This is a genomic window from Flavonifractor sp. An112 (assembly GCF_904377885.1).
In the GTDB taxonomy this organism is placed as follows: domain Bacteria; phylum Bacillota; class Clostridia; order Oscillospirales; family Oscillospiraceae; genus Flavonifractor; species Flavonifractor avicola.
In genome coordinates this window covers 1-56,636 of sequence record NZ_CAJFGT010000007.1, presented here as the reverse complement: position 1 = coordinate 56,636, position 56,636 = coordinate 1, and the positions used below count along the sequence as shown (strand labels likewise).

The 56,636-nt window shown below is 59.7% G+C and carries 46 protein-coding genes and 1 pseudogene; 13 read left to right on the top strand and 34 right to left on the bottom strand.

The features are described 5' to 3' along the window. From purN to purE, 6 genes are all read right to left on the bottom strand, one after another. On the bottom strand, positions 1-572 hold a 572-nt coding region (purN, locus tag IHN22_RS02105; protein WP_191433245.1), incomplete at its 3' end, for a phosphoribosylglycinamide formyltransferase. Further along, on the bottom strand, positions 569-1,612 hold the full coding sequence (gene purM, locus IHN22_RS02100) for a phosphoribosylformylglycinamidine cyclo-ligase (RefSeq protein ID WP_087189083.1): 1,044 nt from the start codon (positions 1,610-1,612) through the stop codon (positions 569-571). The genes purN and purM, both read right to left, overlap by 4 nt. An 18-nt stretch (positions 1,613-1,630) precedes the next feature. Next, positions 1,631-3,055, bottom strand: coding sequence for an amidophosphoribosyltransferase (purF, locus tag IHN22_RS02095; RefSeq protein WP_191433244.1), 1,425 nt, complete (start codon positions 3,053-3,055; stop codon positions 1,631-1,633). 52 nt (positions 3,056-3,107) lie between these two features. After that, on the bottom strand, positions 3,108-4,529 hold the full coding sequence (locus IHN22_RS02090; RefSeq protein ID WP_087189081.1) for an amidophosphoribosyltransferase: 1,422 nt from the start codon (positions 4,527-4,529) through the stop codon (positions 3,108-3,110). 3 nt (positions 4,530-4,532) lie between these two features. Next, positions 4,533-5,252, bottom strand: a complete 720-nt coding sequence (gene purC / locus IHN22_RS02085; protein WP_087189080.1) for a phosphoribosylaminoimidazolesuccinocarboxamide synthase — start codon at positions 5,250-5,252, stop codon at positions 4,533-4,535. Between the two features lie 37 nt (positions 5,253-5,289). Continuing rightward, a complete protein-coding gene (gene purE / locus IHN22_RS02080; protein ID WP_087189079.1) occupies positions 5,290-5,781 on the bottom strand; it encodes a 5-(carboxyamino)imidazole ribonucleotide mutase in 492 nt (163 codons plus the stop codon). Positions 5,782-6,153: 372 nt separating this feature from the next. Here purE and cls (IHN22_RS02075) point away from each other — a divergent pair. Beyond that, positions 6,154-7,629, top strand: a pseudogene (gene cls, locus IHN22_RS02075) (cardiolipin synthase); the annotation flags it as partial. Between the two features lie 108 nt (positions 7,630-7,737). On the opposite strand, the gene IHN22_RS02070 reads toward cls (IHN22_RS02075), so the two are convergent. After that, positions 7,738-9,837 (bottom strand): glycogen debranching protein, encoded by a 2,100-nt coding sequence (locus tag IHN22_RS02070; protein ID WP_191433243.1) that lies wholly within the window; start codon positions 9,835-9,837, stop codon positions 7,738-7,740. A gap of 56 nt (positions 9,838-9,893) precedes the next feature. After that, positions 9,894-12,140, bottom strand: a complete 2,247-nt coding sequence (locus tag IHN22_RS02065) for a hydratase (RefSeq protein ID WP_191433242.1) — start codon at positions 12,138-12,140, stop codon at positions 9,894-9,896. Positions 12,141-12,331: 191 nt separating this feature from the next. On the opposite strand from IHN22_RS02065, the gene IHN22_RS02060 reads away from it, so the two are divergent. Then, positions 12,332-13,837 carry an N-acetylmuramoyl-L-alanine amidase family protein gene (locus tag IHN22_RS02060; protein ID WP_087399362.1) on the top strand — a complete coding sequence of 502 codons (1,506 nt, stop codon included), beginning with the start codon at positions 12,332-12,334 and terminating at the stop codon, positions 13,835-13,837. Positions 13,838-13,896: 59 nt separating this feature from the next. On the opposite strand, the gene IHN22_RS02055 is transcribed toward IHN22_RS02060, so the two are convergent. From IHN22_RS02055 to larA, 6 genes are all read right to left on the bottom strand, one after another. Further along, entirely contained in the window at positions 13,897-14,610 is a 714-nt protein-coding gene (locus tag IHN22_RS02055) for a FadR/GntR family transcriptional regulator (protein WP_191433241.1), read from the bottom strand. A gap of 221 nt (positions 14,611-14,831) precedes the next feature. Further along, complete coding sequence (locus IHN22_RS02050; protein WP_191433240.1) at positions 14,832-15,974, bottom strand: acyl-CoA dehydrogenase; 1,143 nt, start codon at positions 15,972-15,974, stop codon at positions 14,832-14,834. A gap of 107 nt (positions 15,975-16,081) precedes the next feature. Then, positions 16,082-17,086, bottom strand: coding sequence for an electron transfer flavoprotein subunit alpha/FixB family protein (locus IHN22_RS02045; RefSeq protein ID WP_191433239.1), 1,005 nt, complete (start codon positions 17,084-17,086; stop codon positions 16,082-16,084). Between the two features lie 15 nt (positions 17,087-17,101). Then, on the bottom strand, positions 17,102-17,908 hold the full coding sequence (locus IHN22_RS02040; protein WP_191433238.1) for an electron transfer flavoprotein subunit beta/FixA family protein: 807 nt from the start codon (positions 17,906-17,908) through the stop codon (positions 17,102-17,104). A gap of 22 nt (positions 17,909-17,930) precedes the next feature. Continuing rightward, positions 17,931-19,352 carry an FAD-binding oxidoreductase gene (locus IHN22_RS02035; protein WP_191433237.1) on the bottom strand — a complete coding sequence of 474 codons (1,422 nt, stop codon included), beginning with the start codon at positions 19,350-19,352 and terminating at the stop codon, positions 17,931-17,933. A 60-nt stretch (positions 19,353-19,412) separates the two neighbouring features. After that, positions 19,413-20,687 carry a nickel-dependent lactate racemase gene (gene larA, locus IHN22_RS02030; protein WP_191433236.1) on the bottom strand — a complete coding sequence of 425 codons (1,275 nt, stop codon included), beginning with the start codon at positions 20,685-20,687 and terminating at the stop codon, positions 19,413-19,415. Positions 20,688-21,068: 381 nt separating this feature from the next. Between larA and IHN22_RS02025 the strand changes: the two genes are divergently transcribed. Next, the gene (locus tag IHN22_RS02025; RefSeq protein ID WP_087189241.1) at positions 21,069-22,628 is read left to right on the top strand and encodes an L-lactate permease; all 1,560 of its coding nucleotides are present in this window, start codon (positions 21,069-21,071) and stop codon (positions 22,626-22,628) included. Between the two features lie 52 nt (positions 22,629-22,680). Here the strand turns inward: IHN22_RS02025 and IHN22_RS02020 are convergent, their stop codons facing one another. Then, positions 22,681-23,382 (bottom strand): ATP-binding protein, encoded by a 702-nt coding sequence (locus IHN22_RS02020; protein WP_191433235.1) that lies wholly within the window; start codon positions 23,380-23,382, stop codon positions 22,681-22,683. Between the two features lie 132 nt (positions 23,383-23,514). Then, positions 23,515-23,763, bottom strand: coding sequence for an IreB family regulatory phosphoprotein (locus tag IHN22_RS02015; RefSeq protein ID WP_087189243.1), 249 nt, complete (start codon positions 23,761-23,763; stop codon positions 23,515-23,517). Between the two features lie 243 nt (positions 23,764-24,006). Here IHN22_RS02015 and IHN22_RS02010 point away from each other — a divergent pair, with 243 nt between their 5' ends. Both IHN22_RS02010 and IHN22_RS02005 read left to right on the top strand, forming a co-directional pair. Next, positions 24,007-24,474 carry an RNA polymerase sigma factor gene (locus IHN22_RS02010; protein ID WP_087189244.1) on the top strand — a complete coding sequence of 156 codons (468 nt, stop codon included), beginning with the start codon at positions 24,007-24,009 and terminating at the stop codon, positions 24,472-24,474. 2 nt (positions 24,475-24,476) lie between these two features. Continuing rightward, positions 24,477-25,952 (top strand): serpin family protein, encoded by a 1,476-nt coding sequence (locus tag IHN22_RS02005; RefSeq protein WP_191433234.1) that lies wholly within the window; start codon positions 24,477-24,479, stop codon positions 25,950-25,952. Between the two features lie 41 nt (positions 25,953-25,993). On the opposite strand, the gene cls (IHN22_RS02000) is transcribed toward IHN22_RS02005, so the two are convergent. The 10 genes from cls (IHN22_RS02000) to IHN22_RS01955 all read right to left on the bottom strand — a co-directional run bounded on the left by cls (IHN22_RS02000) (position 25,994) and on the right by IHN22_RS01955 (position 37,864). Next, the gene (gene cls / locus IHN22_RS02000; RefSeq protein ID WP_300985297.1) at positions 25,994-27,538 is read right to left on the bottom strand and encodes a cardiolipin synthase; all 1,545 of its coding nucleotides are present in this window, start codon (positions 27,536-27,538) and stop codon (positions 25,994-25,996) included. A 25-nt stretch (positions 27,539-27,563) separates the two neighbouring features. After that, positions 27,564-31,040 carry a DNA polymerase III subunit alpha gene (locus IHN22_RS01995; protein WP_191433233.1) on the bottom strand — a complete coding sequence of 1,159 codons (3,477 nt, stop codon included), beginning with the start codon at positions 31,038-31,040 and terminating at the stop codon, positions 27,564-27,566. 30 nt (positions 31,041-31,070) lie between these two features. Further along, positions 31,071-31,601 (bottom strand): hypothetical protein, encoded by a 531-nt coding sequence (locus IHN22_RS01990; RefSeq protein WP_191433232.1) that lies wholly within the window; start codon positions 31,599-31,601, stop codon positions 31,071-31,073. 35 nt (positions 31,602-31,636) lie between these two features. Continuing rightward, positions 31,637-32,530, bottom strand: a complete 894-nt coding sequence (whiA, locus tag IHN22_RS01985; RefSeq protein ID WP_087265557.1) for a DNA-binding protein WhiA — start codon at positions 32,528-32,530, stop codon at positions 31,637-31,639. Between the two features lie 12 nt (positions 32,531-32,542). Then, on the bottom strand, positions 32,543-33,559 hold the full coding sequence (locus IHN22_RS01980; RefSeq protein WP_087189249.1) for a gluconeogenesis factor YvcK family protein: 1,017 nt from the start codon (positions 33,557-33,559) through the stop codon (positions 32,543-32,545). Between the two features lie 13 nt (positions 33,560-33,572). Then, on the bottom strand, positions 33,573-34,433 hold the full coding sequence (gene rapZ, locus IHN22_RS01975) for an RNase adapter RapZ (RefSeq protein ID WP_191433231.1): 861 nt from the start codon (positions 34,431-34,433) through the stop codon (positions 33,573-33,575). An 11-nt stretch (positions 34,434-34,444) separates the two neighbouring features. Beyond that, positions 34,445-35,359: a UDP-N-acetylmuramate dehydrogenase gene (murB, locus tag IHN22_RS01970; RefSeq protein ID WP_191433230.1), complete on the bottom strand. Its 915-nt coding sequence runs from the start codon at positions 35,357-35,359 to the stop codon at positions 34,445-34,447. Between the two features lie 63 nt (positions 35,360-35,422). Then, positions 35,423-36,172 carry a glycoside hydrolase family 25 protein gene (locus IHN22_RS01965; protein ID WP_191433229.1) on the bottom strand — a complete coding sequence of 250 codons (750 nt, stop codon included), beginning with the start codon at positions 36,170-36,172 and terminating at the stop codon, positions 35,423-35,425. A 116-nt stretch (positions 36,173-36,288) separates the two neighbouring features. Beyond that, complete coding sequence (gene brnQ, locus IHN22_RS01960) at positions 36,289-37,578, bottom strand: branched-chain amino acid transport system II carrier protein (RefSeq protein WP_191433228.1); 1,290 nt, start codon at positions 37,576-37,578, stop codon at positions 36,289-36,291. Between the two features lie 115 nt (positions 37,579-37,693). Continuing rightward, the gene (locus tag IHN22_RS01955; RefSeq protein WP_087189254.1) at positions 37,694-37,864 is read right to left on the bottom strand and encodes a DUF362 domain-containing protein; all 171 of its coding nucleotides are present in this window, start codon (positions 37,862-37,864) and stop codon (positions 37,694-37,696) included. 328 nt (positions 37,865-38,192) lie between these two features. Between IHN22_RS01955 and IHN22_RS01950 the strand changes: the two genes are divergently transcribed. The 3 genes from IHN22_RS01950 (at position 38,193) to malQ (ending at position 42,766) form a co-directional block, all read left to right on the top strand. Then, entirely contained in the window at positions 38,193-40,685 is a 2,493-nt protein-coding gene (locus IHN22_RS01950) for an ATP-dependent Clp protease ATP-binding subunit (protein ID WP_191433246.1), read from the top strand. Beyond that, entirely contained in the window at positions 40,670-41,185 is a 516-nt protein-coding gene (locus tag IHN22_RS01945; RefSeq protein WP_191433227.1) for a DUF4358 domain-containing protein, read from the top strand. The genes IHN22_RS01950 and IHN22_RS01945 overlap by 16 nt, the downstream gene beginning before the upstream one ends. Positions 41,186-41,287: 102 nt before the next feature. Then, the gene (malQ, locus tag IHN22_RS01940) at positions 41,288-42,766 is read left to right on the top strand and encodes a 4-alpha-glucanotransferase (RefSeq protein ID WP_191433226.1); all 1,479 of its coding nucleotides are present in this window, start codon (positions 41,288-41,290) and stop codon (positions 42,764-42,766) included. Positions 42,767-42,853: 87 nt separating this feature from the next. Here the strand turns inward: malQ and IHN22_RS01935 are convergent, their stop codons facing one another. From IHN22_RS01935 to IHN22_RS01925, 3 genes are all read right to left on the bottom strand, one after another. After that, positions 42,854-43,336: a GNAT family N-acetyltransferase gene (locus IHN22_RS01935; protein ID WP_087266053.1), complete on the bottom strand. Its 483-nt coding sequence runs from the start codon at positions 43,334-43,336 to the stop codon at positions 42,854-42,856. A 65-nt stretch (positions 43,337-43,401) separates the two neighbouring features. After that, positions 43,402-44,376 (bottom strand): HAAS signaling domain-containing protein, encoded by a 975-nt coding sequence (locus IHN22_RS01930; protein ID WP_191433225.1) that lies wholly within the window; start codon positions 44,374-44,376, stop codon positions 43,402-43,404. Continuing rightward, positions 44,369-44,695 carry a PadR family transcriptional regulator gene (locus IHN22_RS01925; RefSeq protein WP_191433224.1) on the bottom strand — a complete coding sequence of 109 codons (327 nt, stop codon included), beginning with the start codon at positions 44,693-44,695 and terminating at the stop codon, positions 44,369-44,371. Before IHN22_RS01925 ends, IHN22_RS01930 begins: the two co-directional genes overlap by 8 nt. 248 nt (positions 44,696-44,943) lie before the next feature. Here IHN22_RS01925 and IHN22_RS01920 point away from each other — a divergent pair, with 248 nt between their 5' ends. From IHN22_RS01920 to IHN22_RS01905, 4 genes are all read left to right on the top strand, one after another. Further along, positions 44,944-47,880 (top strand): acyl-CoA dehydratase activase, encoded by a 2,937-nt coding sequence (locus IHN22_RS01920; protein WP_191433223.1) that lies wholly within the window; start codon positions 44,944-44,946, stop codon positions 47,878-47,880. A 19-nt stretch (positions 47,881-47,899) separates the two neighbouring features. Beyond that, positions 47,900-49,213 (top strand): 2-hydroxyacyl-CoA dehydratase, encoded by a 1,314-nt coding sequence (locus IHN22_RS01915; protein ID WP_191433222.1) that lies wholly within the window; start codon positions 47,900-47,902, stop codon positions 49,211-49,213. Continuing rightward, complete coding sequence (locus IHN22_RS01910) at positions 49,206-49,769, top strand: GNAT family N-acetyltransferase (protein WP_191433221.1); 564 nt, start codon at positions 49,206-49,208, stop codon at positions 49,767-49,769. Before IHN22_RS01915 ends, IHN22_RS01910 begins: the two co-directional genes overlap by 8 nt. A gap of 98 nt (positions 49,770-49,867) precedes the next feature. Beyond that, a complete protein-coding gene (locus IHN22_RS01905; protein WP_087265530.1) occupies positions 49,868-51,208 on the top strand; it encodes an MATE family efflux transporter in 1,341 nt (446 codons plus the stop codon). Positions 51,209-51,262: 54 nt separating this feature from the next. On the opposite strand, the gene IHN22_RS01900 is transcribed toward IHN22_RS01905, so the two are convergent. From IHN22_RS01900 to IHN22_RS01890, 3 genes are read right to left on the bottom strand one after another with little or no spacing between them, the layout of a single operon-like run. Then, positions 51,263-52,486 carry an aspartate kinase gene (locus tag IHN22_RS01900; RefSeq protein ID WP_087189413.1) on the bottom strand — a complete coding sequence of 408 codons (1,224 nt, stop codon included), beginning with the start codon at positions 52,484-52,486 and terminating at the stop codon, positions 51,263-51,265. 52 nt (positions 52,487-52,538) lie between these two features. Then, positions 52,539-53,750: a homoserine dehydrogenase gene (locus IHN22_RS01895; protein WP_087389282.1), complete on the bottom strand. Its 1,212-nt coding sequence runs from the start codon at positions 53,748-53,750 to the stop codon at positions 52,539-52,541. Positions 53,751-53,777: 27 nt separating this feature from the next. Beyond that, a complete protein-coding gene (locus IHN22_RS01890; protein WP_087189411.1) occupies positions 53,778-54,218 on the bottom strand; it encodes an ACT domain-containing protein in 441 nt (146 codons plus the stop codon). Between the two features lie 174 nt (positions 54,219-54,392). On the opposite strand from IHN22_RS01890, the gene ytvI reads away from it, so the two are divergent. Further along, on the top strand, positions 54,393-55,475 hold the full coding sequence (ytvI, locus tag IHN22_RS01885; RefSeq protein WP_191433220.1) for a sporulation integral membrane protein YtvI: 1,083 nt from the start codon (positions 54,393-54,395) through the stop codon (positions 55,473-55,475). Positions 55,476-55,507: 32 nt separating this feature from the next. Here the strand turns inward: ytvI and IHN22_RS01880 are convergent, their stop codons facing one another. Both IHN22_RS01880 and IHN22_RS01875 read right to left on the bottom strand, forming a co-directional pair. After that, positions 55,508-55,897, bottom strand: a complete 390-nt coding sequence (locus IHN22_RS01880; RefSeq protein WP_087189409.1) for a PaaI family thioesterase — start codon at positions 55,895-55,897, stop codon at positions 55,508-55,510. A gap of 10 nt (positions 55,898-55,907) precedes the next feature. Next, positions 55,908-56,477: a xanthine phosphoribosyltransferase gene (locus IHN22_RS01875; RefSeq protein ID WP_087189408.1), complete on the bottom strand. Its 570-nt coding sequence runs from the start codon at positions 56,475-56,477 to the stop codon at positions 55,908-55,910. Positions 56,478-56,636: the final 159 nt, after the last annotated feature.

Sequence of the window (56,636 nt, the reverse complement as noted above, 5' to 3'; positions counted from 1 at the left end):
AGAGCGACGGCCTGGGGCAGAATATGCCACTCAGCCTGCTCCATGACCCGGCGCTGGAGTACCTCGGGGGTGTCGCCGGGCAGAATGTCCACCGCTTTCTGGAGGACGATGGGGCCGCCGTCGGGCTCCTCATTCACAAAGTGAACGGTGGCGCCAGTGACCTTCACACCGTAGGCCAGGGCCTTTTCGTGGACGTGAAGGCCATAATAGCCCGCCCCGCAGAAGGACGGGATGAGAGCGGGATGGACGTTGAGGATGGCGTTGGGATAGGCTTGCACCATTTCCTCGGTCAGAATGTGCATGAAACCGGCCAGCACCACCAGATCGATGCCCAGCTCCTTCAGCTTGGCCACCAGGGCCTGGGTCATGGCACGGTTGGAGTCGTAGTCCTTCCGGGCTATCACATAGCCGGGGATACCGGCGTTTTTGGCTCGCTCCAGGGCATAGGCGTCGGCTTTGGAGGAGATGACGGCGGCCAGTTCTCCGCCGCCCAGCTCGCCCCGGTCCCGGGCGCCGATGAGGGCCTGGAGATTGGTCCCGCCGCCGGAGACCAGTACAGCGATTCGGGTCATACCAGTTCCACCCCGGCGTCGCCGTCAACCACAGAGCCGATGACGTAGGCCTGCTCGCCGGCCTGGGCCAGCAGTTCCATGGCCTGCTCCGCCTGAGCGGCGGGAAGGGCCAGGATCATGCCGATGCCCATGTTGAAGGTGTTGTACATATCCCGGGTGGGAATGCCGCCCTTCTTTTCGATGAGGTCGAAGATGGGCAGGCGGGGGAAGGAGTCCAGCTTAATCTGAGCGGTGAGGCCCTCGGTCATCATGCGGGGTACGTTCTCGTAGAAGCCGCCGCCGGTGATATGGCTGATGGCATGAACGTCGATGCCGCCCTTCAGCAGGGCCAGGATCGCTTTGACATAGATGCGGGTGGGAGTGAGCAGGGTCTCACCCAGGCTCTTGCCGCCCAACTCCTCCATGGGGGAGGTCAGGTCGGCGTGCTCCACGTCCAGCACCTTACGGACCAGGGAGAAGCCGTTGGAGTGGACGCCGGTGGAGGCCAGACCGATGAGGGTATCGCCTGCGGCCAGGGCCTTGCCGTCGATGATCTTCTCCTCGTCTACAATGCCAACAGAGAAACCGGCCACATCGTAGTCATCCTCCGCCATCAGGCCGGGGTGCTCGGCGGTCTCGCCGCCCACCAGGGCGCAGCCAGCCTGGCGGCAGCCCTCGGTGATACCGGCCACGATGTCGGCGATGCGGGCGGGATCGTTCTTGCCGCAGGCGATGTAGTCCAGGAAGAAGAGGGGAGAAGCGCCGCCGCAGATGATGTCGTTGACGCACATGGCCACGCAGTCGATGCCGATGGTGTCGTGCTTGTTCATCAGCTGGGCCAGGCGCAGCTTGGTGCCCACGCCGTCGGTGCCGGACACCAGCACGGGCTTCTTCATGCCCGCCATATCGGGGGCAAACAGACCGCCAAAGCCGCCCAGGGTGCCCATGACGCCGGGGATATAAGTGGATTCCACCATGGGCTTGATGCGCTCTACCGACTCATAGCCGGCGGTCACGTCCACGCCGGCGGCGGCGTAGGATTCAGAGTGGGAATTTTTCATACGGAGAAACCTCCTCGATTATTGGGTTTGACCGATTTTCTGTTCAAAGCGGAATTTTTCCCGGGCTTCCGGCACGGGCACCGGATAGCTGCCGGTGAAGCAGCCGTCGCAGAAGGTACAGCCGCAGCCGTTGGCCAATTTATGGACGCTGTCCACGCTGAGGTAGCCCAGGGAGTCGGCGCCGATAATCTTGGCAATCTCCTCCACCGTGTGATTGCAGGCGATGAGATGATCCCGGGAGTCGATATCGGTACCGAAGTAGCAGGGATGGAGGAAAGGGGGCGCGGAGACCCGCATATGGACCTCTGTGGCCCCGGCCTCCCGCAGCAGCCCCACGATGCGGGCGGAAGTAGTACCCCGGACGATGGAGTCGTCGATGATGACTACCCGCTTGCCCCGCACTACGGAGGAAATGGGGTTGAGCTTGATACGCACCTTGTCCTCCCGGTTTTTCTGGCCGGGGGCGATGAAGGTGCGGGCGATATACTTGTTCTTGATGAAGCCGGTGCCGTAGGGGATGCCGGACTGCCGGGCATAGCCGATGGCGGCATCGATGCCGGAGTCGGGCACGCCGATCACGATGTCGGCCTGGACCGGATGCTCTAGGGCCAGGAAGGCTCCTGCACGGAGCCGAGCCTCGTGGACGCCGGCACCGTCGATCACCGAGTCAGGCCGGGCAAAGTAGATAAACTCAAACACACACAGGCTGCTCTTGGCCTTGCCGCAGTGGGTCCGTATGCTCCGCAGGCCGGACTGGTCGGCGATGACGATTTCGCCGGGTTCCACATCCCGGAGGAAGTGGGCGCCGATGGCGTCCAGAGCGCAGCTCTCCGAGGCGAACACATAGCCGCCGTCCAGAGTACCGATGCACAGAGGCCGGAAGCCGTTGGGGTCCCGGGCAGCGATCAGCTTGCGGGGGGAGAGGAGCACCAGGGAATAGGCCCCCTGGATCACATCCATGGCGACGGACACGGCCTCCTCGATGGAGGGGGCTTTCAGCCGGGCGCCGGTGATGGTGTAGGCGATGACCTCGGTGTCGCTGGTGGTGTGGAAGATGGCGCCGGACAGCTCCAGCTTCTCCCGCAGCTCGGCGGCGTTGGTCAGGTTGCCGTTGTGGGCCAGAGCCATGGAACCCTTCACATGGTTGATGACCATGGGCTGGGCATTGGTACGGCTCTTGCGGCCGGTGGTGGCGTAGCGCACATGACCCACGGCCATACTGCCGGGACCCAGGTGCTCCAGAACTTCAGGGGTAAATACTTCGCTGACCAGTCCCACGTCCTTGTGGCTGGTGATGACGCCATCGTCATTGATGGCCATACCGGCGCTCTCCTGGCCCCGGTGTTGGAGGGCATAGAGCGCGTTGTAAGTAACAGAGGCGGCGTGGGTCATACCGGCCACACATACGCCGAAAACACCACATTCTTCATGAATTGTTGCCATGGTTTTTCTTCCTTTGCGTCAGGGGCTTGGACGTGGAAACCGGACGGACCGGTTATTCCTTGCCGGTCCAGCAGTAGGTACAGATTTTGTCGCGGTCAATGCCGATGGCCTCCAGCAGGCCATCCAGAGACTGATAGCCCAGGGAATCAAAGCCCATTTCCTTACAGATGGCCTTGAGCATACACTGGCCTCGCTCTGTGGAGGAGTCGGCATATTCCTCCAGGTGCTGCTGCCCCTCGTCACCCTCCAGGTTCTGGATGGTGCGCCGGGCCAGCAGCTCCATGTCGGAGTTGCTGCGGGAGAAGTTCAGATATTTGCAGCCGTACATGATGGGGGGGCAGGCCGAGCGCATATGAACTTCTTCAGCACCAGACTCGTAGAGAAATTCTACCGTTTCTCTCAGCTGGGTGCCGCGGACGATGGAGTCGTCCACAAAGAGCAGCTTCTTGCCCTCGATGAGCTCGGGCACGGGAATCTGTTTCATTTTGGCCACCTGGTTGCGGGCCGCCTGATTGGCGGGCATGAAGGAACGGGGCCAGGTGGGGGTGTATTTGACGAAGGGGCGGGCAAAGGGCTTACCGCTGCGGTTGGCAAAGCCGATGGCGTGGGGCACGCCGGAGTCAGGCACACCGGCCACGTAGTCCACCTTGGGCAGCTGGCCCTTCTGGACCTCGTCCCGGGCCATGATCTCGCCGTTGCGGTAGCGCATAACCTCCACGTTGACTCCCTCGTAGTTGGAGTTGGGGTAGCCGTAGTAGGTCCACAGGAAGGCGCAGATCTTCATTTTGTCTCCGGCAGGGGCCAGGGTCTCCCAGCCTCTGGCGGTTACCTTGACCACCTCGCCGGGGCCAAGCTCGTAGGCGTCGATGTAGCCCAGCTTGTGGTAGGCGAAGGATTCAAAGGAGACGCAGCAGCCCTCGTCGTTCTGGCCGATGAGTACCGGCAGACGGCCCAGCTTGTCCCGGGCGGCGATGATGCCGTCGGGGGTGAGGATGAGCATGGTGCAGGAGCCATCGATCTCCTCCTGGGCGTGGCGGATGCCGGACACCAGGTCGTCCTTCTGGTTGATGAGGGCGGCGGCCAGCTCGGTAGCGTTCACCTTACCCGAACTCATGGCCATAAACTGGTGACCATGGTCGGAGAAGTACCGCTCAATCAGCGCCTCGGAGTTGTTGATGATGCCCACCGTAATGATGGCGTACAGACCCAGATGGGAGCGTACCAGGAGGGGCTGAGGGTCGGTGTCGCTGATGCAGCCGATGGCGGAACAGCCCTTGAACTCGGCCAGGTCTTTGTCGAACTTGGTACGGAAGGGGGTGTTCTCGATATTGTGGATCTGGCGCTGAAAGCCGATCTTGGGATCATAGACCGCCATGCCGCCCCGCTTGGTACCCAGGTGGGAATGGTAGTCGGTGCCGAAGAACACGTCCATGACGCAGTCGCGCTTAGAGATAGTGCCAAAGAAACCGCCCATGCCTTACTTGTCCCCCATCAGACGGCGCATGACCTCTTCATAGGCCTCTTCGGCGCCGCCCAGATCCCGGCGGAAGCGGTCCTTGTCCAGCTTCTCGTGGGTCTTCTCATCCCACAGGCGGCAGGTGTCGGGGGAGATCTCGTCGGCCAGCACGATGGTGCCGTCGGCGGTCTTGCCGAACTCCAGCTTGAAGTCCACCAGATCGATGCCGATCTCCTTCATGAAGCCCTTCAGCAGGTCGTTGACAGCAAAGGCGTACTTCTTGATGAGCTCGATCTCTTCCTTGGTGGCCAGCTTCAGGGCCAGAGCGTGATAGTCGTTGATGAGGGGATCGCCCAGGTCGTCGTTCTTATAGGAGAACTCGATGGTGGGCTCGTCAAACACGATGCCCTCCTCCACGCCATAGCGCTTGGCGAAGGAACCGGCGGAAATGTTGCGGATAATGACCTCCAGGGGGACGATGGATACCTTCTTCACGGCGGTCTCGCGGTCGCTGAGCTCCTCCACATAGTGGGTAGGCACGCCCTTCTCCTCCAGGCGGCGCATCAGGTTGTTGGTCATGCGGTTGTTGATGGCGCCCTTACCGGTGATGGTGCCCTTCTTCAGGCCGTTGAAAGCGGTAGCGTCGTCCTTGTAGGACACAATGACCACCTGGGGATCGTTGCTGGCGAAAACCTTCTTAGCCTTGCCTTCGTAGAGCTGCTCTTTCTTCTCGTAAGCCATGACGTGATGCTCCTTTTTCTATTCTAAATTGATTTGATTACAGTTTTTCTACAATATGGCGGTCTTTTTCCATCACTTCTTCCGCCATGCGGGCCTTGAACTGGACCAGCTTGTCGGTCAGTTCGGGATCGGACAGGGCCAGCATCTGAGCGGCCAGGATAGCGGCGTTGTCAGCGCCATCCACCGCCACGCAGGCCACGGGGATGCCCTTGGGCATCTGGACCATGGACAGCAGAGAGTCCAGGCCGCCCATCATGGATGTCTTGATGGGAACGCCGATGACGGGCAGGGTGGTGTAGGCGGCCAGCACACCGGCCAGATGGGCGGCCTTGCCGGCAGCGGCAATGATAACACCGAAACCGTTTTCCATGGCGTGGGAGGCCAGTTCCTCAGCGGCGGCAGGGGTGCGGTGGGCGGAAATAATGCGGACCTCAGCGGGAATGCCGAAGGACTGCAGACGCTGGATGCAGGGGCGCATGGTGTCCAGATCGGAGTCGGAACCCATGACAACAGCAACTTTTTTGCTCATAAGACCCTCCTGTATACCTAAAAATTTTTCAGGGCTGGAAAAAATAAATCAGGGCATCCGGTATACGGATGCCCTGACGGTTTCAGACCCTGAGGTTGGACAGGTTGGTGCCGTGGATGGATCGCCAGTTTGCGTAAAACCAGTGCAGTGATGACATCCCCGTACCTCCCCATTTGTTTGATTCATGTAAAATAATATCGGATTTTTTTGTGCTTGGCAAGGGCACTGGTGGATTTTTGTCTTGTTATACAACTTTGACGAAAAAAGGAAGGGGTACGTTGTGGAAGAAGAGAGGAACCGCTCCGAAAGAGGTTGCGTTCCGGAGCGGCAGAGGCTATACTTGCCATAGAAAGAATCCGTCGAAAAGGGGAGGTGGCCCGAGTGAAATCCAGCCGGAACGAGACGGTAAAAAACAGTGTGGGACGAGCGCTGTTCGTGGCTCTCAGCGTACTGCTCCAGGTGGCCTGGATCGTAGGGCTGGTACTGCTGCTCAACGATTATTATTATGCTGTCTCTCTTATTACCAGCGTGCTGGCCTTCCTGGTGGTGCTCAATCTCTATGGCAAGCAGATGACTGGCCCTATGAAGGCATCCTGGATCATTTTGATCCTCTTTTTCCCTGTGATGGGCCTGTGCATCTATCTGATGTTTGGACGTCCCAACTGTACCCGTGTCATGCGCCGGCGGTTTGAGCGCCTCCAGCAGCGGACCCAGGACCTCCTGCCCGACAGTGAGACGGTGCTGGCCCGGATGGAGGAGCAGGACAAGGGGATCGCCAATCAGCTGCGCTATCTCTCACGACGGGCCGGGTTTCCGGCCTATGAGAATACCGATGTAGAGTATTATGCCACGGCGGAAGAGGGGCTGGAAGCCCAGAAGCAGGCCCTGCGGCAGGCGGAACACTTTATCTTTATGGAGTACCACGCCATTGAGGACTCCCAATCCTTCCACGGCCTGGAGGAGATTCTGGTGGAGAAGGTCCGGCAGGGTGTGGAAGTGCGGCTGCTGTACGACGACATGGGCAGCATGGGCTTTATCAGCCCGGCTTTCATCAAGCGGATGGAAAAGCTGGGCATCCAGTGCCGGGTATTCAATCCCCTGATGCCGGTACTCAATATTTTTATGAACAACCGGGATCACCGGAAGATTACCGTCATTGACGGCAAGGTGGGCTTTACGGGCGGTTACAATCTGGCGGACGAGTACTTTAACCTGACGCATCCCTTTGGTTGGTGGAAAGACACAGGGGTCAAGCTGACGGGGGATGCAGTGCCCAGCCTGACGGTGATGTTTCTGACCATGTGGAACGGAATCAAGGAGACCGACAAGGACTTTACCTCCTACCTGCCCAAAGTGGACTATCAGGCCAGAGAGCGGTGTGTGGTGGTCCCCTATGGGGACAGCCCTCTGGACAATGAACGGGTGGGGGAGACGGTCTACCTGAATATGGTCAAAAACGCCAAGGACTATGTATATGCCATTACGCCCTACCTGATTTTGGACGACGAGCTCATCTCGGAGTTGACTCTGGCGGCTATGCGGGGGGTGGAGGTGCGGATCATCACTCCCGGTATCCCGGATAAAACGCTAGTCTACAAGGTGACCCGCTCCTATTATGGATGCCTGGCGGACCGTGGCGTGCGGATTTTTGAGTATACCCCCGGCTTCTGCCACGCCAAGATGATGCTGTGCGACGGGGAGACGGCGGCAGTGGGTACCATCAATCTGGATTATCGCAGCCTGTATCTCCACTTTGAAAACGGTGTGTTCCTCTATGACTGCAAGGCGGTGGAAGATGTGGGGAAGGATTTTGTGGAGACCTTTGCCCAGTGCCGGGAGGTCACAAAGGATTACCGGGGCAGGAAGCTGGGCCTGGGCCGGACGCTGCTGAGGCTCTTTGCCCCCTTGATGCAACAGAAAAAGCCTGCCGGAAATTTTCCGGCAGGCTTTTTTGAATCAACTGCGTCCGCTGACCGCATGAAAGACGGCCACCGAGCGGGGGCCCATCTGCAGTCCATTGCCGCTGAACAGGGGGCCGGCGCCAAAGGGATCAGGGCAGGCGGTGTGGAGCACCAGACTCCACCGCAGGCCGGAGGGCAGCTCAGGCAGGCCCTGCCAATGTGCCTCCCAGTGGGAATTGACCGCCAGCAGAATCAGGTCGTCGGCGGTGTCGTCCTGGTTCCGGCCGGTGAAGAGCACGCCGATCTGCCGGGTCTGCTCATCCATCTTGGCGTTCCAGGCTGCCCCGTTGTGAAGGGACACCGAGGGCCAGCCGCACCGGGCAGGGGCAGTCTCTCCGCGGATAATGGGGTGTGCTTTGCGGAAGGCGATCATTTGCGAGACAAAGTGGAACAGATCCTGGTGGTTTTCCAGCCGGGACCAGTCCAGCCAGGAAATCTCGTTGTCCTGACAGTAGGCGTTGTTGTTGCCAAACTGGGTGTTGGCAAACTCGTCACCCGCCAGGAACATGGGGGTACCCCGGCTGCACAGCAGCACGGCAAAGGCGTTTTTCATCAGCCGGTCACGGAGGGACAGCACCGCCGGGTCCTCGGTGTCCCCCTCCACGCCGCAGTTCCAGCTGTTGTTGTCGTTGGCCCCGTCGGTGTTGCCCCAGCCGTTGGCCTCGTTGTGCTTGACGTCGTAAGAGTACAGGTCGTACAGGGTAAAGCCGTCGTGGCAGGTGAGGAAGTTCACCGAGGCGTTCTGCCGCTGGGAGGGGGGATACAGGTCGGCGGAACCGGTGATACGCTGGACTGCCGCCCAGGCCAGACCTCCGTCTCCCTTCAGGAAGCAGCGCAGGTCGTCCCGGTACTTGCCGTTCCATTCTGCCCACCGGTTCCAGGAGGGAAAGGACCCCACCTGGTACAGTCCGCCGGCGTCCCAGGCCTCGGCAATGAGCTTCACCCGGCCCAGAATGGGGTCGAAGGCCAGGCTCTCCAGCAGGGGCGGCTCAGACAGGGGAGCGCCGTCGGTGTCCCGGCCCAGAATGGAGGCAAGGTCAAACCGGAATCCGTCCACCCGGTACTCCACCACCCAATACCGCAGGCAGTCCAGAATGAACTGACGCACCACCGGATGGTTGCAGTTGAGGGTGTTGCCCACGCCGGAGAAGTTATAATACTTGCCGTCGGGGGTGAGCATATAGTAGATGTTGTTGTCCAGACCCTTGAAGGAGAAGAAGGGGCCCTGCTCGTTGCCTTCGGCGGTGTGGTTGACCACCACGTCCAGAATAACCTCAATGCCGTGCTCGTTGAGGGTGCGGATCAGATGCTTGAGCTGGGTGCCCTCGTGGTTGAACTCCGGAGTGGCGGTGTAGCTGGTGTTGGGGGCGAAGAAGCAGACGGTGTTGTAGCCCCAGTAGTTGAGCAGCTGGCGGCCGTCCACGATGCGCTCGTCGGCCATCTCGTCAAACTCAAAGATGGGCATCAGCTCCACTGTGTTGACCCCCAGCTCCAGCAGATAGGGCAGCTTCTCCAGCAGGCCCTCAAAGGTGCCGGGGTGCTTGACACCGGAGGAGGGATGCTGGGTAAAGCCCCGGACGTGGGTCTCATAGATGATCATATCCCGGAAGGGGAGATGGGGGTCGTGGAAGTCCCCCCAGTCAAAGATATCCTCCACCACCCGGGCGTGGTAGGAGCAGCCGGGGGTCTGGTTCACGCCCCAGATACTCTGGCCGGTGACCGCCCGTGCATAGGGGTCCAGCAGGTATTTGGTTTTGTCAAAGAGCAGGCCCCGGTCCGGGTCATTGGGACCGTCCATCCGATAGGCATATTCGATCTCGTAGATGTCCAGGTCAAAGACGATCATAGAGAAGGTGTTGCCGATACGAAAGTTCTCCGGGAAGGGCAGGATGGCAAAGGGTTCCTGCTGGGTGCGGCGGAAGAGGCACAGCTCGCAGTAGGTGGCGTTGATGGAGTGGATGGTGAAGCTGACTCCGCCGGGCACCACGTTGGCGCCATTCAGCAGAAACAGGCCGGGCCGCACCCGGAAGCCGGAGATGTTGTTGGTGGCGGCCAGGGGTTTGGCGGGCAGAAGGGGGGTGGGCTTTGGGACCATGGGAAAGTCTCCTTTAAAAAAGAGGGGCGCTGCATCGGTGTGCAGCGCCCCGGCTTTTATTTGGCGTAGTAGTTGATGAGGCAGCCCGCCAAAACAATATCACGTTCTTCGCGGGTCATGCCGGGCAGCTTCAGGGTGACGGTGTGCTCCGTACCGTTCTGGATAAGGACGGCGGGGATGACATCGGCGCCGCTGTCCAGGGCGGTGCGGACGCCGGGGATGTACAGCTTGTCGCCGGGCTGGATGTTCCAGTCCTTTACGTCCTCGTTGATGAAGGGCAGCATACCCCAGTTCACCACGTTGGAGCGGTAACGCTTGGTGGCGTACTCAGCGGCCAGGTTGGCCACGCCGCCCAGCACACGCTGGCAGGAGGCAGCCTGCTCACGGGCGGAGCCGTCGCCGGGCTTGAGGGCCATCACCAGGGAGCCCAGGCCGGTGTTGGCGGGATTGTGGCCCATCAGGGCCTCCTTCACCTCGGGGGCCTCGGGGTTGGTACGGCGCAGCTTCTCCACCGCCAGAATCTCCTTGGCCCGGGGCACATACTGGGGATCCTTCCGGCTCAGAGCGAACTCAGACAGCTTGATGGGGTTGGAGCGGTAGGAGGAGGTCTCGCCGGAGGGGATTAGCTCGTCGGTGGTGGTGACGGGATCATAGATGGCGGAGCAAACGGTGAGCAGCAGGTTGTCGGGCAGAGCAACCTGCTCCGGCCAGTCGGCGATGTTGGGACCAAAGACCAGCTCCTGGCTGGGATCAGCCTTGCCCACGCCGAAGTACACCCGGGCCTTGTAGGGAGTGTCGTCATAGGCGAAGGGCTCAACCGCGGGATCAACGGGGGCATTGGGCAGCTCGTCGGCTCCGGTGAGGGCGCCGCCGTTGAGGGCGGTAGCGGCGATGGAACGGGCGTCCATCAGGGCCACATAGGACACCTGGCCATCGGAAGGCTTGGAGCCCTCCCGGTTGGGGAAGTTGCGGGTGGAGTGGCGGATGGAGAAGGCACCGTTGGCGGGCACGTCGCCGGCGCCGAAGCAGGGACCGCAGAAGCAGGAGCGGATGGAGGCGCCAGCCGCCATCAGGGAGGCGATGTAGCCACGCTTTGTCAGCTCCAGGTTGACGGGCTGGCTGGTGGGGTAGACGGACAGCCAGAAGGCGTCGGAGCCGATGGCGTGGCCGTCCAGCACCTGGGCTGCCCGGACAATGTTTTGATAGGTGCCGCCGGAGCAGCCGGCGATGACACCCTGATCCACCATGAACTTGCCGTCCACGATCTTGTCCAGCAGGGAGGCAGGCTTGCTCTTCAGCTTCAGCTGGTGCATGGTATCCTCGTCCACCTGATGGAGCAGGTCGGCCATGTTCTCCTTAAACTCCTGGATGGTGTAGGCATTAGAGGGATGGAAGGGCAGGGCGATCATGGGCCGGATCTTGTCCAGCTCCACATGGATGACGCCGTCATAGTAGGCGCCGTCAGCGGGGGCCTGGGGCTTGAACTCGCCGCCGCGGCCCAGCACCGCCAGGTGGTCCTTCAGGGTGTCGTCGGCCACCCACACGGAGGACAGGCAGGTGGTCTCAGTGGTCATGACGTCAATGCCGGAGCGGTAGTCCATGGACAGGTTGGCCACGCCGGGACCGAAGAACTCCATGACGGCATTCTTGACGGTGCCGTCCTTGAAGGTGGAGCGGATCAGCTCCAGAGCCACGTCCTGGGGACCCACGCCGGGGATGGGGGCGCCGGTGAGATAGATGGCGATGACCTTGGGATAGCTGATGTTGTAGGTCTTTTCCAGCAGCTGCCGGGCCAGCTCGGGACCGCCCTCGCCGATGGCCATGGTGCCGTAGGCACCGTAGCGGGTGTGGGAGTCGGAGCCCAGGATCATCTTGCCGGGGGCGGCGTACCGCTCTCTCATATAGGAGTGGATCACGCTCTGGTGGGCGGGGACGAACTCGCCGCCGTACTTCTTGGCAGCGGACAGACCGAACACATGGTCGTCCTCATTGATGGTGCCGCCCACGGCGCACAGGGAGTTGTGGCAGTTGGTGAGCACATAGGGGAGCGGGAACTCCTTCATGCCGGAAGCCCGGGCGGTCTGGATGATGCCGACGTAGGTGATGTCATGGGAGGCCATGGCGTCGAACTTGATGGCCAGACTGTCCATAGAATCGCTGGTGTTATGGGCCTTCAGAATGGAATAGGCCATGGTGCCTTTCTTTGCCTCCTCGGGAGCGGGCAGGCCGGCGGCGGGGCCGTCCTGGACAGGCACAAAGGCGTTGTTTTTATAGTAGACGCCCTGACGGGTGATGTTCAGCATATGATTCCCTCCGATGCTCTTGAATTATCTTTCATCATACCAACTTTTTCTTGCAAGTGCAAGAGCTTTGTCCGTCATTTTCTGGATGATGAAATTTATGTCAACTTTTTCTGCCGGTGTTTTCTTGACGGCTCTATGGGAAATAGGATAAAATATGTCGAAGATATCCCAGTTCTGGCAAGGAGCATACCATGAAGAAACGCATATTTACGCTGTTTTTGCTGCTGGCGGTGGTAGTTGGACTATTTCCGGCCGCTATGGCGGCGGGGACGGAGCAAATCACCGTCCGGTTTTACGATGAGGTGAGCCAGCGTTACAGTGAACCTACAGTGACCGATCGTGCCAATTTGACTCTGGACGGGGAGGCGTTGATACCGGAGGACGTGCCGGCGCTGGCCTACTATCCGGAGGGAAGCACCAACGGCCGTACCCTGGTGCCTGTCCGGCTCATCTCCGAGGCACTGGACGCTACAGTGACCTGGGTGCCTGAGACCCGGCAGATCATCATCCTGCGGGAGGAGAGCACCATTGTACTGACGGCAGGCAGCGCCACGGCCCTGGTGGACGGCCAAGCGGTGGAGCTGCCCGACGGAGTGCCCGCCGGCGGCGTCATGTGGGATGGCAAGGAGAGCACCATGGTACCCCTCCGCTTTGTGTCCGAGCAGTTGGGGGCCGGTGTGGAATGGGTGGGGGAGACGGCCACAGTGGCCATTACCTCCCCGGAGGAGCCTCAGCAGCCCGATCCCACCCAGCCCCAGGAGGGAGATCTGGGGTGGATTACCGAATTGTCTTTTGATGAGGAGGAGCAGACCTTTACCATCACCGCCGACCATACGCCCAAGTACCGCATTGTGGACCTGGGGGACCGGCTGGCCATAGACTTGCTGGGGGCAGTGTACGCCCCGGCGGTAGGGAAAGATCTGACGCTTCAGGTGGAGAGCGACTCCATTGAGAAGATCCGCTGTTCCCAGCATGGGGATGATCTGGGCTACGGGTATCCCCACACCTTGCGGGTGGTGCTGGACCTGGCCTCCGGTGTCAGCTATGCACAGAATCTGTCCGTATCTTCCGGTGGGAATCAGGTGCGAGTCAGCGTCACCGATGTGCCGGAAGAGCCGGAGGTGCCCCCTCTGGATCCGAGCAAGATTACCATTGCCATTGATCCCGGCCACGGCGGCAATCAGCCGGGTGCGGTCTATCCCGATGAAAATGGAAATGATGTAAAGGAAAAAGATCTGACCCTGCCCATGTCCCTGATGCTGGCAGATATCCTGGAGGAGCGGGGGTACAACGTGGTACTTACCCGGACGGGGGACGACTCGGTGAGCCTGGCCGACCGGGCCAAGATGGCCAACGCCGCTCAGGCGGAGGTCTTTGTCAGCATCCACTGCAATGCCCTGGACCGGACAGATTATGAGGGGATCTTTACCTATTATTATCCCAACAGCACCCGGGGTGAGGCCTTGGCCAAGCAGGTGCAGGCCGGGGTAGTAGCCGCCACCGGCGGCATCGGGCGTGGTACCCCCTCCGCCAATTTCCAGGTGCTGCGGGAGACCACCATGCCCGCCGTGCTGGTGGAAACCGGATTCATGACCCATCCGGGAGAGCTGGCCCGGTTGTGCGACCCTGATTACCAGCAAAAGATCGCCCAGGGCATCGCCGACGGTGTGGAGGCCTATCTGAAAGCGGAGACATAAAGAAAAAACAGCGCTTCATCTGCATCATCAGATGAAGCGCTGTTTTTTTGAAAAAAGGATTAAAAAATCTTGCGTCCGGCCAGTTCATCCTTCTGGATGGAGGTGTTGACTATCTCGAAGTGGGTGAAGGTGGCTCGGATGGCGGCCAGCTCATCATGGTCGGCCAGGGCTTGGGCCAGTTGGATATGGGCGTTGTGCAGGAGGGAGGCCTGTTCCTTTTCCTCCATGATGCGGACGTAGACGGTGCCGATAAAATCATTTACGGTGGCCCGGATAGCGCCGAACAGGGAGCGGATCAACTTGTTGCCCGAGGCGTCGCACAGCAGGTTGTGAAATTCCTGGTCATAGTGGGAGGCCTTTTCTGCATCCGTTTCATCCCGCATTTTTACAGCCAGTTCCATCAGGCGGGCGGCCTGGCCGGGCAGAATACGGTTGGCGGCCAGACGTGCGGTCTCACTTTCCAGACCGCGGCGCAGCTGGCTGACCTGCAGGTAGTTGGTTTCACCCAGCAGCAGCATCATGCGGAAACTGGCGCTCAGGTTTTGTTCCAGGTCGCAGGTGAGGAAGTTGCCAGCACCGTGGACGCTGGAGATAAAGCCCATCAGACTCATGGTGCGCAGGGCTTCCCGGACGGAATTGCGGCTGACGCCCAGCAGTTCGGCCAGATCCCGTTCAGGGGGCAGGCACTCACCCCGTTTCAGATTGCCTTTCCAGATTTCACTCTGGATATAATTGACTACCTTTTCATAGGTGCGTTCCGATCGTTCGTTCATGGAGCCTCCAAATTCGAGCATTTTCTATAACCTAACTATTATATCATAAAAAATATCACGACACAACTGCAACCCGCAGGACCAGATTTGGAGAGAAGACAGAAACACCGGCAAGGATGGATCGGCCTTGTCGGTGTCTCTGCGTTCATATGGAGGAAGACGATACGCGGAGCAGGTCCGCGAGAATAAACCGGGCAAGCGGTTTATTCACAAAAGGGAAATTATTTGACGCCCATCCAACCGGAGATGACCATACGCTGGACCTCAGAGGTGCCCTCGTAGATCTCGGTGATCTTGGCGTCGCGCATCATGCGCTCAAAGGGATACTCACGGGTGTAGCCGTAGCCGCCCACCAGCTGGAGGCAGCGGCGGGTCACGTCGCTGGCGGCCTCGGAGGCGTACAGCTTGCCCATAGCGGCCAGATGGCTGTAGGGCTCGCCATCCTGCTTGGCCTGAGCGGCGCGATAGATGAGCAGACGGGCGGCGTCCACCTTGGCCTGCATATCGGCCAGCTGGAACTGGGTGTTCTGGAACTGGCTGATGCGCTTACCGAACTGGATGCGCTCCTTGGTGTACTTTACGGTCTGGTCGATGCAGCCCTGAGCGATACCCAGAGCCTGGGCGCCGATGCCGATACGGCCGCCGTCCAGAGTCATCATAGCGATCTTGAAGCCCTTGCCGATCTCGCCCAGCAGGTTCTCCTTGGGAATCTTGCAGTTGTCAAAGATCAGCTCGCAGGTGGAAGAACCGCGGATGCCCATCTTCTTCTCGTGAGCGCCCACGCTGAAGCCAGGAGCATCACGGTCCACGATGAAGGCGGAGATGCCCTTGGTGCCCAGAGACTTGTCGGTCATGGCGAAGACCACGAACACAGAGGCAAAACCGGCGTTGGTGATGAAGATCTTGGAGCCGTTGAGCAGCCAGTGATCACCCTTATCCTCGGCGACGGTCTTCTGCATGGCGGCGTCGGTGCCGGCGCCGGGCTCGGTCAGACCGAAAGCGCCCAGCGTCTCGCCGGAGCACAGGCCGGGCAGATACTTCTGCTTCTGCTCCTCAGTGCCGAACTGGTAGATAGGCCAGGTGCACAGGGAAGTATGAGCGGAAACCATGACGGAGGTGGTGGCGCAGTGCTTGGCCAACTCCTCGCAGCAGCCGATGTAGGTCAGGTAGCTCATGCCGGCGCCGCCGTACTCCTCGGGGAAGGGAACGCCCATCATGCCCATGTCGGCCAGCTTGTGCCAGGTCTCCTCGGGGAAACGCTCATCCTCGTCGACCTCGGCGGCAATGGGAGCCACTTCCTTGAGGGCGAAGTCGTGGAGCATATCAATGATTTCCTGCTCTTCTTCGTTGAACTTAAAATTCATAACGCAGCACTCCTTATTGTGTGGTGCGGGCCCGGGCCCCGCCGGTAAGGCGGGGGAGAGGAGGTGACCCGGACCCGCAGGATATCCGTACCTGTATGCGGGAGAGATTAGCCCTTGCGCTTCTTGATCTCAGCGGTGAGAGCGGGTACCACCTCAAAGAGGTTGCCCACGATGCCGTAGTCGGCCACGCCGAAGATGGGGGCATCGGCGTCCTTGTTGATGGCCACGATGACGTCGGAGCCGCTCATACCGGCCAGATGCTGAATGGCACCGGAGATGCCGCAGGCGATGTACAGCTTGGGACCCACGGTCTTGCCGGTCTGGCCAACCTGGTGGGAGTGAGAGATCCAGCCGGCGTCAACGGCGGCACGGGAGGCGCCTACGGTGGCGCCCAGCGCGTCGGCCAGTTCACGGATGGGCTCGAAGCCCTCGGCGCTGCCCACGCCGCGGCCGCCGGACACGATGATGTCGGCGCCCTCCAGATCCACCAGCTCACCGGCGGTCTCCTTGATGACCTCCAGGATCTCGGTGCGGATGCTCTCGGCGGGGAAGGAGAAGTCCACCTTCACGATCTCAGCCTTGGCCTCGCCGGCCTCGGGCTTCTTAAAGACGCCGGGACGGACAGTGCCCAGCTGGGGACGATGATCAGTGCACAGGATGGTGGCCATCAGGTTGCCGCCGAAGGCGGGACGGGTCCAGGCCACGCAGCCGGTCTCCTCGTCAATGGCCAGGCCGGTGCAGTCGGCGGTCAGGCCGGTCTGCAGGCGGCTGGACAGACGGGGACCCATGTCACGGCCGTTGGGGGTGGCGCCGATGAGCATGGTGGTGGGGCCGTAGGTCTCCACCAGGTGGTCCAAAGCGGCCACGTAGGCGTCGGTGGAATACTGACGGAACTCCTCGCCATCGACATAGAGGACCTGGTCCGCGCCGTGGCAGGCGGCTTCGTCCACTGCGGCCTTCACGCCGCAGCCGATGACCACGGCCACCAGCTTACCGCCCTGCTTGTCGGCCAGCTCACGGCCGGGGCCCAGCAGCTCGATGCCCACGTTCTTGGCGGAGCCGTCCTCCTTGGTTTCTACAAATACCCAAAGGTCCTTGGTTTTCGCTTCCATGTTGCTGCGCCTCCCTTAAATCACATGGGCCTCGCTCAGAAGCGCGAACAGCTTCTGAGCGGACTCTTCGCCGGTCTCTTCCTTGATGACCACGCCGGCCTCCTTGCGGGGGGGCACGAAGGTCTTCTTCACCTTGGTGGGGGAGCCCTTCAGACCGGCCCGGGCGGGGTCGATGCTGGTCAGCTCGGCGGAGGTCAGGTTCTCGATGACAGCCTTGCGGGCGGCCATCTTCCGCTTGATGGTGGGGAAGCGGGGGTCAAAGGAGGGCTTGGTGAAGGTGATGAGGCAGGGGGTCTTGATACCGATGAGGTAGTTGCCGTCCTCGCCCTCCTTCAGGATGTGCAGAGAGCCGTCGGCGCTGGTGGCCTCCAGGGCGTAGGTGACCTGGGGGTAGTCCAGCAGCTCGGCCAGCTCGGGGCCAACCTGGGCGGTGTCGCCGTCGATGGCCTGCTTGCCGCAGAAGATAGCATCAAACTTGATGCCCTCCAGCTCCTCCACCTTGGCAACGGCATTGTACAGGATGTAGCTGGTGGCCAGGGTATCGGAACCGCCGAACATCCGGTCGGTGACCAGATAAGCCTTGTCGGCAGCGATGGCCAGGGCCTCACGCAGAGCGGCCTCGGCCTGCTTGGGACCCATGGACAGCACCACGATACGGGTATCGGGGTCCTTGTCCTTGATGCGGGCGGCAGCCTCCAGGGCGTAGCCGTCAAAGGGGTTGATGATGCTGGGAACGCCGTCCCGGACCAGGGTGTTGGTGACGGGATCGATCTTGATCTCCGTCGTGTCCGGGACCTGCTTGATGCATACCAGAATATTCATAGCAAAGCTCCTTTCCGAACGATTAGAGAGTGCAGCAGACCTTGCCGGGGTTGAGGATCATCTTGGGGTCAAAGACCTTCTTGATGCCCTGCATCAGCGCCATATTCACCGGGCCCACAGCCTCAGCCAGGTACTTCACCTTGCCGTAGCCGATGCCGTGCTCACCGGAGATCTGGCCGCCCAGTTCCATGGCCTTCTGATAGATGGCGCTGAGGAACTGATCCACCTGCTTGCGGAACTCGGCCTCGTCCATGGTGTTGGAGCACTCATAGATGTGCAGGTTGCCGTCGCCGGCGTGACCGAAGTACTTGACTTCAAAGTCGTACTTGCTCTTGGTCTCGTTGACGAAAGCCACATAGTTGGCGATCTGGTTGACAGGCACCACCACGTCGCACTCATCCAGCAGCTTGGTCTGCTCTTCGATGCCCTCCAGGAAGGAGGAACGGGCAGCCCAGGCGTCCTTCAGCTTGCCCGGGGTGTCGGCCACCAGCACGTCCAGCGCGCCCTCTTCCACCAGCATCTCGGCGGCTCTCTCCACGATGGGATCCAGCTCGTCCATGGAGTCGCCGTCGAAGGTGAGCAGCAGATAGGCACCCACATCCACGCCGTCAAAGGTGTGGGGGAAGGCCTGCTTGCCCAGATACTCCTCGGAGGAGACCAAGATCTCCTTCTCAAAGAACTCTACGGCCTGGGGCTTGAAGTGATTCATAAAGATCTTGGGCACAGTGGAGATGCAGGCGTCCAGATCCTCGTAGGGGACGATGAGGCTGACGGTGGCCTTGGGGGCGGGGATGAGCTTCAGGGTCAGCTCAGTGATAATGCCCAGGGTGCCCTCGGAGCCCACCATCAGGTTGGTCAGGCTGTAACCGGAGCTGGTCTTGGACACGGTGCTGCCGAAGTGGGTGATCTCACCGGTGGGGAGAACTACGGTCATGGCCCGTACATAGTCACGGGTAGCGCCATACTTGACAGCCCGCATACCGCCGGCATTGGTGGCCACGTTGCCGCCCAAGGTAGCCATCTTCTCGCCGGGATCGGGGGGATACAGGCAGCCGTGGGTGAGCGCGTCGTCGGCCAGCTGCTGCAGCAGCACGCCGGGCTGAACGGTAACGGCGAAGTTTTCAAGGTCATAGCTCAGGATCTTGTTCATCCGCATGGTGCACAGCACCACGCCGCCGCACACGGGGGTGCAGCCACCCACCAGACCGGTGCCGGCGCCGCGGGTGGTGACGGGGATGTTGTTGTCGTAGCAGATCTTGACGATGCCGGCCACCTCTTCGGTGGTGAGCACGTCGATGGATACTTCGGGCATCTTCACGCCGTAGATGGGCATCTCATCCCGGGCATAGTCGGGATTGACGTCGCCACCTACCACGACGCGGCCGGGTACCACCTGCTCCAGCTGAGCGATGATTTCAGGCGTGACGGGATTGTACGTTGCCATAAGTAGAACCTCCTCCATACATAGTTCAGGCAAAATGTATTAACGAATGGGAAACGGGACTTACTCCCGCACCATGACGGAAATACCATTGGGAATGACCACCAGATGGGCGTCGGCACCCTTGGCCTGGCGGGCCCGCTCCAGGGCGGTGTCCACGTCGGGGGCCCACTCCATCTTCATGTCCTCGATGGTCCGGCGCTGTTCGGGAACGGTGACGTAGATCACGCGGTGCTTGCACAGGACCCGGGCCAGGATCTGAAATTCCCACTGATCCGGCTTGGTCTGATCCTGCGGCGTGGCCAGGATCTCATCGGTCAGGGCCTGGGGGGAGGAGGCGTCACGCAGGGCATGATAGAAGCTGTCCCCGCCGGCCCCGTCCATGCAGGAGCTGACCATGATGAGCACGCCGCCTTCTGCCGCGGCGGCCTCCGCCGCGGTGAGGCCCTTGACGCTCTGGTAGATGTTCTGATCCAGGGGGTAGCCGCCGTTGCTGGAGATGACGATATCGCCCCGGCGCTCCGGCTTGACCTGGCAGTAACCCAGCAGGAAGTCACAGCCCTTGCGGTGGGCGGTCTCCGGGTCGCCGGCAAAGGCGGCCACTACCTTCTTGTCCTCGTCAATGATGACGTTTACGATGTAAGCCAGCTTGGCCATCCTGGCCGCCGCCAGCATATCGGTGTGAAGCGGATTGCCGTCCAGCACGCCGGTGCGGGCGTAGGGGGAGGCGATAAACTTGGAGCAGTGATTACCCAGCACGGTGACCTGATCACACACGCCGGGCAGCACACTCTTGCGGCCGCCGGAGAAACCGGCAAAGAAGTGGGGCTCAATAAAGCCCTCAGCCACCAGCAGATCGGTCTCCACAGCCAGACGATCGATGACGCAGTCGGCACCGGAGGGGAGCACGCCGATCTTTACGTTGGAGGCGGCGTCCCGGCTGTCGTGAATGACGATGGTCTCATGGTCCACGATGTCCTGACCCAGCTTGCCAACCAGCTCCTCTTTGGTGGTGGGGCGGTGGAAGCCGGTGGCAACCAGCAGGGTGATCTGGATGTCCGGATTGCCCCGGCGCAGCTGGGCCAGCATATGGGGCAGAATGTGCTTGCTGGGCACCGGACGGGTATGATCGCTGATGATGATGGTGCAGGTTTTCTTGCCGGCGGCCAGCTCCTCCAGAGGCTTGGAGTCGATGGGGTTGGCCATGGCGGCCAGCACCAGGGCGTCCTCTGAGTCGGAGGCAGTCAGCTCCCCGATGTGAGAGGTGAGCACCTCAGCCCCGGACAGATCCGCGTGCAGCGTCATGCCGGAAGATCCAAAGGGAATGGTAAGGGCCATTCGAAATACCTCCTTGCAGATCGGAATTAAGAATGAAGTGGTACAACCACTTTGCTGACGTCATCACTTTACCACAATTTTTGAAAAATGCAATCCCCAGTTTTTAATTTCTCACATATTCCGAAAAAATGGGTTTGAATTTATGCAAAGCGCCAATTTTGAGCTGAAATAAAGAAAGGGAGTGGACAATTTGCTGGTATGAATTTATAATAAGACCAGTCAGTTTATCGAAATATCATTTACTGCGGAAAAGCATGGAAAAATTAAGGAGGGAGAGAAGGGCGAATTTCGGTTTTTGTATTTTGATTGGTAGAACCAATAAAAAGTGGGCCGCCGCCCTGTGTCCGGCGGCGGCAGGAGACAAAGGAGGTCCCGTTTTCAATGCCGTTGTTGATGTCGATCCTTACGCTGCTGCCTATTGTCTGGCTGATAATTGCGCTGGCTGTTCTGAAAATGCCGGGCCATCGCGCCTGTCTCATCGCGCTGCTGCTCACGGCGGTGCTGGCCCTGACCCTGTGGAAGATGCCGCCGGTGGATTGCCTGACCTCCGCCCTGGAGGGCTTTGCCGCGGCCCTGTGGCCCATCATTCTGGTGATCATCGCCGCCATTTTTACTTACAATCTGTCTTTGCGCACCGGCGCTATGGATGTGATCAAGCGGATGCTGTCCAATGTGTCGGGGGACCGGCGGGTCATCATCCTGCTGATCGGCTGGTGCTTCGGCGGATTTCTGGAGGGAATGGCGGGCTTTGGTACCGCCGTGGCCATTCCCGCCGGTATGCTGGCAGGTATGGGTATGGACCCGGTGCTGTCCTGCCTGGTGTGTATGCTGGCCAACGCCTTCCCCACGGCCTTTGGCTCGGTGGGTATTCCCACCACCACGCTGGTCAGTGTGACCGGGCTGGATGCCATCCCGCTGGCCTTTACCACCGTGGTGGAAATGGCTCCCTTCATGATCCTGATGCCCTTCCTGATGGTGATTGCCGGCGGCGGTGGCGTCAAGGCCCTGAAAGGGGTGGTGGGTATCACCCTGGTGGCCGGTCTGTCCTTTGTGGTGCCTGAGCTGGCGGTGTCCTACTTCCTGGGGCCGGAGCTCACGGTAGTGGTGGGCAGCGTGGTGTCCCTGGCCTGCACGCTGGCCATGGCCCGGCTGCGGAAAGGTAAGCCGGTGCCCGCGGAATATCAGATGTCCAGTGGGCAGCCCGCCCAGACGGGGGAGCGGGGGACGATGTCCCCGGTGGTGGCCTTTTTGCCCTTCCTGCTGATCTTTGTGCTGCTGCTGCTTACCTCCAAGCTGGTGCCGCCGGTCAACAGCTTCCTGTCTCAGTTTGCCTCGTCCTTCAAGATCAGCACCGCTGAGACGGCGGGGCTGACCTCCTTCAGTTGGGTCAACACCCCCGGTGTGGTCATCTTTGTGGCGGCCATCATCGGCGGCGTGGTGCAGAAGGCAGGGGCACGGTTGATGTGGGAGACCTTCCTGGCCACCCTGAAGCAGATGAGCCGCACCATTGTTACCATTATGGCGGTATTGGCGGTGGCCAAGATCATGACCTATTCCGGCATGATCTCTGACATGGCAGGGCTGTTTGTCTCCATTACCGGCGTGTTCTATCCCTTCGTATCCCCCATCATCGCTGCCATCGGTGCCTTTGTTACCGGCAGCGGTACCAACACGGAGGTATTGCTGGGCCGGCTTCAGTCGGAAGCGGCCACAGCCATCGGCGCTTCGCCCTACTGGCTGGCGGCAGCAAACTCTGTGGGTGCCGGTATCGGAAAAATCCTCTCTCCCCAGTGTATTGCCACCGCTGTGGCGGCGGTTGGCCTGGTGGGTCAGGACAGCAAAGTGCTGTCTGCGGTTCTGAAATGGGCCCTCTTCATGCTGGTTCTGGCCTGTATTCTGGTGGGCTGCTTCCAGTGGCTTGCCCCTTATCTGGTTGGCTGAAATCAAATACCCCCGGACCGCTGTTTTCAGCGATTCGGGGGTATTTTGATAGTTACTGTATGGAGCCGTCGGGGGCTACGATGGCAACCCGCAGGGGAATATTCTTTCCGCTGGCGGCCACGGCGTTCTGAACTGCCCGCTGGATACCGCCGCAGCAGGGTACCGTCATGCGGACTACGGTGACACTCTTTACGTCGTTGCCCGCCAGGATAGCAGTCAGTTTCTCAGTATAATCGCCCTCATCCAGCTTGGGGCAGCCAATGAGCGTTACCCTGCCCTTGATGAAATCCTGATGGAAGTTACCGTAGGCGTAGGCCGTGCAGTCGGCGGCAATGAGCAGATGACAGCCGTCGAAGTAAGGGGCATTGATGGGTGCCAGCTTGATCTGTACCGGCCACTGACGCAGCTGGCTGGGTACCTGCCCGGCGCAGGGGGAAGGGGAGGCTTCATCACGATGGATGGCCCGGCTCATGCTGCCGGGGCAGCCGCAGGGCAGGGGAGCGGAGGCCTTCTCTTTGGCAGCCTTGGCGGCCATGACGGCGGCGTGGTCGTAGGCAGGAGCTTCCCGCTCTTCAAAGGTGATGGCTCCGGTGGGGCAGGCGGGCAGACAATCGCCCAGCCCGTCACAGTAGTCCTCCCGGGTCAGTTTGGCCTTACCATTTACCATCTCGATGGCGCCCTCGTGGCAGGCGGCGGCACACAGGCCGCAGCCGTTGCACAGGGCCTCGTCAATTTTTATGATCTTGCGTTTCATATGGAACGCCTCCTTGTGTTTGTGTGAGCCAAGCATACCAGAGCTGTGCCCTGCGGTATGTTGCAGCAGCAACACAAACAGAAAAAAAGATGTCTGCGCATAGCGCAGACATCTTTTTCTCGCAATCAAACATCAATCCCTGAGATACTGCTTGACCAGCTCCTGCAACAACTCGTCCCGGTCCAGCTTACGGATGAGGGCCCGGGCGTTGTTATAATTGGTGATATAAGTCGGGTCCTCCGAGAGGATGTACCCCACGATCTGATTGATGGGGTTATATCCCTTCTCCTGAAGGGAGTTGTATACGGAGGTCAGCACCTCTTTGATCTCAGGATCTTTTTCATAACGGATGCTGAATTTGCGAGTGTAATCGGTCTCCATACCTGTCGCACCTCCTAGTTCAATCTGTTTCCCATTGTAGCCGAAAATGCTTGTGCTGTAAAGGGGGAGCGTGAAAATTTATCAATCTTTAAGATGTTGGAAAGGAAAATATCTGGTAGATGCAACCATTGGATGGGTGCTGTGGTATTATGGATACCAGAGGACCGGCGGGGCCTGTGCTTACGGGCATGAGCGCAGGAGGAATCGGCGGCCTCCGGATGCCCGTAAGGGAGGGGAAAGACCATGACGGACGAGCGGAAAGCCAGAGCTCAGGTGGAGCGCTGGGGAGATATGGTGTGGCGGCTGGCCCTGGCCCGCACTCGCCATATCCAGGACAGCGAGGATGTGTTCCAGGAGGTGTTTGCCCGCTTCTTCCGCCATGAGGAGGAGCTGGACAGCGATGAGCACCGGAAGGCCTGGCTGATCCGCTGTACCCTCAACTGCACCAACACCCTGCTGTCCGCTCGCTGGCGGACCCACCTGCCCCTGGAGGAGGCGGTGACAAAGGCCATGGAACCGGCGGATCGCACGGTCTATGAGGCGGTACTGTCCCTGCCAAAAAAGTACCGGACTGCCATTCACCTGCATTACTATGAGGGGTATTCGGTGGAGGAGATTGCTGCCCTCACCGGAGCCAAGACGGGCACAGTGAAAAGCTGGTTGTCCCGGGGGCGGGACCGGCTGTCTCAAGCACTGAAAGGAGACAAGTGACCATGATGAATGAATATAAACGGGCCAATGATACCCTCCATCCCACCCATTCCGCTGTGGAGCGGGCGGTGAGGGGGGAGGATTCCAAGAGAAAAGGAAGGCCGCTGAAAGCACTGGTGCCGGCGGGAGTGGCGGCTGTGGCAGCCGTAGCCCTGCTTATCACCGGTATCCCCGGCACGGACGGCGAGACCGGCGGCGGGCCATTGACAGGCAGCGCCTATGCCATTGCCTTGCCGGAGTACCCTGATCTGCCCAAGCACCCAGCTGAACCCCTGGGGGGCAGCGACGCGGAGTGGGAGCAATTCAATGCAGACCTGGATGTCTATCTGGACGCCTGGGAGGCCTACCAGGACGAGACCGTCAGCCTGCGTGATACCCCTGAGCTGACTGCCGCCCTGGCGGACTATACCGGCACCAGCGCCGCCCTGGCTCTGGCAGGGGAGGGCAACCGGGTCTATTCTCCCGTATCCCTGTGGTTTGCTCTGGCCATGCTGAGCGAGACTACGGACGGAGAAACTCAGCAGCAGATACTGGATGCTTTAGGGGCTTCCGATGTGAATCAGCTGCGGGAGTGGGCCGACATCCTGTGGCACACCCTCTACCTGGATGACGGCACCGCCGCCACGCTGCTGGGCACCTCCATCTGGCTCAGCGAGAAGTTAGACTTCCACCAGGACACCCTGGAGCGGCTGGCGGAGTACTATTATGCCGGCTCCTTCCGGGTCCCCATGGGTACCGGCGAGGCGGACAGAGCCATCACGGAGTGGGTATCGGAGCAGACAAAGGGGCTCATCGGCTCCGACGGCAAGGTGCTGACCACCAGGGCCGAGACTCTGGCGGTGCTGGCCTCTACCCTGTACTTCCAGGCCCGGTGGAGCGACGAGTTTGATCCCAGCCTCACGTCGGAGGAAGGGTTCACCGCCGCGGACGGCAGCGAGACGGCGGTGGATTTCATGCACAAGACCCAGACTGCCGGCTTTCTCCGCCAGAACGGCTACCAGGCGGCCAGCCTGGGCACCACCGGCGGCACGATGACCTTTGTCCTCCCTGACGAGGGGGTCACCCCCGCCGAATTGCTGGCCGACCCGGATTTTTTGACGGAACTCACCGATTCTGAGAGTAAGATCTACGGCGAGGTCCAGTGGTCGGTGCCCAAGTTCGATGTCAGTTCCGATCTGGATTTGATTCCTGCCCTGACAGGTATGGGGATCACCGACGTGCTGTACAGGGGGACCGCCGACTTCACCCCCCTCGTCGACCTCACTCCGGTGTGGCTGGACCAGGCCAGACAGATCGCCCGGGTGAAGGTGGATGAGGAGGGGGTGGAGGCCGCCGCCGTCACCCTGCTGGCTGCCGACGCCTCGGAGGCCATCGTGGAGGACCCCGCTATCTGCGTCATGGATCTGGACCGGCCCTTCCTGTTCGTGATCCGGGATGGGGATGCCGTCCTCTTTGTGGGCGTGGTGGAGCAGGTATAAGCACAGCCCCCGCGGCATCTTGCTGCGGGGGCTGTGTTCGTTTATACCAGGGGAGCCAGCACACGCAGGATGGATCGGAACAGCCGCCGGGGCCAGGACCGCTCCAGGCACTGCTCCAGGGTGACTTTTTGGCTGGCCAGCTGGGTGGCCAGAAAGTCGGCCTTGATGTCCAGCACTGTGGGGTCCTGGTAGAGGAGCACCGCGTCCTCAAAGTGGAGGAACATACTGCGATAGTCCATGTTGATGGTGCCTACAACTCCGCACACATCGTCGGACACCAGATTTTTGGCGTGGACAAAGCCGGGGGTGTACTCAAAGATTTGTACTCCAGCCTCCAGCAGAGGCTGGTAGTGGGAGCGGGTCAGCTCAAATACCAGCTTTTTGTCCGGGATATGGGGGGTGATGATGCGTACATCCACTCCGGATTTGGCGGCATTGCACAGGGCGGTATTGACGCTGTCGCTGACGATGAGGTAGGGAGTCATAATATAGACGTACCGCTTGGCCTTGGAGATCAGGTTCAGATATACTGTCTCACCCACCGGCTCGTTGTCCAGGGGATTGTCGGCGTAGGGCTGTACAAAGCAATCTTTTCCCAGAACAGCCTCGGGAGGCAGGGCGGTGGGCCGCAGGGCAGCATAGTCCACCTTGATCTCCCGGATATATTCCCACATGGTGAGGAACATCACCGTCATGCTCCAGGCTGCCTCTCCTTTTACCAGGATGGCGCTGTCCTTCCAGTGACCGAAGCGGGGTTTCTGGTTGATATACTCGTCAGCCAGATTGATCCCGCCGGTGAAAGCAGTGTGTCCGTCGATGATGCACAGCTTCCGGTGATCCCGGTTGTTCATACGGATGGAAATGACCGGCTTGAACCGGTTGAAACAGCAGCAGGGGATACCGGTCTCCTGCTCAAATTTTTCGGCGTAATTGGCGGGCAGGGTGCCAAGGGAACCCACGTCGTCATAGATCACCCGTACGTCCACGCCGGCAGCGTGCTTTTCCTTCAAAACTTCCACGATGGAGTCCCAGAACACACCGGGGGCCAGGATGAAATACTCCAAAAAGATATAATGTTTGGCCTTTTTCAATTCCTCCAGCATAGCGGGGAAGGCGTCGTCTCCCAGCGGGAAGTACCGTGTCCAGGTATTGGTATACACCGGGCAGCGGGCATACTGCTCCAGATAGCGGGCCTGATTTACCGCATCCTGGCCCAGCACGGAGAGTTTTTTTGCTTTGTAATCATCCTCCAACTGCTCCAGCATGGTACGGTCCATACCCTGCATCTTCCGGCGCATCCGGGCAGACAGCTTGTTGCCGCCGCACAGCAGATAGACCAGCCAGCCAAACATGGGGAAGAGCAGGATGGGGATGATCCAGGCGATCTTATACCCCGGATCGGTCTGCCTGCGGACAATGACCAGTACAGCCAGCAGAGAGAGTACCACACAGGCCCAGTATACGTAGACATAGTAACTCCAGGCCCATATCATGGGCACCAGAAGTACCGTGGCCTGCAAAATGATGAGCACAGCCACGATCACTGAGCGCTGAAAGAGAAAGGAAGATAGCTTTTTGATGTTCACGGGGTTACTCCTTGCCGCATGATGGTTACTTCACGACCACATTTTCCCCACCCAGCAGTTCTTTCAGTTCTTCGACAAGTGCCGGATGAATCAAGCAGGGGGTGGACAACAGCTTGCCGGTATCGGCGCAGCGGATCACCAGCTGCTCTGTGCCGGGGAACATGGTGAGCACCAGTTTGATCCGGCGCCAGCGGGAGTCCTCCAGGCTGGGGATACGGATGTACAGCTTTTTGATCTTCATCGCAGGCTGGTCCGGCTCCTCGTAGCCGTCCCGCAGGTGGTCCAGAGGTTGTACTCGGTCACACATGAGCTGGGGGGCCTTTTCATCCCGGACGGAGATGCGGCCCTCGGCCAGCAGCGGCACATTTTCCTTCAGATAGGGGCCGCACTCGCCCAGAGCACGGGCAAACACCAGCATCTCCATAGAGCCGGTGTCATCCTCCAGGGTGACATAGGCCATCAGAGTGTTGTTGCGGGTGGTGCGGGTACGGGAGGCGGACACCACACCGGCAATGGTCACTCGCTGCTCGTCCCGGAAGGTGGTGGGACCGCCCTCCTGGGCGAAATCGGAGAGAATGGCGCCGATGGAGGCTACCTTCCGCTTTTTCACAAGGTCCCGGTACTCATCCATGGGGTGACCGGACAGGTACAGGCCGGTGGTCTCCTTCTCCATGGTCATCAGCTCCCGGCGGGAGAACTCAGGGATGTTTTTCAGGTTGAGCTGGGGGGCGGACTGGGGTTCGTCCCCGCCGCCGCCGAAGAGGTCAAATTGCCCCTCCAGATTTTTGCGCTTGTTCTGAGCGATGGAGTCCACCAGAGACTCATAGGCGTCCAGCAGCTGGGAGCGGAAGATTCCCATACTGTCAAAAGCGCCGCACTTGATGAGACTTTCCAGCACCCGCTTATTCAGGTCGGAATCAAACATCCGCTGGCAGAAGTCGGGGAAGGAGGTGAACGCCCCCTTCTTTCGTTCTGTCAGTACGTCGTTGATAAAGCCGCGGCCTACGCCCTTGACGGCCACCAGACCGAAGCGGATGTGGTCGCCGGATACGGTGAAGTCGGCCCCGGACTCGTTGATGTCCGGGGGGAGGAGAGGAATGCCGCAGTCCTTGCATTCGGCGATATACTCGGCCACCTTCTCGCTGGAGTCTAGCACTGAGGTGAGGAGGGCGGCCATGTATTCCTTGGTGTAGTGGCACTTGAACCAGGCGGTGTGGTAGGCCACAATGGCGTAGCTTACCGCGTGGGCCTTGTTGAAGGCGTACTGGGCGAAGGCCTCGATCTCGTCATAAATGTCCTCGGCGGTCTGTTGGGGGATGCCGTTTGCCATACATCCGGCAATGTTCCGCTCGGGGTCGCCGTGGACAAAGGTGTGCCGCTCCTTCTCGATCTGGGCCTTCTTCTTTTTGGAGATGGCCCGGCGCACCATGTCAGCCTGGCCCATGGTGTAGCCCGCCAGACGGCGGAAGATCTCAATGACCTGCTCCTGATATACGATGCAGCCGTAGGTCACCGACAGGATGGGCTCCAGGGCGGGGTGCTTGTACTTCACCTTGTCCGGGTTGTGCTTGCAGGCGATGAACCGGGGAATGGAGTCCATAGGGCCGGGACGGTAGAGGGCGATGATAGCGGTGATGTCCTCGATGTTGTGGGGTTTCAGGCCCACGCACACCCCGGTCATGCCCGCCGACTCCATCTGGAACACGCCGGAGGTCTTGCCGTCGGACAGCATCTGGAATACCTCGGGGTCGTTGTCCGGGATGTCGGCCAGGGAGAAGCCGGGGCGCTTCTGGGCCACCAGTTTCACCGTGTCGTCCAGGATGGTCAGGTTCCGCAGGCCCAGGAAATCCATTTTCAGGAGGCCAAGCTCCTCCAGGGTGGTCATGACGTACTGGGTGACCACCGACTCGTCGTTTTTGGCCAGAGGTACATAGTCCATCACCGGGCGGCGGGTGATAACCACGCCGGCGGCGTGGGTGGAGGCGTGGCGGGGCATTCCCTCAATGGCCTTGGCAGTGTCGATGAGCTCCTTTACCCGCCCGTCTCCCTCGTAGAGGTCCTTCAGGGGCTTGGACAGCTGGAGTGCCTGATCCAGAGTGATGTGGAGGGCGCCGGGGCCGCTGGGCACCTGTTTGGCCACCGCGTCCACGTCGGCGTATGGGATATTCAGAGCCCGGCCCACGTCCCGGATGGCCCCTCGGGCGGCCATGGTACCAAAAGTGACGATCTGAGCCACATGGTCCTCGCCGTACTTGCGCTGGACGTACTCAATGACCTCCTGCCTCCGACGGATGCAGAAGTCAATGTCGATATCGGGCATGGTGACCCGCTCCGGGTTGAGGAATCGCTCAAAGTAGAGGGAGTACTTCATGGGGTCCACATCGGTGATGTTCATGCAGTAGGCCACCATGGAGCCTGCCGCCGAACCGCGGCCGGGGCCCACCGGGATGCCCTGGCTTTTAGCATACCCAATAAAATCCGAAACGATAAGGAAGTAGTCCACAAATCCCATTTGCCGGATGACGCCCATCTCGTAGGCCAGACGGTCCTGGTACCCCTCGGGATTGTCAGGGTAGCGGCGGGCGTACCCCTCCCGGCACAGCTTCTCAAAATAGGCGTCCCCATCGGTGTAGCCCTGGGGTAGCTTGAATTCCGGCAGGTGGTAGGTGCCGAACTGGAAGTCCATGTTGCACAGCTCGGCAATTTTCACCGTGTTTTCCACCGCCTCCGGGTAATCGGGGAAGAGGGCGGCCATCTCCTCGGTGGACTTGACGTACAGCTCGCTGGTCTCCATTTTCAGGCGGTTGGGGTCGTCCACCGTTTTGCCCATCTGGATGCACATAAGGGTGTCCTGCATCTGGGCGTCCTCCCGGCGGAGGTAGTGGGCGTCGTTGGTCACCACCAGGGGGATACCGGTCTCCTGGTGGATGCGGATGAGCCCCTGGTTGATGGCGGGGTCATTGGGCAGGTTGTGGTCCTGAAGCTCCAGGTAGTAGCCGTCCTCCCCAAAGAGCTCCCGCATTTCCAGGGCAATGGCCTTAGCGCCCTCGTAGTCCCCCGCCAGGATGCGCCGGGGCACCTCGCCGGACTGGCAGGCCGACAGGGCGATGAGCCCGCCGCAATGCTGCCGCAGCAGCTCCTTGTCGATACGGGGGCGGATATAGAAGCCCTCAGTAAAGGCGCAGGAGTCCAGATAGCACAGGTTGCGGTAGCCCTCCTCGTTGCGGCAGAGCAGAATCAGATGGTACATGGCGGCATCCAGCTCATGGACCCGGTCAGTGCGGCCACGAGGAGCCACATAGACCTCACAGCCGATGATGGGCTTGATTCCCTCCGCCTTGCAGGCCTTGTAGAAGTCCACCACGCCGTACATGACCCCGTGGTCGGTGATGGCCACGGCGGGCTGTCCCAGCTCCTTCACCCGCTTGACCAGCAGGGGGATGCGGCAGGCGCCGTCCAGCAGGGAAAACTCGGTATGGACGTGCAGGTGGACAAAGGACATAGGGATACCTCCTTGAGATGGTAGCGGCGTTCAGCGGGGAATTGTCGTATGCTGACAGAGCGTTTGGGTCAGATAGTCCCGCAGGATCTTGCGGTTGGCCTGCTCCTCCACATTGACATTGGAGCTGAGCAGAATCAGGAAGCTGGCAAAATAGCAGCCCAGCAGAGGAATCACAATTCCCCAGAAATCTCCGTATAGGGAGAGAAAGAATACTTCAAATAGTGATAAGTGCCGCAGGCCAGAGCGACTGCCACCTGTCAGTAATAACAGCAACAAGAAAAATATTAAGGACAAAGGTATGGCAAACAAGAGGCACTGAAACAGGGAGAGACCGAAATAGCCGCGCATAATGGCACTGCCATCCTTTCTGGACAGAATGCGGCCTTTCCATTCGCTGAAAGTCTCTTTGCCCTCAGCACCTTTTTTAGCGAGGGTTATCTCAGTCTTCCAGTTGTATATCTTCACATTCAGACGACTGCCGTCAGGCAATATAGTCCCGTTCAGGGACATCAGCAGGCGGTACAACTGCTCCTGGGACAGAGAAGTGACAAAGCGTGCCATAGCCTTCGCTCCTTTCTGTGCAGCGGAACCAATGACTACCGGTTGGCCAGTTCTACCAGTTTGCGCAGACGGTGATTGAATGCAGATTTGCTAACCGGCGGATCGCACAGCTCGGCCAGCTGGGACAGGGTAAGCTCCGGGTGGGCCATCCGCAGGTCCACCGCCTCCTTCAGCTTGTCCGGCAGGTTTTCCAGCATACCCCGCTCCTCCAGCTTATAGATGGCCTCGATCTGGCCCTGGGCGGCATCTACCGCCTTGTCCAGGTTAGCGGCGTCACAGTTGACCCGGCGGTTGATGCTGCCCCGCAGGTCCTTCTCCGCCTTGGCGTTCATCAGATCCATGGCCGCCAAGGGGGCCCCCATGGCGGTAAGAAAGTCCTCAATGGCGTTGCTCTGCTTAAAGTAGGTAATGGCGTTGGCCTTGCGGCGGCTTTCTTTGGGGGAGAAACCCATCTCCAGCAGCAAGGCGTGGAGCTCCCGGCTCACCGACAGATGGGAGGTGGCCAATTCCAGATGATAGCGCTTGGCCGGGTCGGTCACCGAGCCACCCGCCAGAAAGGCGCCCCGCAGAAAGGCGGTACGGCAGTGATCTTCCTCCAGAACAGCGTAATTGATGTGGTGAACCAGCGCCTCCGCCGGATCATGGCCAAAAACGGACCAGAGGGCGGACAGCTTGTCCGGAGCGGTGATGGAAAAGATGCGCTTGCCCGCCCCCTCTGCGGGCAGGCGGTCAAAGCGCACCTGAAAAGCCTTTTGAAACAGTTGGGGCAGCCGGTCGGCAAACTCCGGCGACTCGGTGGTGATGCGGACCTCGGTGGGGGTGGACAGGGAGCAGTAGAGCAGTACCCCGTAGGCCTCCGCCTGGGCGCAGCACTTCCGGTTGAGGGGGGCGCGGCACAGCTCCGCCTTGACCTGAGTGGAAAAGGACATGATACGCCCTCCTTACAGAATCCGGGTGGAGGCCCGCTCCTGATACAGATCCATCACCGCGGCGGACAGCCGGGCAAAGGAGTGGCGGGCATAATCCAGGGTTTCAGAGGCCAAAGGACGGGTGACCAGCTCCACCCCCAAGGCTTCAATGGCCTCTTTGTCCACGACGATGGGAGTGGCGTCCTCCTCCTTATACCGCTCCAGCAGGCCGGGACGTACCGGGGCGGAATTGCACAAACAGATATCAATAAGGCAGGGACCGGAGTGGCGCAGCAGGGCCTTCACATGGTCGGAGGCGGTCATGCCCTCGGTCTCGCCGTCCTGAGTCATAATATTGCAGATATAGATCTTCAGGGCCTTGGAGGCGCATACCGCCTCGGAAATGCCGTCCACCAGCAGATTGGGAATGACGCTGGTATACAGGGAGCCGGGCCCCAGCAGGATCAAATCGGCCTCCTGGATGGCACGGATGGCCTCGGGCAAGGCTTTGGGGTGCTCGGGCAGCAGGCGCACACCCTGGATGCGGCAGTCCTGGGCCTTTTTAAAGTCGCTGATCTTGGATTCGCCCTGGACTCTGGTGCCATTCTCAAAGGTGGCCTCCAATACCACGTCGGCGTTGGTCACAGGCAGTACCCGGCCGGTGATGGCCAGAACCTGGCTCATTTTGGATACCGCCTCGTCAAAGGAGCCGGAAATGCCGTTGAGGGCGGCCAGGATCAGATTGCCGAAGGACTGGCCGGTCAGGTTGCCGGAGCCCTGGGGGAAGCGGTAGGTGAGCAGCTGCTGCATCAAAGGCTCGGCATTGGCCAGAGCCTCCATGCAGTGGCGTATGTCTCCCGGAGGGGGCATCCCCAGATCCTGCCGCAGCATACCGGAGCTGCCGCCGTCGTCGGCCACGGTGACGATGGCGGTCAGATTCTTGGTGTGGTTTTTCAGACCGCGGAGCATGGTGGACAGACCGGTGCCGCCGCCGATGGCGACGACCTTGGGCCCCTGGGCCCAGCGGCGCTCATAAAAGGACTGATACACGGCGGCTCCTCCTTTATGCCCGGGTCATGTCCCGGTGATTTTCGGTGGCCTGATAGCCCTTCTGCTTGATGTACTCGGCCAGAGCGTGGGTAATGGCGACCGAGCGGTGCTGTCCGCCGGTACAGCCCACGGCGATAACCAGGGCGGCTTTACCCTCCGCCACATAGAGGGGGAGGAGGAAACCAATGAGATTCTCCAGATAGTTCATAAATTCGGTGGTCTGGCGATAGCCGAACACAAAGTCGTACACGCCGTCGTCCAGTCCGGTCTGGTGACGCAGCTCGGCAATGTAATAGGGATTGGGCAGAAAGCGTACGTCAAACACCAGATCGGCCTCGATGGGGATACCGTACTTGAAGCCGAAGGAGATGACGCTGACGCTCATCTCGGGGGTATCGCCGCCGTGGCCGAAGAGGCGCAGCACCTCCCCCCGCAGCTTGGCGGTGGAGAGAGCGGAGGTGTCGATGATGTATTCCGCCCGCTGGCGGACAGGGGAGAGGACGGTGCGCTCCAGCCGGACGGCCTCGTCCAGGGAGTGGGCGGAGCTGGCCAGGGGGTGGCTGCGCCGGGTCTCCTTGTACCGCTTGATGATGGCCTCCACGCTGGCCTCCACAAAGAGGATCTTATACTCGCACCCCATCTCCTGGAGGGCGTCCAGGGCGGAGAACAGCCCGTCAAAGGTCTGACCGCCCCGGATGTCGGTGACCAGAGCCACCCGGTCATACCGGGAGGGATTTGCCATACACAGCTCGGCAAATTTGGGGATCAGGGGGGCGGGCATATTGTCGACCACATAAAAGCCGATATCCTCCAGGAAGGAGGCGGTTTTACTCTTGCCTGCGCCGGACAGGCCGGAAATAATAATAAAATTCATAGGAACTCACCTCAAAAACCCAAAAACTTCACTTCTGGTTCCAAAGCAATGCCGGTCTCGCGGAGTACGGTGTTCTGGATCAGCTCCATCAGCCGGCGTACATCGTCGGCGGTGGCCCCACCGCGGTTGACGACAAAGCCGGCGTGCTTTTCCGATACCTGGGCACCGCCCACGCCCACGCCTTTCAGGCCGCACTGCTCAATGAGAGCGGCGGCAAAGTGGCCCTCGGGGCGTTTGAAGGTACTGCCTGCGCTGGGCAGGTCCAAAGGCTGCTTGGAACGGCGCTTTTGGGCCAACTCGTCCATTTTGGCTTTGATTGCAGCGGGGTCTCCGGGGGTGAGGGCAAACTCGGCCTCCAGAATGAGCCATTCCGGATGGTCGGTAAACAGGCTGTGCCGGTAGGTGAGAGCGCACTCCTCCACAGGCAGAGTGACCTCATCTCCAGCCTCGTTGAGGAAGGTGACGGAGGTCAGAACCTGAACCAGCTCGCCGCCGTAGGCGCCGGCGTTCATGGTGACGCCGCCTCCCAGGGTACCGGGGATGCCGTGGGCAAACTCCAGGCCGGTCAGGCCTCTGCCCAGGGCCGCCATGGCCAGCCGGGCCAGGGGAATACCGCTCTCCGCCCGCAGACGGTGGTTTACCTCCTGCACATCATCCAGTCCAGCGGTTTTCAAGACAAAACCGGCATATCCCTGATCGGACACCAGCAGATTGCTGCCGTTACCCAGAAAGAAAGGGGAGATGTCCAGTTCTCTGGCCGCCTGGACCGCGGCAATGGCCTCCTTCCGGCATCTGGGCAGGGCGATCAGCCGGGCGGGACCGCCGATGCGGAAGGTGGTATAGGACGACATAGGCTCCTGCTCCCGCAGTTCCAGCTGAGGGACACGGCGGCGCAGTTCCTGAATCAGAGTATCAAAACGGTCCATAGGGGCCTCCTTACAGTTTTGCGTACTGGTATTATATCAAAAAGAGGGGGAAATTAGAAGTTCTTATCCCAGGCCAAAGGCATCAAACTCCGCTTGGCTGCCCCGGAATACGTTCAGATCAATAAGGGGCTGAGCGCCGGTGTAGCCCTCCAGTTTTGCGGAGTGGGAGTACTGCCAAAAGTGCCACCGGGGCACCAGCGGGAACACCGTGGGACTGGAGCACCACACCGGATAATCGGCATATTTGGCGTTGGTGAGGTAGCTGTAGTAGGAGCGGTAGGTTACATAGAGAATGGGTTTGACCCCATAGTGCTCCTCCAGCCGTGCCAGCAGAGGGTCCAGAATGCTCTGGACCTGGGCTTTCTCCGGCGGATTCTCCAGGTATTCGCCGTAAAATTCAATATCCACCACCGGAGGCAATGCCCCCTCGGTGACCGGGACCATGGAAATAAAGTTGTCAGCCTGGGTCTCCCCGGGGCTGTCATAGCTGAGGAAGTGGTAGGCGCCGGGCCGGACTCCGGCCTCCAGGGAGCCCTTCCAGTTGGAGGCAAACTGCTTGTCCTGAAGGAGGGAACCTTCCGTAGCCTTGATAAAGGCAAAATCTACCCCCTGGCTGGCCAGGACGTGCCAGTCCACCGTCCCCTGATAGGAGGATACGTCCACACCGAATACTTCCCACTGGTCCGGGTTGGATTCGTGGGAGTACAGGATCAGCCCGCGCCAGCGCAGGAAGAAAAAGCCCAGCAGAAGGATTGCTCCCACCAGAATAAGGATCAATATCGTGCGCCGCAGAATGCGGAAAACTCGTCTCAAAAAGCATCACCAAACAGGATAGGGATTCAATAGACAATATGATACCCGGATGCGTGGGAAAAGGCAAGCAAAAACCAACGGGATACCGCGTTGGCGGTATCCCGTTTGGGGGAAGACTACTGCTTTTTAGGGGACAGAAGCAAACCAAGCAGGATGCCCACAACAGCGGGGAGTACCCAGCCCAGCCCCATGGAAGCCAGAGGCACATAGTTCAGGAAGGAGAGGGGGAGGCCAATGTCCTTGAGTGCATAGAGCAGGCTGGCCACGCCGGTAAACAAAATGGCCACCGGATAGACCAGCCGCTCTCCTTCCAGCCAGCGCTGGAAGAAGGACAGGGCAATGAGCACGATAGCCATGGGGTAGAGTACCCCCAGCACGGGGGCGGAAACGGAAATGATCTGGGCCAGACCGGCATTGGAGATCACCATGCTGACCACGGCGAACAGAATTGCCCAGCCCCGGTAGCTGAGACGGGGGAAGAGCTTGTGGAAGAACTCGCCGCAGGAGCTGATCAGACCGACGCACACATTGAAGCAGGCGATGATGAAGATGGCGGCCAGCAGGGCATTGCCCAGAGGACCAAACAGCAGACCCACCACATTGGTGAGAGCGGCAGCGCCGTCAGTGGGGTTGGGGACTGCGCCGCCGGACAGAGCGCCAATGTGCGCCAGCATGGCATAGACCACCAGCAGCATGGCCCCGGCAATGAAGCCGGAGCGGATGGTGCCCTTGACCACAGCTTTGTCCTCCCTGACTCCTCTGGCTTGGATATTCACCGCGATCACAATACCAAAGGCCAGCGCGGCAATAGTGTCCATGGTCTGGTAGCCCTCCAGAAAGCCCTTGACCACCGGGTGAGTCACATAGTCGCCGGAGGCGGCTCCATAGCCGGACAGGGGATTGACCAGGCAGCCGGCAAAGGTGACCACGATGAGGAGCACCAGGATGGGGCAGAGGATCTTGCCCAGCCGGTCGGTGAGTTTTTCCGGACGCAGGGCAATGACCAGAGCGGCGGCAAAGAACACCAGAGAGTAAATCAGCCGGAAGAGGGACAGAGGAGCATCCGGTCCGGCAAAGGGGGGCACCGCCATCTCAAAGGAGGTGGTGGCGGTACGGGGAATGGCCAGGCAGGGACCGATAGCCAGATAGGCGGCGATGGTAAAGGCCTTGGAAAAGAGAGGATGGACCCGACTGCACAGGGTATCCAGACCACCGGCGCGGGCCACTGCCACCACGCCCAGCACCGGCAGGCCAACAGCGCTGATGGCCAGGCCCAGAAATGCGGGCCAAGTGGCGGTTCCGGCCTGGGCGGCAATGCCGGGCGGGAAGATCAGATTGCCTGCTCCGAAAAACATGGAGAACAGCGTGAGGCCCACCAGAAGCAGGCTTTTGCCCTTAAGCTGCATAATATCCTCTCTTTCTGCGGGAGAGGGCCTTACCGGCCCCAATGTGGATTTGGTATGGAAGTAAAAACAGCGGCATACCAGTGGTATGCCGCTGTTTTCTTACGTAGTGCGTCAATTAGCCCTGGGAAATAGCACCCGTGGGGCAGGTGTCGGCACAAGTACCGCAATCGATGCAGGAACCGGCGTCGATCACGTAGTGGTCATCGCCCTGAGCGATAGCACCGACGGGGCAAGCGCCCTCGCAAGCGCCACAGCTCACGCAAGCGTCGCTGATGACATAGGCCATTGGATACACCTCCAAACTTCAAAGCTAACGATATTGTATCATAACTTTTCAAAATTGCAATGCTAAAATGTGTGTACCATGGGTATATTTTTTTCTGGCGGGAAAAATGATAACTGCGATGCGCAGCCGGAAGGGAGCGATCCGATGGACAGAACATCGAGGTTCCGCATGGAAGCGGCAGGGGATCTGACCCCTGAGCTGAACGGGGCTCCGTGCAGCGGGGCCCATCCGCATAGAACAAAGGAAAAGGGGCGTGGCACAAGGTATGAAGCCCGTCAAGAAAAAACGCAGGCTCTTCCCCTGGAGGAAGGGATGGCGAAGCGCCGGCATGAATGAGACCCGGTTTACCCAGCGGGCCCAGGCCGCGCTTCGGCTGGCTCAGGAGAGCGCGGCGGAGCTGGGCCATGGCTATGTGGGCAGCGAGCACCTGCTGCTGGGGCTGGCTGGGGAGGGCCGTGGCGTGGCCTCCAAGGTGCTTTTGGCCGCCGGCCTGGAGCCGGAGAAGTTGAAAAAGACCGTGGCCCAGTTGGTGGGGGTGGGTACGCCGGGCGCTGCCCCCTCCCAGGGACTGACCCCCCGGTGCAAGAAGATCATTGAACTCTCCCTCACCGAGGCGGTGCGGCTGGGCCACCAGTATGTGGGTACTGAGCACCTGCTGTTGGGTATCCTACGGGAGGGGGACGGTGTGGCGGTCCGGGTGCTGGACGCCGCTGGGGTGGAGCCCCGCCGTCTGCGGGGCGACCTGTCCGCCGCCATGGGAGGGGAGGCGCCGCCGCCTTCCTCCTTCCGGGGCAGCGGCAAGCCCCGTACCGAGCGGGATTATCCCGGCGAGTCCAAGGTGCTGGAGCAGTTTGCACGGGACCTGACCCGGTTGGCGGCTGGTGGTCAGCTGGACCCGGTGGTGGGGCGGGACAAGGAGATCCGGCGGGTGATCCAGATCCTGTCCCGGCGGCAGAAGAACAACCCTGCTCTCATCGGAGAACCTGGCGTGGGCAAGACGGCGGTGGCCGAAGGCCTGGCCCGAATGATGGTGGCCGGAGAGGTACCGGAGGAGCTGCAGCGCAAGCGGCTCATCTCTCTGGACCTGTCCGCCATGGTGGCGGGGACCAAGTACCGGGGCGAGTTTGAGGAACGGGTCAAGAACGTCATGTCCGAGGTGCGCCGGGTGGGGGATGTGATCCTCTTCATTGACGAGCTCCATAATATTGTAGGGGCAGGCTCCGCCGAGGGGGCCATCGACGCGGCCAATATCATCAAGCCTGCTCTGGGCCGGGGAGAGATCCAGGTCATCGGCGCCACAACCACCGAGGAGTACCGCAAATATATTGAAAAAGATGCGGCCCTGGAGCGGCGGTTTCAGCCGGTACTGGTGGGAGAGCCCGATCAGAAGACGGCGGAGGCCATCCTCTTTGGCCTGCGGGATCGGTATGAGGCCCACCACCGCATCACCATCAGCGATGGGGCGATCACCGCTGCTGTGGCCCTGTCCAGTCGGTATATCGGGGATCGCCGCCTGCCTGACAAGGCCATCGATCTCATGGATGAGGCGGCGGCCCGGGTGCGGCTGGACCGGCTGGCGGCCCCTCCCGATCTGCGGGAACTGGAGAGCAAGGTGGCCCGGGCCAGAGGGGAAAAGGAGGAGGCCATCCGCAGCCAGGACTTTGAGAAGGCCGCCATGCTCCGGGACGCGGAGGAGGATTTCCGCCGGGAGCTGGACCAGCAGAAGGCCCTGTGGCGGGCAGGCCAGAATACCGGCGCCGTGACCGCCGAGGATGTAGCGGCGGTGGTATCGGGGTGGACCGGCATCCCGGTCACCACCCTGACCCAGGCCGAGAGCGATCGCCTGCTCAAGCTGGAGGAGGACCTCCACCGCCGGGTGGTGGGACAGGAGGAAGCCGTCAAGGCGGTGGCCCGGGCGGTGCGCCGGGGCCGGGTGGGCTTGAAGGAGCCGGAGCGGCCCACTGGCTGCTTCCTGTTCCTGGGTCCCACCGGCGTGGGTAAGACGGAACTGAGCCGTGCCCTGGCGGGGGCCCTCTTCGGCAGCGAGGAAGCCCTGTTTCGATTTGATATGTCGGAGTATATGGAAAAGCACGCCATCTCCCGGCTCATCGGCTCCCCACCGGGCTATGTAGGCCATGAGGAGGGAGGACAGCTCACTGAGAAGGTGCGGCGGCGGCCTTACTGCGTGGTGCTCTTTGATGAGATCGAGAAGGCTCACCCCGACGTGTGGGGCATTCTGCTCCAGATCATGGAGGACGGTGTGGTCACCGACTCCCAGGGCCGCAAAGCCGACTTCCGCAACGCGGTAGTGGTGCTTACCTCCAACGTAGGTGCGGCCAAGATTACCGCAAAGGGCAGCAAACTGGGCTTTTCCGCTGCCGAGCACCGGGACGGTGAGACCCGCACCCCGGAGGAATTGCGCAGTGCAGTGCTGGAGGATTTGAAAAAGGTATTTCGACCGGAATTTCTCAACCGTCTGGACGAGACCATCGTCTTTACCCAGCTGGGCCGCAGCGAAATCAAAGCCATTGCCTGCCGCCTGCTGTCCCAGGTGGGGGAGCGGCTCAAAGCCCTTGGGGTGACGCTCACCTGGACTGACGGGGCACTGGAGGTGCTGGCCAGGCTGGGATTTGACCCTGACTATGGGGCGCGGCCCCTTCGCCGGGCCATCCGTACCCAAATAGAGGACCCGGCAGCCGAACTGCTGCTGGGCGGCAAGGTTGGCCGGGGAGATACCCTGGTGGTGGATCAGACCGGTAAAAGTCTGACCCTGCACAGACAGGAAACAGAAAAGGAGAAACAACCATGCGAAAACAACTGATGATCCCTCTGGCGCTTCTGATGCTCGTCATGGCGGGCTGCGGAGACAAACAGGAGGAGAAAAAAGAACTGACGGCGGAGGAAAGGACTGTGCTCTATCAATCCGCCATTGAAAACGCCAGGGATGCGGAAATGAACGAGGCGGTGCCTGCCATAACCTCAGAAGAGGCGGATCTGGCCCCCGCCATCTTCGGCCTGATCGGCGTGACGGAGGAGGATATGCAGGCCTATGCCATTGCCATCTCTCCCGTAAACATCAAGGCCTATGGCATTGCGGTTATCCTGCCTGCCGAGGGCCGGGAGGCCGTGGTGGTGGACGGATTGCAGGCCTTCATTGACAGACAGAAGAGCAATTTCCAGACCTACCTGGCCGATCAGTATGCTATCGCGGAAAAAGCCAGGCTGGAAACCCTGGAGGACGGCACAGTGCTGATGGTTATGTGTGAGGATTCCGACCAGGTGCTGGACACCATTAAAACGGCCATAGAGGCCGGTACCTGATCAGAGGGCAACCCTTGAAAGCCGCGGCTTTCAAGGGTTGCGGCTTTTTCGGGGATGTAATATAATAGGAACGTCCGTAATCAATGAAGTGGAGGCCTGTTTATGCAAGCAAGAGCCAGCGGGATCCTGCTTCCCGTATTCTCCCTGCCGGGGCCTTACGGCATCGGCACGCTGGGCAAGCCGGCCCGGCAGTTTATCGACTTTTTGGCGGCTGGAGGCCAGAAATTCTGGCAGATCCTGCCTCTGGTACCGCCGGGCGGGGGTAATTCCCCCTATATGTCCCCCTCGTCCTTTGCCGGAAACCCCCTGTTTCTGGATCTGGATGAGCTGGCGGAGGAGGGACTGCTGACCCAGGATGAACTGCGGTCTGCCTGCCGGGACAATCCGGACCGGGTGGATTATGCCTGGCTTCACGAGACGCGGCTGCCTCTGCTGCGGAAGGCGTTTGAGCGGGGACGTGCAAAGTATGCCGCTCAGCTCAAGGAATTTGAAGAACAGGAGGGGGACTGGCTGCCCGATTACGCCCTCTTTTTGGCGCTGAGGGAGCACTTCGGCGGCAAGGAACTGGCTGACTGGCCTGACGAAGTTCGACTGCGTCAACCCAAGGCCATGGAGCAGTACCGGGTGGAACTGGCGGAGGAGTGCGCCTTCCAGGTTTTCCTGCAATATCTGTTCTTCCGCCAGTGGAAGGCGGTTAAGACCTACGCCAACTCCAAGGGTGTTTCCATCATCGGGGATCTGCCCATCTATGTCTCTCCCGACAGCGCCGAGGTATGGGGCAATCCGGAACTTTTCCAGCTGAAAAAGGATATGCGCCCCTCCGGCGTGGCCGGTGTGCCGCCGGATGCCTTCTCTGACAAGGGCCAGCATTGGGGCAACCCTCTGTACGACTGGGATTATCACAAAAAGACCGATTTTGCCTGGTGGAAACGCCGGGGCGCCCATATGGCCCGGTTGTACGACGTGGTACGTATCGACCATTTCCGGGCCTTCCATACTTACTGGTCCATTCCGGAGGACGCCAAGGACGCCCGGGAGGGCCACTGGGAGAAGGGGCCGGGCAACGACTTGTTGGACGTGCTGAAAAACGTACCCGGCCTGGCCCTCATCGCTGAGGATCTGGGAGACCTGGACGCCGACGCCCTGGCGTTTATTGCCCAGAGCGGCCTGCCCGGCATGAAGGTGCTGGTCTACGCCTTTGATCCGGTGGGGGAGAGCGCCTATCTGCCCCACAACTGTCCCCGGGATGCGGTGATGTACACCGGCACCCATGATACCCCCACCTTTGTCCAGTGGCTCTTTACCGAGGCCAACCCGGCCGAGCGTCAGTACGCCTTCGATTACCTGCGCCTGCGGGAGGACGAGGGTTTCGGCTGGGGCGCGGTGTGTGGGGCCTGGATGTCTCCCTGCCGTCTGGCCATCGCTCCCTTCCAGGATCTGCTGGGTCTGGGCGGGGATGCCCGGGTCAACGCCCCCGGCACTTTGGGAGATCAGAACTGGTCCTGGCGGGTGCGCGCCGATGCCCTTAATCCAACGGTATCTGGAAAGCTGGCCGGGATCACCCGTACTTATCGGAGATAAAGAAAGAACTGCCTGCCGCAGTCCTGCGGCAGGCAGTTTTTTGCTTATTGGGAAGCTATCAGAGCATTGGACAAACTGGAGATTGTCTTAAAGTTTTAATACGGCAATCTGTTCCTCTCCGTCTTTTTCTCCGGTTTCTATAAATCCAAAAGAGGCATACAGCGCTTTGGCTACCACATTTTCTGGCTCATATGACAGCCAGCAGTAATCAGCTTTACCGCAGGGAAATGTTCGGATAAAACTTAGCGCAAGTTCTAGCGCCTGTTTCCCGTATCCCCTGTTTTGATGGTTCTTATCAATCATCAATCTCCACAGGTTATAATTCCCATCTGCTATGGCAGGCGCATCTTTCCAGTAATCATCTTTATCATAACCGATCATCACAAAGCCGACGGGATTATTACCTTCAAAAATTCCAAACGGGAAAGCATATCCATTGGATGTAATAGCGATATACGCTTCGATCATGCTGATATCATTGCTGGCAACAAAACTTTTCTGAATATCTGAGACATTTAACTTTAAAATGTCCCAGATATTTTCACCGTTTATTTTTTCCAGATGAATCATTTTATTTACCTCTGCAAATCCCGATTCTCTGCTAGAAAAGTCAAATATGATCTCAACAGAAAGACTCATTGAAATTCCAGACTGACATCTCCTGTGCCGCTGGTCAGGGAGAGAGACCGGTCCCCATTGCCGCCCGTGGCGGTAAAGGTGAAGGGAGCCGCTGTCTCCCCATTCAAGCGGATGTCGCCGGTGCCTGTGCTCAGCTGCCAGGCGTAGTCGGACTGACTGCCTGTGACCTTCAAAGTTACATCGCCTACGCCGGTGGAGAGGTCGGCCGTCCCCAATGGAGCCGACACATCCAGATCGCCTACGCCGCTTTCGACGCTCAGCTTGCCGCTGACGGTGCAGCCATCCCAGTCCACATCGCCCACGCCGATGCCTAGATCCGCCTGCTCCAATGCTGTGCCCTTTGGGACAGTGATCAGGATCCGCACATCAGGAGAACTTTCGCCGGAGGCGATGTTGTCCGAGACGCTCCAGACAGAGAGGGTATCGCCGTTCTGGCTGTACTTCAATTTCTGTGTGGTGTCGTAGCGGCTGTCCCACCCACGGTTGATCAGACGAAGGTGCCACTGGTCGCCTTCCTCCACCTGAACGTTGCCCAGGCCTATTGAAATGTCCAGTTTTGTGAAGGGGTCCACTTCGCCCTCCCAATCGCCCTGAATGTCAGGGGTTTGGACGGCGTCCGCCGTTTGGCCGGGAAGGAGGACAGAGTCGGAGGGATCGGGCCGGACCAGGAGAAAATAGAGGAGAAGGGCCAGAACGACAGCTCCGCAGAACACTATGATTGGTAAGAAAGCCCGATTTTTTTGCTTGCCAGGTTGGGGCGCAGGCACCTCTTCGGTCGGCTCATTCCGATCCTTCAGCACTTGCTCCGCCACCGAGGCGGGGGAGCCCAGACGCTCAGCAACGGTCTCCTCATCCTCTTCGGAATCGGCAAAATAGGCCTCATAGTAGGAGAGCACATCGTCCAGTTCCTCCGGCGGCAGCTTGCCCGCCAGAATGTCATGCAGTTCTTTTAAAAATTCTGCCTTATTCATGGTTCTCCTCCTTTTCCCCCAGCAGAAGCGCCTCGATCTGGCTGCGGTAGCGTACCCATTCCTCTCGATAACCGGACAACAGCGCCCGACCGGCCGGTGTGATGGCGTAATAGCGCCGGTTGCGTCCCTGAAAGGGCTTGTCGTAGACGGTGAGGCAGCCGCTCTGCTGCAGCCGCCTGAGGACGGGGTATAGGGTGGATTCCGATAGCTCCACCTGTTCTTTCATGCGCTGGGTCAGACGATAGCCATAGGTGTCCCCCTCATCCAGAACCGCCAGTACACAGGCGTCCAGCAGAGGAGCGCCCAAAGGAAAGGCCATATCCAAGCCCTCCTTTCATTCTGACAATATTATATGACGTATAATATTGCTTGTCAACATAGATGTTGCGGTCAGAAGGCGTTGGTAAAAATGCGTCAGCGGCCAGGGATGGGGGGTGGATTTTTAGGCACAATTCTTTCCGGATACGGAACATCCTGTATTTTCGAGGTTTGGTCTTGTAAAAAAATTTTTTTTGTTATATTATGATGGATACGAAATTCTTTATAATAAGGATACCAGGTGAATCTATGAGTCTGCGGATTGGAATTGACATTGGTTCCACCACGGTAAAAGTGGTGGTGTTGGACGAGAAGAACAAGCTGCTCTTCCGCTCTTATGAACGGCACTACTCCAAGGCCAGAGAGCGGGCAGCGGAGACTCTGCGTTCCATCGAAGAAAAGCTGCGGGGCCAGCAGGTGCGTATTGCCATCACCGGCTCCGCCGGTCTGGGCGTGGCCAAAGCGGCGGACATCGACTTCGTGCAGGAGGTGTACGCCACCGCTGCCGCTGTCAACACCTACATACCGGATACGGATGCCGTCATCGAGCTGGGCGGCGAGGACGCCAAGATCATCTTCTTTGGCGGTGCACTGGAGGAGCGGATGAACGGCTCCTGTGCCGGCGGTACCGGTGCTTTTATCGATCAGATGGCCACTCTGATGAACGTCACGGTAAACGAGTTGGATGAACTCTCTCTCAAACATGAGAAGATCTATCCCATTGCCTCCCGCTGCGGCGTGTTTGCCAAGAGTGACATCCAGCCTATCCTAAACCAGGGCGGACGGAAAGAGGACGTAGCGGCCTCTATCTTCCAGGCGGTGGTGGACCAGACGGTGGCCGGTCTGACCCAGGGCCGTGAGCTCAAGGGTAAGATCGTCTTTCTGGGCGGCCCCCTCCACTTCCTGCAGGGCCTGCGTCAGCGCTTTGTGGAGACCCTGAAGCTGGACGAGGCCCACGCCATTTTCCCGGAGGACGGCGATTGCTTTGCCGGCATCGGCGCAGCTCTGTGCGCCACCGATTTTGCCGAGTGCTCCTTTGACGAGATGCTGGACCGGCTGGAGAAGAGCGTGGATAATGTGGGTCTGGTGGATACCATGCCGCCTCTGTTCCAGGACCAGGCCGAGTATGATGTCTTCCTGGCCCGCCACAATGCCATGCATCCCCCGGAGGTGGACATCAACACCTATTCCGGCGATGCCTGGCTGGGAATTGACGCCGGCTCTACCACCACCAAGATGGTGCTGATCACTGCCGATGGCGGTCTGCTGTACACCTACTACCACTCCAACCTGGGCAACCCGGTGGCCATTGTGCTGGACCAGCTGAAGGAGCTTTACAACCTGTGTGGTGACCGCATTGTCATTAAGGGTGCGGCTGTCACCGGCTACGGTGAGGATCTGATCAAGAACGCCTTCTCCTGCGATGCCGGTCTGGTGGAGACGGTGGCCCACTACAATGCCGCCCGTCACTTCAACCCCGACGTGGATTTTATCATCGATATCGGCGGCCAGGATATGAAGTGCTTTAAGATCCGCAACGGCGCTGTCGATTCCATTATGCTCAACGAGGCCTGCTCCTCCGGCTGTGGCTCCTTTATCGAGACCTTTGCCAAGGCACTGGGCTACAACATCGCCGACTTTTCCAAGCTGGGGCTGCTGGCCCAGCACCCGGTGAACCTGGGCTCTCGCTGCACCGTGTTCATGAACTCCTCGGTGAAGCAGGCCCAGAAGGACGGTGCCAGCGTGGAGGACATCTCCGCTGGCCTGTCCATCTCCATCGTGAAAAATGCCGTGTATAAGGTTATCCGCGCCGCCAATGCCGACGACCTGGGCAAGCACATCGTGGTACAGGGCGGTACCTTCCATAACGACGCGGTGCTGCGCGCCTTTGAGCTGGAGCTGGGCCGCAATGTGACCCGGCCCACCATCGCCGGCATCATGGGCGCTTTCGGCGCGGCACTGGCTGCCCGGGATCTCCATCTGGACAAGAGTTCCATCCTGACGGCGGAGGATCTGAAGACCTTCTCCCACACAGCCAAGCCGGTGACCTGCAACCTGTGCACCAACCACTGCTCTTTGACCGTCAACACCTTTGACGGCGGTCGGCGGTTCATCTCGGGCAACCGGTGCTCCCGGCCTTTGGGCAAGGAGCGTACCGAGAACCCTGACCTGATGCACTATAAGTACAAGCGGCTGCGGGCCCTCCACGGCAAGGGCGCCGGCAACGGCGTCCGGGGCCGGATGGGCATCCCCTTTGGCCTGAATATGTACGAGAACCTGCCCTTCTGGTTTGAGTTCTTTACCCGCCTCAACTTTGAGGTTGTGCTGTCCCCTGAGTCCTCCCGCAAGCTCTATCTGAAGGGTCAGCACACCATTCCCTCCGATACGGTGTGCTATCCCGCCAAGCTGCTCCACGGTCATGTGGAGGCCCTGGTGGAGGAGGGGGTGGACGCCATCTGGTACCCCTGTATGTCCTACAACAACGACGAGGGCATCGGTGACAACCACTATAACTGCCCGGTGGTGGCCTATTACCCTGAGCTGCTGGCTGCCAACGTGCCCATGCTCAAACAGACCAGGTTCCTCAATCCCTATGTGGGCCTGTGGCGCCATAAGGACTTTACCAAACGCATTGCCGTGATTATGGAGCAGGAGTTCAATATCCCCAAGCGGGAGACTGAGGCGGCTGCCAAGGCGGCCTACACGGCCTATGACACCTACATCCACGATGTGCGGGAGACGGGCAAGCGATACATTGAGTATGCAAGGGCCCATGATATGCCCATCATTGTGGCCTGCGGCCGGCCCTACCACATTGACCCGGAGATCAACCACGGGATCAATGATCTGATTACCTCTTTCGGGTTTGTGCTGGTTACCGAGGACGCCCTCAGCTATCTGGAGGGCTACGCGCCCCGAAAGGTGCTCAATCAGTGGACCTTCCAGTCCCGGATGTACAATGCCGCCCGCTATGTGTGCACCCAGCCTGATATGCAGGTGGTACAGCTGGTCAGCTTCGGCTGCGGTACTGACGCCATTACCACCGATGAGATGCGCGACATTCTGGAGAGCGGCGGCAAGCTGTATACCCAGCTGAAGATCGACGACATCAGCAATCTGGGGGCTGTCACCATCCGGGTCCGCTCTCTGATGGCGGCTATGGAGGCCAGAAAGCACCAGAACTGAGAAAGGAACCTTCGTTACTATGGCAGAACTGATTTATGACAAGACGGGGCGGCTGCTGTTCACCAAGGAGATGAAGGAGGAGTATACCATCCTCTTTCCCACCATGCTGCCCGTTCACTTCGGCCTGATCGCCCGGATTATCGAGCGGGAGGGCTATAAGCTGGAGATGCTCACCACCAACCACCGCAACATCGTGGACGAGGGGCTCAAGTACGTCCACAACGACACCTGCTACCCCGCCCTGCTGGTCATCGGCCAGCTCATTGACGCAGTGAAGAGCGGCAAGTACGACCCCCACAAGGTGGCCCTGCTCATCACCCAGACCGGCGGCGGCTGCCGGGCCTCCAACTACATCCACCTGCTGCGCAAGGCCCTGGTGAAGGCGGGGCTGGAGTATATCCCCGTCATCTCCCTGAACCTGTCCGGCCTGGAGCACAACCCCGGCTTCAAGCTCAATCTGGACATCATCCGCAAGGCCATCTTCGGCCTGATGTACGGCGATATCATCGTCCAGTCGGCCAACCAGGTCCGCCCCTACGAGGTGGAGGAGGGCCAGACCGAGCGCACCATCGAGGAGGTGGAGAACCACCTGCTGGAGGAGATGGAAAAGGGCAAGGGCCTGTCCTTCAAGAGCATGGTGGAGAACTTCGACCACATCGTGGCCGCCTTCAAGGCCATCCCGGTACAGGGCGAGCCTAAGGTCCGGGTAGGCGTGGTGGGGGAGATCTACATCAAATACTCCCCCCTGGGCAACAACAATCTGGAGCAGTTCCTCCTCTCCGAGGGGGCGGAGCCGGTGGTGCCCGGCCTCACCGACTTTATCATCTTCAAGATCTATAACCGGGAAGTGGACGTGGATATCTACGGCGGGAAGCTGGCCAAAAAGGCCGCCTGCGCCGCCCTGCGCCACTACATTGAGAAGTGCCAGCGGGCCATGATTGATGCCATGAAGCGAGGTGGCTTCCGTGCCCCCGGTACCTTCCAGGATCTGCGCCGGCTCATCAAGGGCTATCTGGGCGAGGGCAACAAGATGGGGGAGGGGTGGCTGCTTACCGCCGAGATGCTGGAGCTCATCCACTCCGGCACCCCCAACATCGTTTGCACCCAGCCCTTCGGCTGCCTGCCCAACCACATCGTGGGCAAGGGCATGATCCGCAAGCTGAAGGATGACTATCCCAACTCCAACATTGTGGCCATTGACTACGACCCCGGCGCCACCAAGATCAACCAGGAGAACCGCATCAAGCTGATGCTGGCCAACGCCCGGGCTCTGGCCCGGCAGGCAGCTCAGAAGGAGCCTGAGACGGCGGCAGGGGAAGAGGTCCATGTCTGATCCCCTGTGCTTTGTAGATGCCTGCTCAGAAGCGCATTTTGCCGCCATGAGTGCCATCCATTGCAGAGGCTGGAGGGCGGCCTATCCGGGCTTTGTGCCGGAGGACTACCTGAGCGAGGTCATCACGGAGGAGCATTGGATTCCGTTTTTCCGGGAAGACTACGCCACCAAGAGATGCAAAGGACTTTTGCTTTACGAAAATGACGTTCCTGTAGGGTGCTGTAATTACGGCCCCATCCGCAGCGGCCCCAGTCCCCGCCAAAGCGAAGGACTGGTAATTGATTCCTCCAACTACAGCGGGTGGGGTGAGGTGATTTCCCTTTATGTTGAGCCTGCCAGAACCAGTTGCGGGTATGGAGGATTGCTTCTGGAGGAGGCGGCTCGCCGCCTGAAAGAGGCAGGCTATCCAGGCTGTACGCTATTTGTTCTGAAGGAGAATGAAGGGGCCCGCCGGTTCTATGAGCGGCACGGCTTTGCCTGGGACGGCACCATTCAAAAGGTGCCCTTTCCCCATGATATGGTGTGCAATGATTTGCGGTATATCAAAACTTTATAAGTATCCAGCGGGCTGCCACGCCGCTGGAGGAGAATAGATCGGGGTGTGCGTCAGCACGCCCCGATTTTTACAGAAAGAGAATCATAGGAGGAATTTGGGTGGAAGAGAACAAGATGGCGGTGATGCCGGTACGCCGGTTGCTGATCAATATGTCCTGGCCCATGATGCTGTCCATGCTGATCCAGGCCCTGTATAATCTGGTGGACAGCCTTTTTGTGGCCAACCTGAGCCGAGACGGTTTTGAGGCGCTGGCGCTGGTATATCCGGTGCAGACGCTGATGATCTCGGTATGTGTAGGCGTAGGTGTGGGCTTCAACGCGCTGCTGGCACGCAGACTGGGGGAGCGGCGGCAGGCGGAGGCCGATCAGGTGGCGGCCAACGGCTATTTTGTCTACTTTGTCTGCTGGCTGGTCTTTCTGATCCTGGGAGTTGGTTTTGCTCGGCCTTTCCTGTGCCTGTTCTCAGATGTGCCCCAACAGATTGAATATGGAGTGCAGTACCTCTCCATTGTCACCGGCCTCTCCATCGGTGTGTGTATGCAATTTGCCGGCGAACGTACCCTGCAGGCCACAGGAGATACCGTGGGGCCCATGATTATTCAGGGTATCGGGGCGGTGGTCAACCTGATTCTGGACCCGCTGTTCATATTCGGCATCGGTCCCTTCCCCCGGCTGGAGGTTGCGGGGGCCGCTTTGGCTACCGTTCTAGGTCAAATTGTGGGCCTGGTGGCCAGCTTCTGGATGGTGCGGCGCAGCAAGGTGGTGAAACTCTCTTTCCGGGGCTTCCGGCCCAACGGGGAGATCATTCGTATTATGTTCAAGGTGGGCTTTCCTGCCATTGTCATGCAGTCGCTGTCCAGCGTTATGAACGTGGGTATGAACCTGATCCTGCGCCTGTTTACTCCCTTTGGCGTCTTTATCCTGGGTGCTTATTACAAGATCCAGTCCTTTATCTTTATGCCGCTGTACGGCATGAACAATGCCTTGGTGCCCATCGTCAGTTTTAACTACGGCGCCAAGAGCAAGGAGCGCATCACCGGCACGGTGCGCTTTGCTATGGTGCTGACGGTAATCATTATGGGTGTGGGGACCTTGTTCCTGATTTTCCTGGCTGGACCGCTGATGACTCTGTTTGACGCCGACGGTGAGCTGCTGGCGGCTGGTGCGGTGGCCCTTCGTATGGTTGCGCTCTCCTTCCTGTTTGCCGGCATTTCCATTATCCTGTGTTCTGCGCTGCAGGCCCTGGGATCTGCCAACGCCAGTCTGCTGATTTCTTTGCTGCGGCAGGTGATTCTGCTCTTTCCGGCGGCGCTGGCCTTCGGCTGGCTATACACGGATCTGATATGGCTGGCTTTTTTGGTGGCAGAGGTGATTTCCTGCGGAGTGGCGCTGCTGCTCTATCGGGTGGTCTATCACAAAAAAATATCCGTATTGCAATAAAAAATGCTGGCCCGCGCAAATGCGCGGGCCAGCATTTTTTTATTGTATGAACGATCAGTTACCGCCAAACTCATGGAAGAAACGGTCGTGGATGACCTGCACGGCCCGATCAGCCTCAGGCAGATCCACCAGGACGGATACCTTGATCTCGCTGGTGGAGATCATATTGATATTGATCCCGGCGTTATACAGAGCTTCGAACATCTTGGCGGCCACGCCGGGATTATGGATCATGCCGGCGCCCACAATGGAGACCTTGGCAATGGAATCATTGACGTCGATATGGTCAAAGCCCAGCGCGCCCTTGTGGGCCTCCAGAATCTCCTTGGAGCGATCCATATCCTGCTTGCCCACGGTAAAGCTGATGTCCTTGGTGTTGTTGCGGCCGATGGACTGAAGGATAATATCCACGTTCACCTTCTCTTTTGCCAGCAGAGAGAAGATCTTAAAGGCGATACCGGGCTGGTCGGCCAGCCCCACAACGGCCAGACGGGCCACGTTCTTGTCGCAGGCCACCCCGCTGACGTGCATTTTTTCCATGGTTTTTGCAACCTCCTTGACTTTGGTGCCGGGCTTGCCGGAGAAGCTGGAGAGAACCTCCAGATTGACGCTGTAGCGTTTGGCCATTTCCACCGAGCGATTGTGCAGGACCTGAGCGCCGAGAGTAGCCAGTTCCAGCATTTCATCATAGGTGATCTCTTCCAGCTGGAAGGCGCCGGCCACATGGCGGGGATCGGCGGTGAACACGCCGTCCACATCGGTATAGATCTGGCACAGATCAGCGCGGAGGGCAGCGGCCAGGGCCACGGCGGAGGTGTCGGAGCCGCCCCGGCCCAGCGTGGTGATGTCGTCATACTTGTTCAGACCCTGGAAGCCGGTGACGATGACGATGGCCTTCTTATCCAGCTCAGCCAATACACGCTCGGTGTCCAGCCGCTTGATGCGGGCGTCTCCGTAGACGGAGTTGGTGCGGAATCCGGCCTGCCAGCCCGTCAGAGAGATGACAGGGTAGCCCATGGCTTCGATGGCCATGGCGCACAGAGAGCAGGAGATCTGTTCGCCGGTGGAGAGAAGCATATCCATCTCTCGCTTGGAGCCGTTGGGGTTGATCTCGGCGGCCTTGGCGATCAGGTCGTCGGTGGTGTCCCCCTGGGCGGAAAGCACGGCCACAACACTGTGGCCCCGGCGGTAGGTCTCGGTGATGATGCGGGCCACGTTACGGATGCGGTCTGCATCAGCCACGGAGCTGCCGCCGAATTTTTGTACAATGAGTCCCATTGGCGTTTGTACCCCCTAAATCAGGTGAAATCTCTTACGATATCCTATGCGCTCAGTCCAGCACACGGAACACGGAGCAGGGCTTGAGCCCTGCCAGCTGGCTGTCCAGTGCGGAACGGGTCATGGACGGTGTCAGGAAAGCAAATTCATTTTCCGGTGCTCCGGCACGGGGCAGCAGAGCACAGTCGGGGAAGGCAGCCTTCACGGCCTCCAGCGTGCCCTCCACCCGGACATACCAAACGCTTTCCAGGTCGGTGGGGGGGACGGCCACATCGTCGCCGCCCTCGGCCCATACCATCCGTTTCTTGGCGTCCTTATGGCGGGCGGCATCAATGACGTCGGCCACTACGGCGGAGGCAGTGGGAAGCTTACCGGCGCCCCGGCCGTAGAACATGACGTCGCCGATGGCGTTGCCCTTGACGGCGATGGCGTTGAACACATCCTCCACGCCGGCCAGAGGATTCTCCACATCTACCAGGTGGGGAGCCACAAAGGCGCACACCTTTCCATCGGGGCGGCGGATGGCGCGGCCCAGCAGTTTGATCTTCTTGCCGCAGGCGTCGGCATAGGCCACATCGGCCAGCGTGACGCCGGTAATGCCCTCGGTGGGCACTTGGCTGGGATAGACGTGCCGGCCAAAAGAAAGGGAGGAGAGGATGCAGATCTTGCGGCAGGCGTCGTGACCTTCGATGTCGGCGGTGGGATCCTGTTCGGCGTAGCCGTTCTGCTGGGCTTCCTTCAGAGCGGCATCAAAGCTGAGACCGGCCCGGATCATCCGGGTCAGGATATAGTTGGTAGTGCCGTTGAGGATGCCGGCGATCTCCTCAATCTCATTGGCGGCCAGACACTGGTTCAGGGGGCGGATAATGGGGATACCGCCGCCTACGCTGGCCTCAAACAGATAGCTGACGCCCTTCTCCTGGGCCAGCTTGAGCAGCTCACAGCCGTGCTCGGCCACCAGCTCCTTGTTGGAGGTGACCACGCTCTTTCCGGCGGCCAGAGCCCGGCGGGTGAAGTCCAGGGCTACCTTGGCGCCGCCGATGGTCTCCACCACAATGTTGACCTCGGGGTCGTTCTCGATGATACTGAAATCGTGGATGACCTTGTCGGCAAAGGGACTGTCGGGGAAGTCCCGTACGTCCAGAATATACTTCAGGCGAATCAGATCGTCCACCTTTTTATCAATGTGAGGGCCGTTGGTGGCCAGGACCTCCGCCACACCGGAGCCTACCACGCCGAAACCCAGGATTGCTACGTTCACCATTACAATGCCTCCTTACTCCAAAGGGTATTACCCTGATATTACTTCGCTGCGCAGGACGCCTTCCACCTTCAGCAGCCGCTCCAGCAGCTCCTCCATGGAGATCTGAAGACCGGAGGTCTCGGCGCCAATGGTTACTGCCGCACAGCCGCTGACCGGGATGGCCTGGTTGATGGTTAGAATATTTCCGCCGGTGATGGCAAAGATATTCAGGACCGCGGACAATACGCCCGGCTCATCCTTCAGTACGATCTGAAAGGTGACGATCCGTCCGTGGAGCATATCGTTGAACGGCCGGACCGCATCCTTATACTTATAAAAGGCGCTACGGCTGATCCCGACCCGGCGTACGGCCTGATTGACTGCTCCGGCCTCGCCGGTTTCCAGCAGACGCTTGGCTTCCGCCACCTTCAGAAACACTTCAGGCAGCGCGCTGGCCTCTACAATGAAATAGGCTGGTGCCTTGCCCATTCTATGGACCTCCTCTTGTCCGTGACAGAAAAGCATTTGTTCTTGTATTGGAGCCCATTTTAGCACAATAAAGTCTTGGCTGCAAGGGCCAAGTTTTTCTGACGCGCCGATATCTTCCAGATTTTTGGCGAGATTTTCGTCATATTATACATAATTCGGAAGGAGGGCGTCTTTATGAGGGAGGACAGGTACCTGCGGCGTGTGATCCGCCTGTTGTGGATCGGACTGGTTTTGGCGGCGGTTTGGGCGGGCGCACGGTGGGTATTGCCCTGGTTGGCGCCCTTTTTGGTGGCCGTGGTGCTGGCATGGCTGCTGGAACCGGTTGTGAGCTGGCTTATCCGGTCCCTGCGGTTGCCCCGCCGGTGGGCGGCTGCCCTATGTGTGCTGGCTGCGGCGGGAGCGGCAGGAGGCCTTGCGGCATTGCTGGCCTGGAGGCTGTGGTATGAGCTGATGGGGTTGCTGGGACGGCTGCCGGGGCTATTGACAGAGTTGAATGGCTGGGCAGAACAGGCGGAGGTATGGCTTTATCGCCTTTTTGTGGCGCTGCCTGCGGAACTGAGAGAGTCGGCCAGACAAGCGGTGGAAGAAGCAGTCCGGGGCATTCTGGCATTTCCGTCCTGGGCAGGGGAGACCCTGGCAGAAGGGGCGGGCGGACTGCTGACTGCGCTGCCGGCCGCAGGGCTGTTTCTGTTTACTGCCTTCCTGGCGACTTATTTCCTCATGGCAGGCCGCCCCGGTCTGCAAGCGGCTGCCCAACAGCTGCCGACGGCGTGGCAGGAACGGATGAAACGCTGGCGGCGGGCAGCGTCCGGAGCGGCAGGCAGTTGGCTGCGGGCCCAGGGAATTCTCATCCTCCTTACCTTTGGAGAACTCTCTGTAGGCCTTTTGGTGCTGCGGGTGGAGCCGGCACTGCTGCTGGCTGGGATGATTGCCCTGGTGGATGCACTGCCCATTTTCGGAAGCGGAGTAGTGTTGCTGCCCTGGAGTCTGGTTTCTCTGTTGGCAGGAAGGACACCCTTAGGTCTGGGGCTGCTCCTTCTTTATGGGGTGGTCACACTGGTTCGGGGGGCGCTGGAACCACGCTTGCTGGGGAAACGTATCGGGTTGCCGCCCCTGGTGTCGCTGGTCAGTATGTATGTGGGATTTCAGACCTTTGGTGTGGCAGGTATGATCCTGATGCCGGTACTGACTATGATTGCCTGGCAGATCTGGCTGGACCGGGATGTGGTGATGGATAAGAAAGAGGGACGGCCTTGAAGCCGTCCCTTGCACGCCTTGTCATAAAGAACTCAGCGCTGCCCGATGCAGAAGAAGGTGAAATCACCGGTAGCCAGCAGAGCTCCGCTTTCATCTGTGATTTCAACATCAGCCTGACAGGTACTGCGGCCCCGGTGCCGGACCACGGCCCGGGCGGTCACGGTACCGCTGCGGGCGGAACGGATGAAATTCAGGCCCCCGTGCAGGGTGACGTAATTTCTTCCATCGGTACGGCAGGCGGTTCCGCAGGCGCTGTCAGCCATCGTATAATAGGCACCGCCATGAAGCAGGCCGTAAGGATTCAGGCTGTCTGGTCCCAACGTGAGTACAGACTCGCCGTGGTCTGGACCGGAAGAGCTGGAATGAATGCCGTTGAAAAGTGCAAATGCGTTAGGCAAAAGTGCGTTGGTGGTGTTTTCCATGGGGGTCTCCTTATGCTAGAATGATTTGACCGTGCTCAATGGCCTGTACAGTGGCCAGGGCTTCGACCCGGATTCCCATCCGACGCAGGACACGGCCGCCCTCCCGCATGGACTTTTCGATAGCAACGCCCACACCTGCGACTTCTCCACCCGCTTTGGATACCAGCTCCAGAAGGCTGAGCATGGTCTGTCCGTTAGACAGGATGTCGTCGACCAACAGAACCTGATCCTCTTCGGTCAGATATTTCTTGGATACCCGCAGGGTGTAGGACTTGTCCAGAGAAAAGGAGTGGGTGTCCGCAGAGTAAACGTCAGGATCGATGTATCCGGTTTGAAATTTTTTGGCGTAGATCACCGGCACACCCAGCGCCCGGGCGGTAAAGCAGGCAAGGGCGATTCCGGAACTTTCTGCTGTCAGTACTTTTGTAATGTGCTGACCACGGTATCGCTTGGCAAGGGTGGCGCCCATACGCTCCATCAATTCCATATCCATGCAGTGGTTGAGGAACATATCCACATGGATAATGTCGCCTTCTCCCACGATCGCTTCGCTGAGTATGCGTCGTTTTAGTTCTTCCATGATCTCCTCCTGCATATATTGCCAGGTTGCTTACATACAGCACTGATTATATCTTATTTCATACCTGGCTGCAATATTGACAAGCGAACAAAAATGAGGTATCTTATACATTACGGCGCCAAACCAGATAGTGTTGGCGAAGTGAATTTAGAAATGCAG

Coding starts and splice junctions, on each gene's coding strand:
- purM (WP_087189083.1), bottom strand. CDS start 1,612: ATGAAAAATTCCCACTCTGAATCCTACGCCGCCGCCGGCGTGGACGTG.
- purF (WP_191433244.1), bottom strand. CDS start 3,055: ATGGCAACAATTCATGAAGAATGTGGTGTTTTCGGCGTATGTGTGGCC.
- IHN22_RS02090 (WP_087189081.1), bottom strand. CDS start 4,529: ATGGGCGGTTTCTTTGGCACTATCTCTAAGCGCGACTGCGTCATGGAC.
- purC (WP_087189080.1), bottom strand. CDS start 5,252: ATGGCTTACGAGAAGAAAGAGCAGCTCTACGAAGGCAAGGCTAAGAAG.
- purE (WP_087189079.1), bottom strand. CDS start 5,781: ATGAGCAAAAAAGTTGCTGTTGTCATGGGTTCCGACTCCGATCTGGAC.
- IHN22_RS02070 (WP_191433243.1), bottom strand. CDS start 9,837: ATGGTCCCAAAGCCCACCCCCCTTCTGCCCGCCAAACCCCTGGCCGCC.
- IHN22_RS02065 (WP_191433242.1), bottom strand. CDS start 12,140: ATGCTGAACATCACCCGTCAGGGCGTCTACTATAAAAACAACGCCTTT.
- IHN22_RS02060 (WP_087399362.1), top strand. CDS start 12,332: ATGAAGAAACGCATATTTACGCTGTTTTTGCTGCTGGCGGTGGTAGTT.
- IHN22_RS02055 (WP_191433241.1), bottom strand. CDS start 14,610: ATGAACGAACGATCGGAACGCACCTATGAAAAGGTAGTCAATTATATC.
- IHN22_RS02050 (WP_191433240.1), bottom strand. CDS start 15,974: ATGAATTTTAAGTTCAACGAAGAAGAGCAGGAAATCATTGATATGCTC.
- IHN22_RS02045 (WP_191433239.1), bottom strand. CDS start 17,086: ATGGAAGCGAAAACCAAGGACCTTTGGGTATTTGTAGAAACCAAGGAG.
- IHN22_RS02040 (WP_191433238.1), bottom strand. CDS start 17,908: ATGAATATTCTGGTATGCATCAAGCAGGTCCCGGACACGACGGAGATC.
- IHN22_RS02035 (WP_191433237.1), bottom strand. CDS start 19,352: ATGGCAACGTACAATCCCGTCACGCCTGAAATCATCGCTCAGCTGGAG.
- larA (WP_191433236.1), bottom strand. CDS start 20,687: ATGGCCCTTACCATTCCCTTTGGATCTTCCGGCATGACGCTGCACGCG.
- IHN22_RS02025 (WP_087189241.1), top strand. CDS start 21,069: ATGCCGTTGTTGATGTCGATCCTTACGCTGCTGCCTATTGTCTGGCTG.
- IHN22_RS02020 (WP_191433235.1), bottom strand. CDS start 23,382: ATGAAACGCAAGATCATAAAAATTGACGAGGCCCTGTGCAACGGCTGC.
- IHN22_RS02015 (WP_087189243.1), bottom strand. CDS start 23,763: ATGGAGACCGATTACACTCGCAAATTCAGCATCCGTTATGAAAAAGAT.
- IHN22_RS02010 (WP_087189244.1), top strand. CDS start 24,007: ATGACGGACGAGCGGAAAGCCAGAGCTCAGGTGGAGCGCTGGGGAGAT.
- IHN22_RS02005 (WP_191433234.1), top strand. CDS start 24,477: ATGATGAATGAATATAAACGGGCCAATGATACCCTCCATCCCACCCAT.
- IHN22_RS01995 (WP_191433233.1), bottom strand. CDS start 31,040: ATGTCCTTTGTCCACCTGCACGTCCATACCGAGTTTTCCCTGCTGGAC.
- IHN22_RS01990 (WP_191433232.1), bottom strand. CDS start 31,601: ATGGCACGCTTTGTCACTTCTCTGTCCCAGGAGCAGTTGTACCGCCTG.
- whiA (WP_087265557.1), bottom strand. CDS start 32,530: ATGTCCTTTTCCACTCAGGTCAAGGCGGAGCTGTGCCGCGCCCCCCTC.
- rapZ (WP_191433231.1), bottom strand. CDS start 34,433: ATGAATTTTATTATTATTTCCGGCCTGTCCGGCGCAGGCAAGAGTAAA.
- murB (WP_191433230.1), bottom strand. CDS start 35,359: ATGGACCGTTTTGATACTCTGATTCAGGAACTGCGCCGCCGTGTCCCT.
- brnQ (WP_191433228.1), bottom strand. CDS start 37,578: ATGCAGCTTAAGGGCAAAAGCCTGCTTCTGGTGGGCCTCACGCTGTTC.
- IHN22_RS01955 (WP_087189254.1), bottom strand. CDS start 37,864: ATGGCCTATGTCATCAGCGACGCTTGCGTGAGCTGTGGCGCTTGCGAG.
- IHN22_RS01950 (WP_191433246.1), top strand. CDS start 38,193: ATGAATGAGACCCGGTTTACCCAGCGGGCCCAGGCCGCGCTTCGGCTG.
- IHN22_RS01945 (WP_191433227.1), top strand. CDS start 40,670: ATGCGAAAACAACTGATGATCCCTCTGGCGCTTCTGATGCTCGTCATG.
- malQ (WP_191433226.1), top strand. CDS start 41,288: ATGCAAGCAAGAGCCAGCGGGATCCTGCTTCCCGTATTCTCCCTGCCG.
- IHN22_RS01935 (WP_087266053.1), bottom strand. CDS start 43,336: ATGATTCATCTGGAAAAAATAAACGGTGAAAATATCTGGGACATTTTA.
- IHN22_RS01930 (WP_191433225.1), bottom strand. CDS start 44,376: ATGAATAAGGCAGAATTTTTAAAAGAACTGCATGACATTCTGGCGGGC.
- IHN22_RS01925 (WP_191433224.1), bottom strand. CDS start 44,695: ATGGCCTTTCCTTTGGGCGCTCCTCTGCTGGACGCCTGTGTACTGGCG.
- IHN22_RS01920 (WP_191433223.1), top strand. CDS start 44,944: ATGAGTCTGCGGATTGGAATTGACATTGGTTCCACCACGGTAAAAGTG.
- IHN22_RS01915 (WP_191433222.1), top strand. CDS start 47,900: ATGGCAGAACTGATTTATGACAAGACGGGGCGGCTGCTGTTCACCAAG.
- IHN22_RS01910 (WP_191433221.1), top strand. CDS start 49,206: ATGTCTGATCCCCTGTGCTTTGTAGATGCCTGCTCAGAAGCGCATTTT.
- IHN22_RS01900 (WP_087189413.1), bottom strand. CDS start 52,486: ATGGGACTCATTGTACAAAAATTCGGCGGCAGCTCCGTGGCTGATGCA.
- IHN22_RS01895 (WP_087389282.1), bottom strand. CDS start 53,750: ATGGTGAACGTAGCAATCCTGGGTTTCGGCGTGGTAGGCTCCGGTGTG.
- IHN22_RS01890 (WP_087189411.1), bottom strand. CDS start 54,218: ATGGGCAAGGCACCAGCCTATTTCATTGTAGAGGCCAGCGCGCTGCCT.
- ytvI (WP_191433220.1), top strand. CDS start 54,393: ATGAGGGAGGACAGGTACCTGCGGCGTGTGATCCGCCTGTTGTGGATC.
- IHN22_RS01880 (WP_087189409.1), bottom strand. CDS start 55,897: ATGGAAAACACCACCAACGCACTTTTGCCTAACGCATTTGCACTTTTC.
- IHN22_RS01875 (WP_087189408.1), bottom strand. CDS start 56,477: ATGGAAGAACTAAAACGACGCATACTCAGCGAAGCGATCGTGGGAGAA.